Origin of the sequence: Paracoccus sp. R12_2 (genome assembly GCF_017744015.1) — a bacterium.
Taxonomy (GTDB): Bacteria; Pseudomonadota; Alphaproteobacteria; order Rhodobacterales; family Rhodobacteraceae; genus Paracoccus.
On sequence record NZ_JAGHRA010000001.1, the window covers coordinates 113801 to 169929 of the forward strand.

At 65.8% G+C, this 56129-nt stretch carries 58 protein-coding genes (2 of these 58 running past the window's edge); 31 read left to right on the top strand and 27 right to left on the bottom strand.

Features of this window, described 5'->3' with window-relative positions:
- Together ccoO and ccoN are read right to left on the bottom strand one after the other, a co-directional pair.
- A protein-coding gene (gene ccoO / locus J7359_RS00525; RefSeq protein WP_209054578.1) for a cytochrome-c oxidase, cbb3-type subunit II crosses the window boundary here: on the bottom strand, positions 1-119 show its 5' portion. 607 nt of this gene lie to the left of the window's left edge; 119 of the gene's 726 nt are visible here — the first part of the coding sequence; its start codon is at positions 117-119; the stop codon falls past the left edge of the window.
- 12 nt (positions 120-131) lie between these two features.
- On the bottom strand, positions 132-1736 hold the full coding sequence (gene ccoN, locus J7359_RS00530; RefSeq protein WP_209054579.1) for a cytochrome-c oxidase, cbb3-type subunit I: 1605 nt from the start codon (positions 1734-1736) through the stop codon (positions 132-134).
- 202 nt (positions 1737-1938) lie between these two features.
- Between ccoN and J7359_RS00535 the strand changes: the two genes are divergently transcribed.
- Positions 1939-2778 carry a universal stress protein gene (locus tag J7359_RS00535; protein WP_209054580.1) on the top strand — a complete coding sequence of 280 codons (840 nt, stop codon included), beginning with the start codon at positions 1939-1941 and terminating at the stop codon, positions 2776-2778.
- Between the two features lie 203 nt (positions 2779-2981).
- Here J7359_RS00535 and J7359_RS00540 read toward each other — a convergent pair whose 3' ends face one another.
- Together J7359_RS00540 and J7359_RS00545 are read right to left on the bottom strand one after the other, a co-directional pair.
- Positions 2982-3188, bottom strand: a complete 207-nt coding sequence (locus tag J7359_RS00540; protein ID WP_209054581.1) for a cold-shock protein — start codon at positions 3186-3188, stop codon at positions 2982-2984.
- Between the two features lie 237 nt (positions 3189-3425).
- Positions 3426-4205, bottom strand: a complete 780-nt coding sequence (locus J7359_RS00545; RefSeq protein WP_209054582.1) for a transcriptional regulator FnrL — start codon at positions 4203-4205, stop codon at positions 3426-3428.
- A gap of 20 nt (positions 4206-4225) precedes the next feature.
- Here J7359_RS00545 and hemN point away from each other — a divergent pair, with 20 nt between their 5' ends.
- The gene (hemN, locus tag J7359_RS00550) at positions 4226-5581 is read left to right on the top strand and encodes an oxygen-independent coproporphyrinogen III oxidase (RefSeq protein WP_209054583.1); all 1356 of its coding nucleotides are present in this window, start codon (positions 4226-4228) and stop codon (positions 5579-5581) included.
- Here the strand turns inward: hemN and J7359_RS00555 are convergent.
- The 3 genes from J7359_RS00555 to J7359_RS00565 form a co-directional block, all read right to left on the bottom strand.
- Entirely contained in the window at positions 5578-6513 is a 936-nt protein-coding gene (locus J7359_RS00555) for a cation diffusion facilitator family transporter (protein ID WP_209054584.1), read from the bottom strand. The genes hemN and J7359_RS00555 overlap by 4 nt on opposite strands.
- Positions 6513-9317, bottom strand: coding sequence for a DNA polymerase I (gene polA, locus J7359_RS00560; protein ID WP_209054585.1), 2805 nt, complete (start codon positions 9315-9317; stop codon positions 6513-6515). Before polA ends, J7359_RS00555 begins: the two co-directional genes overlap by 1 nt.
- A gap of 180 nt (positions 9318-9497) precedes the next feature.
- Complete coding sequence (locus J7359_RS00565) at positions 9498-9686, bottom strand: zinc-finger domain-containing protein (protein WP_209054965.1); 189 nt, start codon at positions 9684-9686, stop codon at positions 9498-9500.
- A 147-nt stretch (positions 9687-9833) separates the two neighbouring features.
- On the opposite strand from J7359_RS00565, the gene J7359_RS00570 reads away from it, so the two are divergent.
- Positions 9834-10757 (top strand): ABC transporter ATP-binding protein, encoded by a 924-nt coding sequence (locus tag J7359_RS00570; protein WP_209054586.1) that lies wholly within the window; start codon positions 9834-9836, stop codon positions 10755-10757.
- 3 nt (positions 10758-10760) lie between these two features.
- Here J7359_RS00570 and J7359_RS00575 read toward each other — a convergent pair whose 3' ends face one another.
- Positions 10761-11144, bottom strand: coding sequence for an HIT domain-containing protein (locus J7359_RS00575; protein WP_209054587.1), 384 nt, complete (start codon positions 11142-11144; stop codon positions 10761-10763).
- A gap of 14 nt (positions 11145-11158) precedes the next feature.
- A complete protein-coding gene (locus J7359_RS00580) occupies positions 11159-12736 on the bottom strand; it encodes a DUF5928 domain-containing protein (protein WP_209054588.1) in 1578 nt (525 codons plus the stop codon).
- A gap of 157 nt (positions 12737-12893) precedes the next feature.
- Here J7359_RS00580 and J7359_RS00585 point away from each other — a divergent pair, with 157 nt between their 5' ends.
- Positions 12894-13712, top strand: coding sequence for a sulfotransferase family protein (locus tag J7359_RS00585; protein WP_209054589.1), 819 nt, complete (start codon positions 12894-12896; stop codon positions 13710-13712).
- 108 nt (positions 13713-13820) lie between these two features.
- Here the strand turns inward: J7359_RS00585 and dps are convergent, their stop codons facing one another.
- The 6 genes from dps to ndk all read right to left on the bottom strand — a co-directional run bounded on the left by dps (position 13821) and on the right by ndk (position 17744).
- Positions 13821-14294, bottom strand: coding sequence for a DNA starvation/stationary phase protection protein Dps (gene dps / locus J7359_RS00590; protein WP_209054590.1), 474 nt, complete (start codon positions 14292-14294; stop codon positions 13821-13823).
- Between the two features lie 143 nt (positions 14295-14437).
- Complete coding sequence (locus J7359_RS00595) at positions 14438-14671, bottom strand: acyl carrier protein (protein WP_136856302.1); 234 nt, start codon at positions 14669-14671, stop codon at positions 14438-14440.
- 170 nt (positions 14672-14841) lie between these two features.
- Positions 14842-15579, bottom strand: coding sequence for a 3-oxoacyl-ACP reductase FabG (fabG, locus tag J7359_RS00600; protein ID WP_209054591.1), 738 nt, complete (start codon positions 15577-15579; stop codon positions 14842-14844).
- A gap of 44 nt (positions 15580-15623) precedes the next feature.
- Entirely contained in the window at positions 15624-16550 is a 927-nt protein-coding gene (gene fabD / locus J7359_RS00605) for an ACP S-malonyltransferase (protein ID WP_209054592.1), read from the bottom strand.
- A gap of 76 nt (positions 16551-16626) precedes the next feature.
- A complete protein-coding gene (locus tag J7359_RS00610) occupies positions 16627-17193 on the bottom strand; it encodes a tyrosine-protein phosphatase (RefSeq protein WP_209054593.1) in 567 nt (188 codons plus the stop codon).
- Positions 17194-17321: 128 nt separating this feature from the next.
- Positions 17322-17744, bottom strand: a complete 423-nt coding sequence (gene ndk, locus J7359_RS00615; RefSeq protein ID WP_209054594.1) for a nucleoside-diphosphate kinase — start codon at positions 17742-17744, stop codon at positions 17322-17324.
- 173 nt (positions 17745-17917) lie between these two features.
- Between ndk and J7359_RS00620 the strand changes: the two genes are divergently transcribed.
- From J7359_RS00620 to urtE, 15 genes are all read left to right on the top strand, one after another.
- The gene (locus J7359_RS00620; RefSeq protein WP_209054595.1) at positions 17918-19033 is read left to right on the top strand and encodes an AI-2E family transporter; all 1116 of its coding nucleotides are present in this window, start codon (positions 17918-17920) and stop codon (positions 19031-19033) included.
- A 100-nt stretch (positions 19034-19133) separates the two neighbouring features.
- Positions 19134-19889 carry a GNAT family N-acyltransferase gene (locus J7359_RS00625; RefSeq protein WP_209054596.1) on the top strand — a complete coding sequence of 252 codons (756 nt, stop codon included), beginning with the start codon at positions 19134-19136 and terminating at the stop codon, positions 19887-19889.
- Positions 19890-20048: 159 nt separating this feature from the next.
- Entirely contained in the window at positions 20049-20864 is an 816-nt protein-coding gene (locus tag J7359_RS00630; RefSeq protein WP_209054597.1) for an urease accessory protein UreD, read from the top strand.
- A 2-nt stretch (positions 20865-20866) separates the two neighbouring features.
- Positions 20867-21178 carry an urease subunit gamma gene (locus J7359_RS00635; RefSeq protein ID WP_209054598.1) on the top strand — a complete coding sequence of 104 codons (312 nt, stop codon included), beginning with the start codon at positions 20867-20869 and terminating at the stop codon, positions 21176-21178.
- A gap of 1 nt (position 21179) precedes the next feature.
- Complete coding sequence (locus tag J7359_RS00640; protein WP_209054599.1) at positions 21180-21743, top strand: HupE/UreJ family protein; 564 nt, start codon at positions 21180-21182, stop codon at positions 21741-21743.
- A gap of 2 nt (positions 21744-21745) precedes the next feature.
- On the top strand, positions 21746-22051 hold the full coding sequence (locus tag J7359_RS00645) for an urease subunit beta (protein WP_209054600.1): 306 nt from the start codon (positions 21746-21748) through the stop codon (positions 22049-22051).
- A gap of 1 nt (position 22052) precedes the next feature.
- Entirely contained in the window at positions 22053-23741 is a 1689-nt protein-coding gene (gene ureC, locus J7359_RS00650; protein WP_209054601.1) for an urease subunit alpha, read from the top strand.
- Positions 23742-23750: 9 nt separating this feature from the next.
- Positions 23751-24239, top strand: coding sequence for an urease accessory protein UreE (locus tag J7359_RS00655; protein ID WP_209054602.1), 489 nt, complete (start codon positions 23751-23753; stop codon positions 24237-24239).
- Positions 24214-24864 carry an urease accessory UreF family protein gene (locus J7359_RS00660; protein WP_209054603.1) on the top strand — a complete coding sequence of 217 codons (651 nt, stop codon included), beginning with the start codon at positions 24214-24216 and terminating at the stop codon, positions 24862-24864. Before J7359_RS00655 ends, J7359_RS00660 begins: the two co-directional genes overlap by 26 nt.
- Positions 24861-25499, top strand: a complete 639-nt coding sequence (gene ureG / locus J7359_RS00665) for an urease accessory protein UreG (RefSeq protein WP_209054604.1) — start codon at positions 24861-24863, stop codon at positions 25497-25499. Before J7359_RS00660 ends, ureG begins: the two co-directional genes overlap by 4 nt.
- 193 nt (positions 25500-25692) lie before the next feature.
- Complete coding sequence (gene urtA, locus J7359_RS00670) at positions 25693-26976, top strand: urea ABC transporter substrate-binding protein (RefSeq protein WP_209054605.1); 1284 nt, start codon at positions 25693-25695, stop codon at positions 26974-26976.
- Between the two features lie 60 nt (positions 26977-27036).
- The gene (gene urtB / locus J7359_RS00675; RefSeq protein ID WP_209054606.1) at positions 27037-28962 is read left to right on the top strand and encodes an urea ABC transporter permease subunit UrtB; all 1926 of its coding nucleotides are present in this window, start codon (positions 27037-27039) and stop codon (positions 28960-28962) included.
- 1 nt (position 28963) lies between these two features.
- Entirely contained in the window at positions 28964-30199 is a 1236-nt protein-coding gene (gene urtC, locus J7359_RS00680; protein WP_209054607.1) for an urea ABC transporter permease subunit UrtC, read from the top strand.
- A complete protein-coding gene (urtD, locus tag J7359_RS00685; RefSeq protein WP_209054608.1) occupies positions 30196-30936 on the top strand; it encodes an urea ABC transporter ATP-binding protein UrtD in 741 nt (246 codons plus the stop codon). Before urtC ends, urtD begins: the two co-directional genes overlap by 4 nt.
- A gap of 1 nt (position 30937) precedes the next feature.
- On the top strand, positions 30938-31648 hold the full coding sequence (urtE, locus tag J7359_RS00690; RefSeq protein ID WP_209054609.1) for an urea ABC transporter ATP-binding subunit UrtE: 711 nt from the start codon (positions 30938-30940) through the stop codon (positions 31646-31648).
- A 6-nt stretch (positions 31649-31654) separates the two neighbouring features.
- On the opposite strand, the gene J7359_RS00695 is transcribed toward urtE, so the two are convergent.
- Positions 31655-32482: a MurR/RpiR family transcriptional regulator gene (locus tag J7359_RS00695; protein ID WP_209054610.1), complete on the bottom strand. Its 828-nt coding sequence runs from the start codon at positions 32480-32482 to the stop codon at positions 31655-31657.
- Positions 32483-32722: 240 nt separating this feature from the next.
- Here J7359_RS00695 and speB point away from each other — a divergent pair, with 240 nt between their 5' ends.
- From speB to J7359_RS00715, 4 genes are all read left to right on the top strand, one after another.
- Positions 32723-33682, top strand: coding sequence for an agmatinase (gene speB, locus J7359_RS00700; protein ID WP_209054611.1), 960 nt, complete (start codon positions 32723-32725; stop codon positions 33680-33682).
- A gap of 98 nt (positions 33683-33780) precedes the next feature.
- Positions 33781-34836: a peptide chain release factor 1 gene (prfA, locus tag J7359_RS00705; protein WP_209054612.1), complete on the top strand. Its 1056-nt coding sequence runs from the start codon at positions 33781-33783 to the stop codon at positions 34834-34836.
- On the top strand, positions 34833-35657 hold the full coding sequence (gene prmC, locus J7359_RS00710; RefSeq protein ID WP_209054613.1) for a peptide chain release factor N(5)-glutamine methyltransferase: 825 nt from the start codon (positions 34833-34835) through the stop codon (positions 35655-35657). The genes prfA and prmC overlap by 4 nt, the downstream gene beginning before the upstream one ends.
- A 255-nt stretch (positions 35658-35912) precedes the next feature.
- The gene (locus J7359_RS00715) at positions 35913-36821 is read left to right on the top strand and encodes a DUF4167 domain-containing protein (protein WP_209054614.1); all 909 of its coding nucleotides are present in this window, start codon (positions 35913-35915) and stop codon (positions 36819-36821) included.
- Between the two features lie 140 nt (positions 36822-36961).
- On the opposite strand, the gene rsmA is transcribed toward J7359_RS00715, so the two are convergent.
- The 6 genes from rsmA to lptF form a co-directional block, all read right to left on the bottom strand.
- Positions 36962-37816, bottom strand: a complete 855-nt coding sequence (rsmA, locus tag J7359_RS00720; RefSeq protein ID WP_209054615.1) for a 16S rRNA (adenine(1518)-N(6)/adenine(1519)-N(6))-dimethyltransferase RsmA — start codon at positions 37814-37816, stop codon at positions 36962-36964.
- Positions 37817-37937: 121 nt separating this feature from the next.
- Positions 37938-38903, bottom strand: a complete 966-nt coding sequence (gene pdxA / locus J7359_RS00725; RefSeq protein ID WP_209054616.1) for a 4-hydroxythreonine-4-phosphate dehydrogenase PdxA — start codon at positions 38901-38903, stop codon at positions 37938-37940.
- A gap of 10 nt (positions 38904-38913) precedes the next feature.
- Entirely contained in the window at positions 38914-40179 is a 1266-nt protein-coding gene (locus J7359_RS00730; protein ID WP_209054617.1) for a peptidylprolyl isomerase, read from the bottom strand.
- Between the two features lie 34 nt (positions 40180-40213).
- The gene (lptD, locus tag J7359_RS00735; protein WP_247740089.1) at positions 40214-42631 is read right to left on the bottom strand and encodes an LPS assembly protein LptD; all 2418 of its coding nucleotides are present in this window, start codon (positions 42629-42631) and stop codon (positions 40214-40216) included.
- Positions 42628-43737 (bottom strand): LPS export ABC transporter permease LptG, encoded by a 1110-nt coding sequence (gene lptG / locus J7359_RS00740; protein WP_209054618.1) that lies wholly within the window; start codon positions 43735-43737, stop codon positions 42628-42630. The genes lptD and lptG overlap by 4 nt, the downstream gene beginning before the upstream one ends.
- Positions 43734-44870: an LPS export ABC transporter permease LptF gene (gene lptF / locus J7359_RS00745; RefSeq protein WP_209054967.1), complete on the bottom strand. Its 1137-nt coding sequence runs from the start codon at positions 44868-44870 to the stop codon at positions 43734-43736. The genes lptG and lptF overlap by 4 nt, the downstream gene beginning before the upstream one ends.
- Positions 44871-44985: 115 nt before the next feature.
- Between lptF and J7359_RS00750 the strand changes: the two genes are divergently transcribed.
- Together J7359_RS00750 and J7359_RS00755 are read left to right on the top strand one after the other, a co-directional pair.
- Entirely contained in the window at positions 44986-46512 is a 1527-nt protein-coding gene (locus J7359_RS00750) for a leucyl aminopeptidase (RefSeq protein ID WP_209054619.1), read from the top strand.
- Positions 46513-46684: 172 nt separating this feature from the next.
- On the top strand, positions 46685-47137 hold the full coding sequence (locus J7359_RS00755; protein ID WP_209054620.1) for a DNA polymerase III subunit chi: 453 nt from the start codon (positions 46685-46687) through the stop codon (positions 47135-47137).
- Between the two features lie 62 nt (positions 47138-47199).
- Here J7359_RS00755 and J7359_RS00760 read toward each other — a convergent pair whose 3' ends face one another.
- Positions 47200-48174 (bottom strand): SLAC1 anion channel family protein, encoded by a 975-nt coding sequence (locus J7359_RS00760; protein WP_209054621.1) that lies wholly within the window; start codon positions 48172-48174, stop codon positions 47200-47202.
- A gap of 270 nt (positions 48175-48444) precedes the next feature.
- Between J7359_RS00760 and rpsF the strand changes: the two genes are divergently transcribed.
- The 5 genes from rpsF to J7359_RS00785 all read left to right on the top strand — a co-directional run bounded on the left by rpsF (position 48445) and on the right by J7359_RS00785 (position 51340).
- Positions 48445-48807, top strand: coding sequence for a 30S ribosomal protein S6 (gene rpsF / locus J7359_RS00765; RefSeq protein ID WP_209054622.1), 363 nt, complete (start codon positions 48445-48447; stop codon positions 48805-48807).
- Positions 48808-48820: 13 nt separating this feature from the next.
- The gene (rpsR, locus tag J7359_RS00770) at positions 48821-49048 is read left to right on the top strand and encodes a 30S ribosomal protein S18 (RefSeq protein WP_085867363.1); all 228 of its coding nucleotides are present in this window, start codon (positions 48821-48823) and stop codon (positions 49046-49048) included.
- 12 nt (positions 49049-49060) lie between these two features.
- The gene (gene rplI, locus J7359_RS00775) at positions 49061-49657 is read left to right on the top strand and encodes a 50S ribosomal protein L9 (protein ID WP_209054623.1); all 597 of its coding nucleotides are present in this window, start codon (positions 49061-49063) and stop codon (positions 49655-49657) included.
- Positions 49658-49881: 224 nt separating this feature from the next.
- Positions 49882-50883, top strand: a complete 1002-nt coding sequence (bmt, locus tag J7359_RS00780; protein WP_209054624.1) for a betaine--homocysteine S-methyltransferase — start codon at positions 49882-49884, stop codon at positions 50881-50883.
- A gap of 91 nt (positions 50884-50974) precedes the next feature.
- The gene (locus tag J7359_RS00785; protein ID WP_209054625.1) at positions 50975-51340 is read left to right on the top strand and encodes a DUF983 domain-containing protein; all 366 of its coding nucleotides are present in this window, start codon (positions 50975-50977) and stop codon (positions 51338-51340) included.
- Here the strand turns inward: J7359_RS00785 and J7359_RS00790 are convergent.
- Entirely contained in the window at positions 51337-52416 is a 1080-nt protein-coding gene (locus J7359_RS00790; RefSeq protein ID WP_209054968.1) for a PA0069 family radical SAM protein, read from the bottom strand. The genes J7359_RS00785 and J7359_RS00790 overlap by 4 nt on opposite strands.
- A 154-nt stretch (positions 52417-52570) precedes the next feature.
- On the opposite strand from J7359_RS00790, the gene yghU reads away from it, so the two are divergent.
- Positions 52571-53434: a glutathione-dependent disulfide-bond oxidoreductase gene (gene yghU / locus J7359_RS00795; protein WP_209054626.1), complete on the top strand. Its 864-nt coding sequence runs from the start codon at positions 52571-52573 to the stop codon at positions 53432-53434.
- 61 nt (positions 53435-53495) lie between these two features.
- Here yghU and J7359_RS00800 read toward each other — a convergent pair whose 3' ends face one another.
- From J7359_RS00800 to J7359_RS00810, 3 genes are all read right to left on the bottom strand, one after another.
- The gene (locus tag J7359_RS00800) at positions 53496-54740 is read right to left on the bottom strand and encodes an AI-2E family transporter (protein ID WP_209054627.1); all 1245 of its coding nucleotides are present in this window, start codon (positions 54738-54740) and stop codon (positions 53496-53498) included.
- 126 nt (positions 54741-54866) lie between these two features.
- Positions 54867-56093 carry a saccharopine dehydrogenase family protein gene (locus J7359_RS00805; RefSeq protein WP_209054628.1) on the bottom strand — a complete coding sequence of 409 codons (1227 nt, stop codon included), beginning with the start codon at positions 56091-56093 and terminating at the stop codon, positions 54867-54869.
- Between the two features lie 34 nt (positions 56094-56127).
- On the bottom strand, positions 56128-56129 hold a 2-nt sliver of the coding sequence (locus J7359_RS00810; RefSeq protein ID WP_209054629.1) for a carboxynorspermidine decarboxylase. It continues 1099 nt past the right edge of the window; only 2 of the gene's 1101 nt are visible here; the start codon falls outside the window, past its right edge; only part of the stop codon is in view: it crosses the right edge, with 2 bases visible at positions 56128-56129.

Genomic DNA, 56129 nt, shown 5'->3' on the forward strand with positions numbered 1-56129 from the left:
TCAAGATAGAACAGAGGCGTGATCTGCACGATGCCGCCGATCGTGACCACCAGGAACGAGAATACCAGCAGCAGCGAGGCGTTCTTTTCCAGGATCTTGTGCTTTTCCAGAATTGCCATCGTTCGACCCCCTTATTCGGCCGGCACGGCGATTGCCGTGTGATACGCCTTGGGTTGTCTCGCGACGGTCGCCCAAAGATTGTAAGCCATGATCAATCCTCCGGCGAGGTACATCGCCCCACCCAGCGCGCGGACCACATACATCGGGAACTTGGCGGCCACGGTGTCGGCGAAGGCGTTCACAAGGAAGCCCTGGCTGTCGACCTCGCGCCACATCAGCCCTTCCATGATCCCGGTCACCCACATCGAGGCGGCGTAGAGAACGATCCCGATCGTCGCGAGCCAGAAATGCCAGCTGACCAGCGACAGGCTGTAAAGCCGTTCGCGCCCCCACAGCCGCGGCACCAGATAGTAAAGCGCACCAAAGGTGATCATGCCGTTCCAGCCAAGTGCGCCGGAATGAACATGGCCGATGGTCCAGTCGGTATAATGCGACAGGCTGTTGACGGCCTTGATCGACATCATCGGGCCTTCAAACGTGGACATGCCGTAGAAACCGACGGCCACCACCATCATGCGGATGATCGGATCGGTGCGCAGCTTGTCCCAGGCCCCCGACAAGGTCATCAGGCCGTTGATCATGCCGCCCCAGGACGGCATCCACAGCATGATCGAAAACACCATCCCCAGCGTCGAGGCCCATTCCGGCAGCGCCGTGTAATGCAGGTGGTGCGGCCCGGCCCAGATATACAGGAAGATCAGCGCCCAGAAGTGGATGATCGACAGCTTGTAGCTATAGACCGGACGCTCGGCCTGCTTGGGGATGAAGTAATACATCATTCCCAGAAACCCGGCGGTCAGGAAGAAGCCGACGGCGTTGTGGCCATACCACCACTGCACCATCGCGTCCTGAACGCCCGAGAACACCTGCACGGACTTCGAACCGAAGATGCTGACCGGGATCGACAGGTTGTTGACCACGTGCAGCATCGCGATGGTCACGATGAAGGCCAGGTAGAACCAGTTCGCCACATAGATATGCGGCTCTTTCCGCTTGACGATCGTGCCCAGGAAGACGGCCAGATAGACCAGCCAGACGGCGGTCAGCCACCAGTCCACATACCATTCCGGTTCCGCATATTCCTTGGATTGCGTGGCGCCCAGAACATAGCCCGTCGCCGCCAGAACGATCACCAGTTGATAGCCCCAGAACACGAACCAGGCGGCGTTTCCGCCCCACAGCCGCGCCGCCGAAGTGCGCTGCACCACATAGAAAGAGGTCGCGATCAGGGCATTGCCGCCGAATGCGAAGATGACCGCGCTGGTGTGCAGCGGGCGCAGCTTGCCGAAATTGGTATACCCCTGCGTCAGGTCGCTGAGGTTGAGGGCGGGAAACGCAAGCTGGAACGCGATCACCACGCCGACCAGAAATCCGATCACCGCCCAGAAGGTCGTGGCGATCACACCGGCCCGCACCACGTCGTCCATGTATTCATCTGCGTTAGGCGGCACGTTCGGTTCATCGATACGGCGAAGCGTCCAGACGAACATCCCTGCGGCGACCAGCATGACGGTCAGCGCGTTGACCATGTAGGCCGGGTCGCGCGCCAGATTTGCGCCGATCGCAGCCGCAAGCGCGACCAGCCCAAGCAAGATCAGTTTGACATAATTCCACATGGTTTCCCGTGTCCCGTTCGATGAAGGCCGCACCACGATTGCGACGAGTCGCGGCACTGGCGCCTGCGCTTCATCGTCAGGCAATACGAAGACTACGGTCGCGAAACCTTGATCTGCGTCAAACTCGTCACTTGATTCGGATCAAGGCGTCGTTCGCCCCGACGCGCCAGCGTGTCCACAACCGAGGTGCAAGGAGGCTGAGATGGCTTACAAGACGATCCTGACCGTGCTGACCGAGAAACGGCAGACACCGCAACTGGACGCGGCGGCCGCATTGGCCGTGCGCGAGGACGCTCATCTGGATATCCTGTGTCTGGGAATCGATCACAGCCAGGCCGGATATTATTTCCCCGGCGGCACCCCCTACGCGTTTCAGGAGGCGATAGATTCCGCGATGGAGCAGGCCGAATCGCTGGAACAGGCCGTGCGCAGGCATCTGGTGTCCGCCGCCGATCTGCGCTGGTCGGTCGATTCGGCCGTCGCGCAGATCGGTGGTATCGCGAACCTGGTCGGGATGCGGGCGCGATTCTCGGACCTGACCGTGCTGGGGCGTCCCTATGGTGGCGATGCGCCGGGCGATGCCGAGGCGGTGACCGAAGCAGCCCTGTTCGAAGGCGGCTGCCCCGTGCTGATACTACCCGATACCGGACTATCCGACCAACCTCCGCGCCGCATCCTGGTGGCATGGAATCAGTCGGTCGAGGCGCTGGCCGCGGTGCGGCGCGCCCTGCCATTGTTGAAACAGGCCGAAACAGTCGAAATCACCGTCGTCGATCCGCGCCGCGGCGGACCGGAACGGTCCGATCCGGGCGGCGCGCTGACCCAGATGCTGACGCGACACGGCGTGCGGGCCGAAATTGCGGTGCTGGCCCGAACCGCGCCCGCCATCAGTGACGAGCTGATCCGACGGGCCACGGAAATCGACGCCGAGATGATCGTGATGGGCGCCTATGGCCACTCGCGCTTCCGCGAGGCGATTCTGGGCGGCGCGACCCGCAACATGCTGGAAAAGAACAACGTTCCGGTATTCATGGCGCGGTGAACCGCAAACGCCGCAGGATCAGTCCGATGGGTGCAAATCGTGGTCCTCATCAGGACGGTCGCAATTCCGCGGCGCCGCCATCCGGGGCAAAAAGAAACACGATCAACGCATGAAAAAGGGCGGCAAGAATGCCGCCCTTTTCCGAATTCCGGTCATTCAAACGAACGCTGTGTCCCGGAAAATCCGGAACGTCGTTCGATCGATCAGACGAACTGCAGGTTCGACGCCGATTCGCGACCGTCACGGCCGGTTTCGATGTCGAAGGTCACGGCCTGGCCGTCCTGCGGGTGGGGCAGACCCGAGCGCTCGACTGCCGAGATGTGCAGGAACACGTCGCGCTTGCCGTTTTCCGGCTGGATGAAGCCGAAGCCTTTAGTTGCGTTGAACCATTTCACGGTGCCGTTGGCCATCGTGATGTCTCCTTAGAAAATGCCGCCCGCGGAACTGCGGCGGCCCGGCTGGTCAGATCAAACTCGAAGACTGAAGCCGATTAGGGAGACAGATCGAAGCAGAGATAACGTAGCCACGCCTATATAGGGCGTTCCGGGCGCGTTCGCAACTGGCCAACGCAAATAAAGGCCCGATCATGGCTGGCCGGGCCATAAGCGCGAGCGGCAGCACGGCCCCCGGTGTCCGATCCCGATGGTTCAGGCGATCCAGCCGCCGTCCGAATCGTCGCCCGATTCCCCGACCAGGCGCGCGAAATCCGGCAACAGGACGCCACGCTTGCCCTGCAATTCGATCACGCCTTCGCGTTTCAAGGCACTGATCTGCCGGCTGACCGTTTCCAGGGTCAGACCAAGATAATCCGCCATCGCCTCGCGGGTCAGCGGCAATTCGATCTTCATCCGCCCGCCGGGCTTGCTTTCCTGCAGCGACGCTTCGCGGCGCGCGACGATCGCAATGAACGACGCGATCTTTTCCCGCGCGGTCTTCCGGCCAAGCAGCAGCATCCATTCACGCGCCGCGTCCAGTTCGTCCAGCGTCATCTCAAGCAGGCGTTGCGACAGATGCGGCATCGCCGTCATCATGTCGTCAAACGGCTTGCGCCGGAAACAGCACAGCACGACCCGGCTGATCGCCACGGCATCATAGGCGGCGCGATCCCGTCCCGGTCGACCCAGGAAATCGCTTGGCAGCAGCAGGCCGACCATCTGTGTTCGGCCGTCTTCCAGCGTCTGGGTCAGCGTTGCGACGCCGCTGACGACGGATGCGACGAAATCCATCCGGTCGCCCCCCCAGACGATCGGCTGACCGGGTTCGAAACTGCGATAGAACTTGATCTCTTCCAGCCGCGACAATTCGTCGGCTTCGCATCGCGCGCAGACGGCACGGTAACGGATCGGGCACTCGACGCAATTGGTCGAGGCCGTCACATCCGCGGGAACCTTGATTCGGTTGATCTGGGTCAATGCTTGCGCGCTCATTCTGGTGGAATGATACGTTCATGAGCACCCTTTCGCAACTGAGACAACTGGGACTGTTTGACGCGCGCGCGCCGCGTTACACCAGCTATCCCCCCGCCACGCAGTTTTCGACTGCGGTGGACCCGGCGCGTGTCACCGGCTGGATCGACGCGGTTCCGGCGGGTGCCCAGATCTCGTTGTACATTCATGTGCCGTTCTGCCGCAGGCTGTGCTGGTTCTGCGCCTGCCGCACGCAAGGCACGCAGAGCCTTGATCCGGTTCATGCCTATGTCGCGACGCTGCTGGCCGAACTGGCCCAGCTTCGCGACAGGATGCCCGCCGGTGTCAGGCTGTCGCGGCTGCACTGGGGTGGCGGCACGCCCACATTGCTGCCTGCGAAACTGATACGGCAGCTTGCCGCGGCGATCTTCGACAGCTTCCCGATGGCCAAGGGCGGCGAGTTCTCGGTCGAGATCGACCCGGCCGAGATCGACGCGCCCCGAATGGCCGCGCTGGCCAAGGCAGGCATGAACCGCGCCTCGATCGGCATTCAGGATTTCGATCCGCTGATCCAGAAGACCATCGGACGCGATCAAAGCTTTCAGGTGACGGCCAGTGCGGTGCGATTGATCCGCAGCCACGGGATCACCAGCCTGAATGCCGACATCCTTTACGGCCTGCCCCATCAGGATCCCGTGCGCATCTCGGACACCGTGCAGAAGGTCATGGCGCTGGGGCCCGACCGGATCGCGCTTTATGGCTATGCTCATGTGCCGTGGATGTCGAAACGTCAGGTGATGATCCCTGACCATGCCCTGCCCGACAACGAGGCGCGGCTTGCCCTGTTCGATACGGCGCGCCGGTTGCTTCACGCCGACGGCTTCATGAGCATCGGGATAGATCATTTCGCCCGTCCCACGGACGGACTGGCGCGGGCGCGCGACCAACGGCGCCTGCGCCGAAACTTTCAGGGCTATACCGATGATCGCGCCGATGTGCTGATCGGATTGGGCGCATCCTCGATTTCGCGCTATCCGCAGGGTTATGCGCAGAATATCCCGGGCACCGGGGCCTATACGGCGGCAGTGCAGGCCGGTCGGCTGCCCGTGGCGCGCGGGCATGTCTTCTCACCCGAGGATCGTTGGCGCGGACGCATGATCGAGGCGCTGATGTGCGATTTCCGCGTCGATACCGCGGAAATGATGCGCGATCACTCGCTGTCTGCAGCGACGCTGCAAGACATCTTCATGCCCATCGCATCCCGTTTCGGCGGCATGGTCCGACTGGACGACGCGGGCTTTGCGATCCTGCCCGAAGGCCGTCCCCTGACGCGCCTGATCGCGCAGGCGCTGGACGGCTATGCCGCCACCGCCGGCAACCATTCCCCCGCCGTCTAGGACGCCTCGTCCCGCGCCGTCACCGCATCGTCGGCACAAGCATCGGGCTTCTCGATCTCGATCGTGGCGTGACCGATATCGAAATCGCGTCGCAGCACGTCCTTGGCGCGCAGCGTGATCGCCGCGAAATCGCCTGCCCCCACCACCAGATGAACCGAGGCGGCGCTGCGGCGTTCGTCGATCTGCCACAGATGCAGGTGATGGGCGTCATGGACGCCCGGCAGGTCGCGCAGCGCCGCGATCACGCGCGAAGGATCGCTGCCCGGCGGCGCGGCCAGCATCAGCATCCGGAACACCGGCCCGATCTCAAGCGCGATATGCCACAGGATCACCACAGAAATGGCCAGTGTCAGGATCGGGTCTGCCAGATTCCAGCCGAAGGCCCAGATCAGCGCGCCGCCCAGGATCACCGCGACCGAAACGCCCGCATCAGCCAGGTTGTGCAGGAATGCCGCGCGGATATTCACGCTATCCTTCGACAGCCGGAAGACCAGCGCGGCGGTCGCCAGATCGACGATCAGCGCAAATCCGGCCAGCGCCATGACCAGCCCGCCCGCCACCTGCGGCGGATCGGCCAGCCGACCGAACGCCTCGATCGCCAGCCAGACCGACACGGCGATCAGCGCCAGATAGTTGACGAAGGCCGCCACGATCTCGGCCCGGCCCCAGCCGAAGCTGAAATCGGGCGTCGCGGCACGACGCGCCAGACGGCGGGCCCCGAAGGCCAGCACCAGCGCCAGCGCATCCGACAGGTTGTGAACGCCGTCCGCGATCAATGCGGTCGAATCGGCGATCAGCCCACCGAAGATCTGGGCCGCCGTCAGCGCCAGATTGACAGCGACCGCCCAGCCGATCGCGCCGTCACCGCCCAATGCGTGGTGATGGTGGTGCCCGTGTGCGGGGCTGTGTGCGTGGCCGTGCGAATGTCCCATCAATGCGCCTCGGCCCAGTTTGCCCCGCTGCCCGCATCGACATCCAGGGGAACCGACAGTTGCACGGCCGGTGCGGCGGCGTTTTCCATCACTCTGCGTGCGACCGCGATCAGGTCATCCACGGCGGCGTCTTCGACCTCGAAGACCAGTTCGTCATGGACCTGCAGCAGCATTCGTGCCGGCAGGTCGCGGATCGCCTCGGGCATGCGGATCATCGCGCGGCGGATGATATCTGCCGCAGCGCCCTGGATCGGCGCGTTGATTGCCGCACGGCGCGCCCCGCCGGCAGCCGGACCGGACTGGTTGATGCCGGGCGTATTGATTCGGCGCCCGAACAGCGTCGTGACGAAACCGGCCTCTTTCGCGTTTGCCACGGTCTTGTCCATATAGTCCCGGATTTCCGGAAAGCGTTCGAAATAGGTGTTGATGAAGTCCTGCGCCTCGGCACGCGGGATGCGCAGATTGCGCGACAGGCCATAACCCGAAATCCCGTAGATCACCCCGAAATTGATCGCCTTGGCCTGACGGCGGATCATCGGGTCCATCCCCTCGACCGGAACGCCGAACATCTGGCTGGCGGTCATCGCGTGAATGTCGATGCCGTCCTTGAAAGCCTGTTTCAGCGCCGGAATTTCCGCGACATGCGCCAGGATCCGCAATTCGATCTGGCTATAGTCCAGGCTGACCAGCCGATGTCCCTGCGCGGCCACGAACGCCTCGCGGATGCGGCGGCCTTCCTCACTGCGCACCGGGATGTTCTGCAGGTTCGGATCGGTCGAGGCCAGCCGACCGGTCTGCGCCCCGGCGATGGAATAGCTTGTATGGACCCTCCCCGTATCGGGGTGCACATAGGTCGGCAACGCGTCGGTATAGGTGGATTTCAGCTTGGCTGTCTGACGCCAGTCCAGAACGCGTGCCGGTAGGTCATGTTCGACGGCCAGATCCTCCAGCACATCGGCGCTGGTCGAATAGGCACCGGTCTTGCCCTGCTTGCCGCCTTCCAGCCCCATCTTGTCGAACAGGATCTCGCCCAGTTGCTTGGGGCTGCCGACATTGAATTTCTCGCCCGCAAGCTGGTGGATTTCGTCCTCAAGCTGCGCCATTTTCTGGGCAAAGGCGTTCGACATCCGTTTCAGATGTTCGCCATCGACGCGGATGCCGGCCATTTCCATGTCGGCCAGCACGGGCACCATCGGGCGTTCCAGCGTCTCATAGACGGTCGTCACCTTCTCGGACGGCAGCATCGGGGCAAAATGCTGCCACAGGCGCAACGTGACCTCGGCATCCTCGGCGGCATAGGGCGTGGCCTTGTCGATCGCGACCTGCGCGAAACCGATCTGCGACTTGCCGCTGCCGATCAGGTCCTTGATGGGAATGCACCTGTGGCCCAGGTAACGCTCGGCCAGCTCGTCCATGCCGTGATTATGCGTGCCCGCGTTCAGCGCATAGGACATCAGCATGGTGTCGGCGATCGGTGCCATGCGGATGCCGTGCCGGGCCAGGATCTTCCAGTCATACTTGACGTTCTGGCCGATCTTCAGGATGGCCGCGTCCTCCAGCACCGGCCTCAGCGCCTCCAGCACCTCACCCATCGGCAGCTGCCCGTCGACCGGCGCGGCCGCGCCGAACAGGTCGTCACTGCCCGCGACGTGGCCAACCGGGATATAGCAGGCGTGACCCGCATGGACTGACAAAGAAATGCCCACCAGATCGGCCTGCATCTCGTCCAGCCCGGTGGTTTCGGTGTCGATGGCGACATGGCCCGCCTCGCGGATCTGCGCGATCCAGCGGTCCAGCGCGTCGCGGTCGCGCACGCAGTCATAGCCCGTCGAATCGATGGCGGGTCGTTCGGGGGCGGCGGGGGCCTCGGATGGTGGGGACGATATCACGACCGGCGCTTCCGCGCCCAGCTTCTCGGCCACCCGCGCGGTCAGGGTCCGGAATTCCATCTCGGTCAGGAAACCCAGCAGCGCATCCGCGTCCGGATCACGCACCTCAAGGCTTTGCAGGGTGAAATCCAGCGGCGTGTCGCAATCCAGTTGCACCAGCCGCTTCGAGATCCGGATCTGCTCGGCGTGGTCGATCAGGGTCTGCCGACGTTTGGGCTGCTTGATCTCCTCGGCCCGCGCCAGCAGCGTCTCGAGATCGCCGAAATCGTTGATCAGCTGCGAGGCGGTCTTGATGCCGATGCCCGGCGCACCGGGCACATTGTCGACCGAATCGCCGGCCAGTGCCTGCACATCCACCACCCGGTCCGGTCCGACACCGAATTTCTCGCGCACCTCGTCGGGACCGATCAGCTTGGCCTTGATCGGGTCCAGCATGTCGACGCCGTCGCCGACCAGCTGCATCAGATCCTTGTCGCTGCTGATGATCGTCACCGCACCTCCGGCATCGCGCGCCTGACAGGCCAGCGTCGCGATGATATCGTCGGCCTCATAGCCCTCGACCTCGATGCACGAGATGTTGAAGGCGCGCGTCGCCTCTCGCGTCAGCGGGAATTGAGGCCGCAGATCCTCGGGCGGTTCGGGCCGATTGGCCTTGTAGAGGTCATAGATCTCATTTCGAAAGGTCTTGGCCGAATGATCGAAGATCACCGCCGCATGGGTGGGCGCGTCGCTGCCGCGTTCGTCAGTGACGTATTTCCACAGCATGTTGCAGAACCCGGCGACCGCGCCGACCGGCAGACCGTCGGATTTGCGCGTCAGGGGCGGCAAGGCGTGATAGGCGCGGAAGATGAAGGCCGAGCCGTCGATCAGATGCAGATGGCAGCCCTTGCCGAATTCGGGCGCGTCCTGGGTCATGGGGATCGGTCCTTTCGCGGTGTCGCGGACCGTTCTGGCAGAAAGCCGTGGCCGGCGCAAAGGGGCGCGGCGGCCTGATACGGGTTCCGGGCGGCGCCAGCCGCCCAGCCTTGGCGATCCCCCTCGATGGGGGTCGACAAGGCTTCGCCGTCGCGGGACGCAACCGGCGTGACGGTGCCCTCAGTGGTCGTCGCCGGCGTGGTCGCGATCAATGACGAAGCGCTTGTCGCAATATCCACAATCGACAAACCCGGTATCGGGCGAAATCGCCAGCCAGACCCGCGGATGGCCCAGCCCCGCGGCATCGTCCCCGTCGCAGGATACGCGCCACTTCGTCACCACCACCTCTTCCGGCGCGGGCAATTTCAGCTCGGCAAGCTCCTGTCCGGTCGACAGCGGGTTCTCGGGTAGCACATATTCGGTCATGGCTGGCCTTCTTGTGGCGGCTTGCATCATCTGGTCTAACCCCATTACCGCAGCGCACCCTGCCTTCGCAAGCTCCGCCAGGACCGATCCATGACCAACGCCATCGACATTTCCGGACTGCGCAAGACCTATCGCGCACAGGGCAACGCCCCCGCCAAGGAGGCCTTGAAGGGCATTGACCTGTCCATTCCGTCCGGCAGCATCTTCGGCCTGCTGGGGCCGAATGGCGCGGGCAAGTCGACGCTCATCAACATCCTTGCCGGTCTGGTCAACAAGACGGCGGGAAAGGTGACGATCTGGGGCTTCGATCAGGACGTCAACCCACGGCAATCACGTGCCGCCATCGGGGTGATGCCGCAGGAACTGAACATGGACCCGTTCTTCACGCCCCGCGCCAGCCTGGAAGTGCAGGCCGGGCTTTACGGGGTGCCGAAATCCGAACGCTGGACCGACGAACTGCTGGAACTGGTCGGCCTGACCGATCAGGCCAATGCCTATGCAAGGAACCTGTCTGGCGGCATGCGCAGGCGGCTGCTGTTGGCCAAGGCGCTGGTCCACCGTCCGCAGATCCTTGTGCTGGACGAACCGACGGCCGGCGTGGACATCACCCTGCGCGAAATGCTGTGGAACAATGTCCGCAGGCTGAATCAGGCGGGGATGACGATCATCCTGACCACGCATTACCTCGAAGAGGCCGAACAGATGTGCGACGAGATCGCCATCATCAACCACGGTGAACTGATCGTCCGTCAGGGCACGCGCGAATTGCTGGGCCGCGCGGACGGCAAGACGCTGATCATCGATTCGGGCGGGCGGGCCCGTATCCCCGACCTGCCCGCAGGCGCGCGCGCCGAATGGCGCGATGACGGGCGGCTGGCGATCAGCTATCCGCCGTCACGGATCCGGGCCGATCAATTGCTGGACGCGCTGCGCGGCGCAGGCGTTCCGATCATCGACGTCGCCAGCGAACAGCCCGATCTGGAAGATGTCTTCGTCGAGATGACGCGCGACTGAGACCTAGTCCCGCAACGCGATCATCGGCCCCATCGACCTGCCACCCATGATATGCAGGTGGAAATGCGGAACCTCTTGCACGCCATGCGTGCCCGCATTGGTGATCGCGCGAAACCCGGAATTGCCGTCATCCAATGACACGCCTTCCTTGGCGCAGACCTCGGCGCACAGCCGCATGAACCCGGCGATTTCGGCGTCAGGGGCATTGGCGGAAAAATCGTCAAAGCTGACATAGCGGCCCTTGGGAATCACCAGCACATGAACCGGCGTCTTGGGGGCGATATCGCGGAACGCCAGCGCATGATCGTTCTCGGCAACCGTGTCGTTGGGGATCTCACCACGCAAGATCCTGGCGAAGATATTGCTGTCGTCATAGTTGTATGCCATGGCCTCTGTCCTCGTCAGTCAGCGAAAAGATGTGGTGTCGCGGCCAGATCCTGCGCGATTTCGGACGATACATCCAGAAAGCGCTGAAGGGACAGCGCATTGCGGTCCTGGGGCGCCTCGGGAGTGATCGCCTCGAAGCGCGCAAATCCCATATCGCGCAGAAGCTCGGCCTCATGGTCCAGATCGTCGCGCACCACGGGCAGAAGCCGGCGAACGACCTCGTCGGGCGTCGTGGCGCCGATCAAGCCCACACGCCGCATGTGGCCGCGCAGATAGTCATCGTCGAAGAACGTGTCGATGAACAGGATGCGAACCTCGGCACGGTCATTGGCGAAATCGCTGATCAGGCTCAGCGCCGAGGGATCGAGGCACAGCACCAGATGCCGCGATTCGAACTGTTCGAACAACAGCCTGACCAGCGCACGCCGATGGCGCTGGCGCTTGTCGACCGTCGACGCCACGCCCCCCATGTCGGGCAATCCCGCGTCGATTTCGTTGAAGATATAGTCCACCGCCGGGACCGCCGTCGTCTCGCGGATCCGCGCGGTCAGCCGTTTGGCGACGTGCCATTTCTTTGCAACGATCAGATGGACGACGCGGGCTCGTCCCAGACTGCTCTCGGCTTCCCAGAAACGCGGCGCAAAACGCCGTCCGATCCGTCCACGACCGGTCAGGAAGGCGAACAACCGCGGCCCTTCGGCCGAGATGGGAAACTCGACGCCCTTCGCCTGCCAGATCTCTCCCAGACGCGCGCGCAGGTGCAGCGCCTCGGCGCTGATCTTGCGTGCGAACAGGAAATTCTGACGCAGCAGAAGATCATAGTGGTCGTTGTAGAACGTGACGGGCATGCCGTAATCGGTGAACATCAGGAACGTCGGCGAACCTGACCGGATGCGGTCCTTTGGCACGACATGGGCGACCAGGGTCTGAAAGAAGGTCTCGTCCGGAATCCACGTCGTTTTGAAGAAACGGATCAGTTGCGGTCGCGATCTGATCAGGTCCAGCACCGCCTCGACCGTCTGGCGTCTGAGGCACCACCACTGCGACCCGATCATCATCTGCAGGCCTTCGGGCAGGCCGCGCCGCAGGCCAAGCCGCTTCTGCCAGTTCATACTGGCATAGAACAACGCCTTCTGTGACCGTTCGTTGAACCAGTGGCGATAGACCAGCCGTTCTTCCCTGATGCCGGTCTTGATCCAGTCGCTTTCGAAGAAATCGCAGGTCTCGATATAATCGCAATCCTCGGCGTCCAGAAACGCCCGGGCATATTCGGCGGATTTGATCGGCATGCAATCGCCGGACAGCATGTAGAAATGCGATGCCTGCGGAAACGCCTGCTCGGCGGCCCGCAGGGCTTCCAGCGTCGCAGCCACAAGCGACCATTCGCCCCAGCCGCATTTCAGTCGCCTCGCGGCATAGGCAACCCGTGGATTTCCATCCAGCGCGGCGCGTATCGCAGTGTCATCCTCGGCGGGCGCATTCCGGTCATAATGGATGGCAACGAAATCACCGGAAGCTGTCAGCCGCCTGGCCTGATCGATGACACCGCGCGGGTCCTTGTGGGCCAGAAGGATGAAGGCGATACGGGCCATATGGGACGGAACTTCCACCGACTTCGGACGATCGAAGGGAAAACATTGAAAATCCCCTCGGGTTTTGATTTCTGTCTCTAAACATTTTCAGCGCGCGGGCAAGCCGGGCGAGGCAAGTCGCGCCATGCTGCGGTGCCGACGGAACGGAGTAATGGTGATGGGCTTTCCCGGCGTATGGATGACCGAAAGCGAAAGCATGATCTATCGGGTGGTGCCGAAATGCGCCTGTTCGACCATCGGCCAGATCATGTTCTATTCGGATCACGGGCAGTTTTTCGACGGCGACATCCATGATGCCAGCGACGGTCTGCACAAATGGTCCCGAGAGGACAGCCAGCCCCTGATCAGCCATGCCGTGCGCGACCATTCCGCGCCGACCTTCACCTGCGTGCGCAACCCCTACGCGCGCATCCTGTCCTCGTTCTTCGACAAGATCGCCGGGATCCAGCGCAACGGCCGACGCTATCGCGGCAATCTGGTGCCGCAACTTGTCCAGCGATACGGGATCGATGTCGGCAGCCCCGAAAACGGGTTCGACTTCGATCAGGTCGCAAGCTTCCGACGCTTCCTGTTGTTCGCCCGCGACACGATCCGCTTTCGCCGCCCGATGGAGCCGGACATCCACTGGTCGGCCATGTCAGGGCATATTTCGACCTTCATCGTCAACGGCGGTCGCTACGATCGGATCTTCTACACCGAAACCTTCAATGACGGCATGCAGCAGGTTCTTGACGCATGTGAAACCCCGGTCAGCATCGATCTGGCGCAGGTGCCCCGTTTCAACGAATCCGAAGGTCATGGGCCGAAGCGCGCCCACAAGGTCAGCGATTATTTCGACGATCTGTCGCGGCATCTGATCTGGGAAATCTACAAGGACGATTTCCAAATGTTCCGCTATGACTTCGACGATCCGGACAACAAGTTCCCGATCGGAGAGATCGATCTGGACGAAGTCCACGCCAAGTTGGGGCGCTGAACCCGGCTGCAGCGGACCTCGGCGAAGGATAGCGCAAGAGCACCGTCCTCCGCCTATGACGAATGACCAAGCCCTACCGGCGATGCAGCCGCCGTGTGGCTCAGCAGATCACTCCAGATGGCTTTCCATGAACCAAAGATCCTTGTCGGCGGTTCGCGAGGCCGCAGTCAGGATGTCGGCTGTGTCGGCGTCGCCTGCCTCGTCGGTCTTGTCGATCCCCTCGCGCAGCTTGGCACCATAATCGCGCATGCGGTCGCAGATCGCGCGCAGATGATCCTCGGCCTTGGTCAGATCGGTCGGATAAGGCTCGATCGAGGATTTTTTTGCGACCTCATCGGCGGTTCCGACCGCGACGCCGTCCAGAATCTGGACACGCTCTGCCATCACATCGACATGCTCCTGGTTATTGGCATAGACGGAGTCGAACAGCTCGTGCACGGCGATGAAGTTCCTGCCCTTCACGTTCCAATGCGCCTGCTTGATCGCCATACCCAGCGCCAAGGCGTCGGCAAGCCGTGCGTTCAATTCCGAAATCGCCGCTTTGCGGGCGTTATCCTTCAGTCCTTGCAGATTGACAGCCATTTCAAACTCCTTCCGGTTTGATGCGACAACACGGAAGCGCCCGACCGGGTTCCGTCCATCGCCGCAACGCGGACATGCGAAAACGGCGCCTTCCCGCAAGGGAAGACGCCGTTTGAAATGCCGTCGTCCAGAAACGCGTCGTCTTAGACCGCGCCCTTGATGAACGTGACCGCATCGCCGACAGTCTGAATGGTTTCGGCGGCGTCGTCCGGGATCTCGATACCGAACTCTTCCTCGAAAGCCATGACCAGCTCGACGGTGTCGAGGCTGTCTGCGCCCAGATCGTCGATGAAGGAAGCGGTTTCGACAACCTTGTCCTCGTCGACGCCCAGATGCTCAACCACGATCTTCTTCACGCGATCAGCGATATCGCTCATGTCATATCCTCATTCTCGCGGGCATCCGCCCAAGATTTGCGCGGGCATTGGCCCGGTTCGGCACAGGGCGGTTCCCCTGCTGCTAAAGGCGGGCATATAGCACCCATGAACGCTCATGCAACCTGTTTTCAACGGATTCTCGCGCCGCGTTGCAGCGTTGCCAAGCCGCCTCAGACCATTGCCATGCCGCCATTGACGTGCAGCGTCGCGCCGGTGACATAGCCCGCGTCCGGGCTGGCCAGATAGGTGACCGCCGCCGCGATGTCGCCCGGCGTGCCCATGGCGCCTGCGGGAATCTGCGTCAGGATCTTGCCTTTCTGGTCCTCGTTCAACTTGTCGGTCATCGCCGTCTCGATGAAACCCGGGGCCACGCAGTTGACGGTGATGCCCCGGCTTGCGACCTCGTAGGCCAGCGATTTCGACATGCCGACCAGGCCGGCCTTGGCCGCGGCATAGTTGCCCTGCCCCGGATTGCCGGTGGTGCCCACGACCGATGTGATGTTCACGATGCGACCCCAGCGCGCCTTCATCATGCCGCGCAGGACGGCCCGCGACAGCCTGAACACACTGGTCAGATTCACCTCGAGCACCTGCGCCCATTCCTCGTCGGACATGCGCATGAACAGGTTGTCGCGCGTGATCCCGGCATTGTTGACCAGGATGTCGACAGACCCCATCGCCTCGGCCGCCGCTTTCGGCAGCGCGACCACCGCCTCGGCATCCGACAGATTCGCCGGCACCACATGCGCCCGCTCGCCCAGCCTGTCCGCCAGCTCGCGCAGCGGCGCCTCGCGCGTGCCCGACAGCGCGACGGTCGCGCCGGCGCCATGCAGCGCCTCGGCGATCGCGCCGCCAATGCCGCCCGATGCGCCGGTCACCAGCGCATTTTTTCCCGTCAGATCGAACATTTCTGCCCCTTCTTCTTTGCCCAAATACCCGGAAACGGGCGGTCTTAGCCCTTCAGCGCCAGAATATCCGCAGGCGTGCCGATATTCTTCACCGTCGCCTCTTTCGCGATCCGCTTGATCATGCCCGACAGCGCCTTGCCCGCGCCGATCTCCCAGAACTCGGTCACGCCGGCCTCGGCAAGATTGACGATGGATTCGCGCCAGCGCACCGTGCCGGTGACCTGTTCGACCAGCAGCCTGCGGATCGCGCCGGGTTCGATCACCGCCTCGGCGCGCACATTGGCGATCAGCGGCACGGCGGGCGGCTGGATGTCCACCCCGGCCAGCGCATCGGCCATCACCGCCGCCGCCGGTTGCATCAGCACGGAATGGAACGGCGCCGACACAGGCAGCATCAGCGCGCGCTTGGCCCCGGCCTCTTTCGCAGCGGCGGCGGCACGTTCGACCGCCTGCTTGTGTCCCGAAATGACCACCTGCGCGGGATCGTTGTCATTCGCGGCCTGCACGACCTCGTCGCCGGCGATGTCGCGTGCGATCCGATCGACGGTGTCGAAATCCAGCCCCAGGATCGCGGCCATCGCGCCCTGCCCGACCGGCACGGCCTCTTGCATGGCCTGTCCGCGCAGCCGCAACAGCCGGGCCGTATCCTCAAGGCTCAGCGACCCGGCCGCGCACAGGGCCGAATATTCGCCCAGCGAATGCCCCGCGACATAGTTCGCTTCCTGAATGCCCAGACCCTCGGCCTCCAGCGCACGGAACGCGGCCATCGACGCGGCCATCAGGGCAGGCTGCGCGTTCTGGGTCAGGGTCAGGGTCTCGATATCGCCGGTCCAGATCAGATCGGACAGTTTTTCGCCCAAGGCTTCGTCCACCTGATCGAATACGTCGCGCGCGGCCGGATAGGCCTCGGCCAGTTCACGACCCATCCCGATGGTCTGCGCCCCCTGCCCCGGAAAGACGAATGCCCGCATTGCGGCCCCCTGAAAATATGTTCCCGAGAAACGGCATACCTTGCACGGGGCCTTGCCGCAACTGACAGCACCCGGCCTAGCTGTCGGGAAAGCCCAGCCAGGGTTCCATGTCTTCCCAGGTGACGTCCATGGGATAGGCACGGCTCAGCCCCGGAATGCCGATATGTCCGAAGATCGGCGACAACTGCCATTCCGCCGCCTCCTCGCCACCGCCGGCGATCCCGGCGACATACAGCGCCGAGGCAAGCCCGGTCCGGTCAGCCCCGCCCATGCAATGGATCAACAGCGGCTTTGGCGCATCCCGCATGACCTGCAACAGGTCCTGAACCTGTGCGCGATCCAGCGAACGCGCCGCGGACATGCGAAAATCGATATGCCCGATGCCCAGCCGCTCGGCCACGCCGCGCTCGGCCTCGTACCAGTCCGCGCCGGTATTTTCCCCGCGCAGGTTCAGCACCGTGGCGATGCCGTGCTCGCGCTTCCAGCGCGCCAGCCGCTGCCCGTCCATCTGCGCCGCACGATACACCTCGCCCGCGACGACCGCATGAAAATTTCCGCTAAGCTGCAGATAGGCCAGATAAATGATCGCCGCCGCCATCACCACGCCAACGCCAGCAAGGCAGCGCCTGATCCATCGCCACATGCCTATCTCCGATCCAGATCGCCCGTCCGCGATAGCACCGCGCCGCCCGTTCAAGGATAACAACACCGAGAGCGCATGAAAAAAGGCGCCCCGTGGGACGCCTTTCCTGGATGCTGTATCGCGGCAGCTTAGCCGACCAGTTCAAGACCCGAGAAGAAGAAGGCAATCTCTTCCTTGGCGGTTTCCGGCGCGTCCGACCCGTGGACCGAGTTTTCACCGACCGACAGCGCGAATTCCTTGCGGATGGTGCCCTCGTCGGCATTCGCCGGGTTGGTGGCGCCCATCACTTCGCGGTTCTTGGCAATGGCGTTCTCGCCTTCCAGCACCTGCACCACGACCGGCTCGGACGCCATGAACTCGACCAGTTCGCCGTAGAAGGGGCGATCCTTGTGAACCTCGTAGAACTTGCCGGCCTGTTCGGGCGACAGCTTGATGCGCTTCTGCGCGACGATGCGCAGACCCGCGTCTTCGAACTTGGCATTGATCTTGCCGGTCAGGTTGCGCTTGGTCGCATCGGGCTTGATGATCGAAAGGGTCCGTTCGGTGGCCATGTCTCTACCTTGTCTGAATGCGGGGGACCTGCTCCGCCCGCCTGTGAAATCCGCGCCCCGTTAGCAGGCTTGTCCCCCACGGGCAAGGACAGGCCGGACCACCCCGACCCTTTCGCCCCTCCCGAAACATGCTAGGACTTGCCCTGAACCGCGTCCGAAAAGAAGGTGCCGCGATGTCCAGCCGACCGACCGACCGACCCGAACCATCAGACCGCGCCGGCCGTTCCGGCCTGCGCGACGTGCCATTCGCGACGATCATCGCGGTCTTTGCCATCGGCCTTCTGCTGGCGGCGATCTGGACATGGTCCAGCGTGCTTCTGATGGGCTTTGCGGCGATCCTTCTGGCGATTGCGCTGCGTGGCGGGGCGCGGGTGCTGAACCGCCGCCTTGGCCTGCCGTTCAAACCGGGCGTGCTGCTGACCGCTTTGATCGCTGCCGCGATCTTCGCCGGGCTGTTCACCGCAGCAGGCCCCGCCGTATCCCAGCAGTTCAACGAACTTCTGAAAAGCCTGCCCGCCGCGTGGCGGCAGGTCAGCGACTGGCTGGAAGGCAGCAGCATCGGACAGTTCATCGAACGGCGGATCGACCCCTCATCGGGCAACGGAGAATCCTCGGGCGGTTCCGGCGGGATCCCGTCGATCTTCGGATACCTGACCGGAACCATAACCACGGTATTCGGCGGTCTGGCCAACCTGGTGCTGATGCTGACGATGGCCATCTTCCTGGCGCTGGACGCGCCCAGCTATCGCGGTGGTTTCCTGCGGCTGATCCCGCTGTTCTACCGTGACCGCGCGGCCGGAATCCTGGACGAATGCGGTAACGCACTGGCACGGTGGATGGGCGGACAGGCGCTGGACATGCTGGTGGTCGCGTTGCTGACCGGACTGGGGCTGTGGCTGCTGGGTGTGCCGCTTGCGATGGTTCTGGGCCTGATCGCCGGGTTGACCAACATCATCCCCGTGATCGGCCCCTTCATGTCGGGGATCCCCGCGGTGATGTTCGCACTGACCCAGGGCGTCGATCAGGCCGCCTATGTCACGCTTCTGTTCGTGGTCATCCAGCAGATCGAGGGCAATGTCCTGATGCCGATGATCCAGAAATACGCCGCCCATCTGCCGCCGGTGCTGACGGTGCTTGCGATTGTCGCCTTCGGCAGCCTGTTCGGGCTGTTCGGCATCATCCTTGCGACACCGCTTCTGCTGGTCTCGATCATTCTGGTCCAGAGATTGTATGTCGAGGATGTTCTGGGCGATTCCCTTCCCGCCCGAGGCACACGGGACACGGATTAGGCAGGCGGTCCGGAAAAACCGCATCCAGACGTTGCGCTTTCGCGGAAATGACACAACATCTGGCTAGTGCTTGGGCCAAGGCAACAGAGGCGCATCCGACATGCAGCCATTTCGCAGAGGCCGTTACCGGGCGAGGCTGGCAGAGACCCCGGAAGACATCGGCGCCGCGCAGCGACTGCGCTGGCTTTGCTTCGTCGCGCGCAACGGTGCGGTGGACGACGGATTGCAGATCGACGCCGACCGGCTGGACGACGATTGCCTGCACATGATGATCGAGATGGTGGAAACCGGCCAGCTTGTCTGCTGCTATCGCTTTCTTCCGCTGTCCGGCGGGTCCGAGATCGCGCGCAGCTACTCGGCACAGTTCTACAACCTTTCGGCGCTGGAATCCTTTGACGGCCCGATGGTCGAGATGGGGCGGTTCTGCATCCATCCCGAATTCCGCGACCCCGACATCATCCGCACCGCATGGGCCGCCATGACCCGCCATGTCGACGAGGCGGGAATCGAGATGCTGTTCGGCTGTTCCAGCTTCGTGGGCACCGAACCCGAAGACCATGCCGAGGCATTCGCGATGCTGAAGGAACGCCATCTTGCCCCGCGCAGATGGTGGCCGCGGGTCAAGGCGCCCAAGGTCTTCCGTTTCGCGCGCGCCTTGCGCCTGCGCAAGCCCGACCCGAAACGCGCCATGGCTGCCATGCCGCCCTTGCTGCGCAGCTATCTGGCGATGGGCGGCTGGGTCAGCGATCACGCGGTGGTCGATCCGACCCTGCGCACCATGCATGTCTTCACCGGCGTCGAGATCCGCGCGATCCCCCCCGCGCGCCGCCGGTTGCTGCGGGCAGTCTCTGGCTGACGCGGCGACCGCGCCCCGGCGTCCCGCCACGCAAGAACTGCCCGAAATGCGGGCAGGTTGCGCCGATCGTTTGCACTGACGGTATTCCTGCCCGCTATCCGGGCAGCGCCGGTCGCCTCGCGCATTGACCTTGACCTGTGCCGGGCGCCCTCTCGCGCCATGTTCGACACACCCGCCCCCTCTCTGATCATGCAGCGTAGCAGCGGCCGCGCGCATGTCGTCATGGGGCCGCGCGGCATCGTCGATCTTGCGCAATCGGGATCGGCCAAGGCGATGCTGCCGCGGATGACGGCGGGCCTGCCCGAGATCGTGTTCCTGAACACCTCGGGCGGTCTGGCATCCGGCGACCGGCTGGAATTCGGCGTCGATCTGCGTCCCGGCACGCGGGCGCTGGCCACCACCCAGACCGCCGAACGCGCCTATCGCGCCGAGGCGGGTCCGGCCCGCGCCGCCGTGCATCTGCGGGTCGGTCAGGGTGCGTGGCTGGACTGGCTGCCACAGGAAACCATCCTGTTCGATGGCGCGCGGCTGACCCGCGAAACCCGGATCGATCTGGCGCCGGACGCTGGCTGCATGCTGCTGGAAACCGTCGTGCTGGGACGGCTGGCGATGGGCGAGCGTCTGTCGCGCCTGTCGCTGACCGACCGGCGCATCGTGCGGCGCGCGGGACGGGTGGTCCATAACGACGCGCTGGCGCTGGACGATGCGGCGCTGCCCCGCCTGGCCGATGCGGCGATGCTGGATGGTGCCCGCGCGATGTCCACCCTGACGGTGATCGCGCCCAACGCCGCCGACCTTCTTGACCGCGCGCGTGGCCTGCTGGACGAACCCGGCGTCACCGCCGCCGCCAGCGCCCCCCCCGGCCGTCTGATCCTGCGCCTGCTGGCCGCCGACGGCTGGCCGCTGCGGCGACAGGTCACCCGCCTTCTGGCCGCTTTGCGCCCCGATCCCCTTCCCCGTATCTGGCAGGTCTGACGATGAATCTTTCCCCCCGCGAACGCGAAAAGCTGCTGGTCTCGGTCGCCGCCATGGTCGCCCGTGGCCGATTGCAGCGCGGCGTCAGGTTGAACCACCCCGAGGCGATCGCGCTGATCACCGATTTCGTGGTCGAGGGCGCGCGCGACGGCCGTTCGGTCGCCGACCTGATGCAGGCCGGCGCGCATGTGATCACGGCCGGCCAGTGCATGGACGGCGTGCCCGAGATGATCGACTCCGTGCAGGTCGAGGCGACCTTTCCCGACGGCACCAAGCTGGTGACCGTCCACCACCCCATCCGGCAAGAGGCCTGACATGAAGAACATCCCGCGCATCACCGCAGCAGCCCTTCTGCTGCCGCAGGCCGCACTGGCCCATCCCGGCCATGATCAGGGCCAGTTCCTCGGCGGGTTGTCGCATCCGGTCGGCGGCGCGGACCATCTGCTGGCGATGGTCGCGCTTGGCCTTCTGGCCGCGCAGTTCGGCGGCCGTGGGGCCTGGGCGCTGCCGCTGACCTTCGTCGGCAGCATGATCGCGGGCGGGCTGTCGGGCTATGCCGGGCTTCCCTTTCCGGGGGTCGAGCCGATGATCCTGGCCTCGGTCGTCATTCTGGGCGTGCTGGTGGCGATGGCCGCCCGCCCGCCGCTTGGCCTGCTGCTGCCGGGTGTGGCGCTGTTCGGCGTCGCGCATGGCTGGGCGCATGGCGCCGAAGGACCGGCCAGTGGCATGATCCCTTATGCCGCGGGTTTCGCGCTGATGACGATGGCGCTGCATCTGGCGGGCATCGGCGCGGGCCGGCTGCTGCGGCGGGGCGCGCTGCTGCGCGGACTTGGCGGCAGCACCGCGCTGGCCGGTCTGGCGCTGGCCTTCGGGGGTTGACCATGATCCCCGGTGAAATCCTGCCCGCCCAAGGCCAGATCACGCTGAATCAGGGCCGGGACCCGGTCACGGTCATGGTCGCCAATACCGGCGACCGCCCGATCCAGGTCGGCAGCCACTATCATTTCGCCGAAACCAACCCCGCGCTGGATTTCGACCGGGCCGCCGCGCGCGGCATGCGCCTGTCGATCCCGGCGGGCACCGCCGTCAGGTTCGAACCCGGCCAGTCGCGCGAGGTCCAGTTGATCCCCTATGCCGGCGACCGCGTCGTGCAGGGATTCCGCCAAGACATCATGGAGGCGCTGTAGCATGGCCCAGACACTCAGCCGCGCCGACTATGCGGCGCTTTACGGCCCGACCACAGGCGACCGGATCCGGCTGGCCGATACGGAATTGCTGATCCAGATCGAACGCGACCTGACCGTGCCGGGCGAAGAGGTGAAATTCGGCGGCGGCAAGGTCGTGCGCGACGGCATGGGCCAAAGCCAGATCACCCGCGAAGGCGGTGCGATGGACACGGTCATCACCGGCGTCGTCGTCTTCGACCATCAGGGCATCGTCAAGGCCGATGTCGGGCTGAAGGACGGGCGCGTCGCGGGCATCGGCAAGGCGGGCAATCCCGACACCCAGCCCGGTGTCACCCTGATCATCGGACCGGGGACCGAGATCATCGCCGGTGAAGGCCGCATCCTGACGCCCGGCGGATTTGACTGCCATATCCATTTCATCTGCCCGCAGCAGGTCGATCACGCGATCCACTCCGGCGTCACCACGATGCTGGGCGGCGGCACCGGCCCCGCGCATGGCACGCTGGCCACCACCTGCACCCCCGGCCCGTGGCACATCGCCCGCATGCTGGAGGCCTGCGCCGACCTGCCCGTCAATATCGGCATCGCGGGCAAGGGCAATGCCAGCCAGCCCGCGCCGCTGGAGGAACAGGTTCGCGCCGGGGCCTGCGCGCTGAAGCTGCACGAAGACTGGGGCACCACCCCCGCCGCCATCGACACCTGCCTGACCGTCGCCGACCAGATGGACGTGCAGGTAATGATCCATACCGACACGCTGAACGAGTCGGGCTTTGTCGAGGATACGATGGCCGCCATCGCCGGCAGGACAATCCATGCCTATCACACCGAGGGCGCGGGCGGAGGGCACGCCCCCGACATCATCCGCATGGTCGGCATGTCGAACGTGCTGCCATCGTCCACCAACCCGACGCGGCCCTATACCGGCAACACCATCGAAGAACATCTGGACATGCTGATGGTCTGCCACCATCTGGACCGGCGCGTGCCCGAGGATGTGTCCTTCGCCGAAAGCCGCATCCGGCGCGAAACCATCGCCGCCGAAGATATCCTGCACGATCTGGGCGCCTTCAGCGTCATTTCGTCGGACAGTCAGGCCATGGGCCGCGTGGGCGAGGTGATCATCCGCACCTGGCAGACCGCCGACAAGATGCGCCGCCAGCGCGGTCGCCTGCCCGGCGAACAGGGTCAGAACGACAACCTGCGCGCCCGCCGCTATATCGCCAAATACACGATCAACCCGGCCATAGCGCATGGCGTCTCGCGCCATATCGGCAGCATAGAAGGTGGCAAGCGCGCCGATCTGGTCCTGTGGTCGCCCGCCTTCTTCGGCGTGAAGCCCGAAATGGTCCTGGTCGGCGGCCAGATCGCGGTGGCGCAGATGGGCGATCCGAACGGCTCGATCCCGGTGCAGCCGGTCTTCAGCCGCCCCATGTGGGGACACACGGGCCGCGCATCGTCGCTGTTCGTCAGTCGGGCGGGGCTGGACGCGGGCGCGGGCGACGGTCTGTCGAAATCGCTGATCGCGGTCGAAGACACCCGTGGCATCGGCAAGGCCGACATGGCGCTGAACGACGCCATGCCCGAAATCGAGGTCGATCCCGAAACCTACGAGGTCCGCGCAGATGGTCAGTTGCTGACCTGCGAACCCGCGACCGAGCTGCCGATGGCGCAGCGTTATTTCCTGTTCTGAGGCCGAAAGATGACCCTTCACTGCCACCGCATCATCCGCAACGCCCACGGCCCCTTCGCGGGCGAGCTGCGTCTGGACTACGAATCCCGCCTGCTGCGCCGCAAGCGGCTGACCTTCGATGCGGGGGATTTCCTGCTGGATCTGCCCGAGGTCACCAGCGTCGAGGATGGCGACGCGTTCCTGCTGTCCGACGGCCGCCGGATCGCCATGCGCGCCGCGCCGGAACCGGTGCTGGTCGTAACCGGCGATCTGCCCAGGCTGGCCTGGCATATCGGCAACCGCCACACCCCCTGCCGGATCGAGCCCGACCGCCTGATCATCCGACAGGACCATGTGCTTGAAGCCATGCTGCGCCAGCTTGGCGCGACGGTCGAATGCACCGATCTGCCGTTCAGCCCCGAAGGCGGCGCCTATGGCCATGGACGCACCTTCGGGCATGATCACGGCGCCAGTCACGATCACGGCCACAGCCATGACCACCATCACGACCACGCCTGAGGCCGCGCGGCTGCGGCTGGCGCAATATCTGTCGCCCGCCTTTCCGGTGGGCGGTTTCGCATGGTCGCAAGGTCTGGAACACGCGATGGACCGCCACGCCGTGACACGCAGCACCCTGCCGGTCTGGCTGGCCGACTGGCTGGATCATGGCGCGGGATGGACCGACGCCGTGCTGGTCGCGCTGTCCCTGCACGACGATGCCGATCACGCCGCGCTGGACGATCTGGCCCGCGCTTCCTGCCTGACCTCGGAACGGCTGACCGAGACGCTGGAACAGGGCGCGGCCTTCGCCGCCAACGTATCGGCGATCGATCGGCCACTGCCCCCCGCCGCACTGCCGGTGGCGTTCGGGCGGGCCTGCGCGGCGATGCCCCTGCCCCGTTCCGAACTGATCGCGGCCTGGCTTCAGGCGCAGACGGCGGCGCTGATCAGCGCGGCGGTGCGCTTCCTGCCGCTGGGTCCGGTCGAGGGGCAGGCCATGCTGGCCGCCCTGCAACCCGCGATCCTGCGCGTGGCGGCGCGTGCCGCAGCGGCCTCTGACACCGATCTTCACAGCGCCACATGGGGCGCGGACATCGCCGCCATGTGCCACGAAACCATGCAGACAAGGATTTTCCGATCATGAGCCTGCCCCCGCCGTCCAGTCACGGCCCCCTGCGCGTCGGCATCGGCGGCCCCGTCGGCGCCGGCAAGACCACCCTGACCGAACATCTGGCCCGCGCATTGGCACCGCGCCTGTCGATGGCCGTCATCACCAACGACATCTATACCCGCGAGGATGCCGAGGCGCTGATGCGCGCGCAGGTTTTGCCCGCCGAACGCATCCGGGGCGTCGAAACCGGCGGCTGCCCGCATACCGCGATCCGCGAAGACGCCAGCATCAACCTGGCCGCCATCGCCGATCTGAATGCGGCATTTCCCGACCTGCAGCTGATCCTGATCGAATCGGGCGGCGACAACCTGGCGGCGACCTTTTCGCCCGAACTGGCCGATCTGACGATCTATGTCATCGACACCGCCGCGGGTCAGGATATCCCGCGCAAGCGTGGACCCGGCCTTGCCCGGTCCGATCTGCTGATCGTGAACAAGACCGATCTGGCCCCGCATGTCGGCGTGGACCCGGTGCTGCTGGAATCCGATGCGGTCGAATCCCGTGGTGCCCGCCCGGTGATCATGGCCGCGCTGCGCCATGGAATCGGCGTCGATCGGATCGTCGAATTCCTGATCCGGCAGGGTGGGCTGACACCCGAACCGGCCTGAAGCTGCCCGATTGTCGGGCAGCGCGGGCCGGCTCTGCCGCCTGGCCGCACAAACCCTGCCCGGCTCGCGCCAAGGTTGCTCGAATCCTGTCCAACTGCCTCTTTTTCCGCTCTTTCTGCATCTGCGAAGGCGCGATCCTTCCACGACATCACAACAGGGACACCGGCCAGCGGGCCGGGCGGAAAGGGCGAGAATGAACACCTTCACGAAGATGCTGATGCTGAGCAGCGCGATCGCGCTGGCCAACGGCGCATGGGCCCAAGAGGGAGAGCCGATCAAGATCGGCGTGCTGCATTCGCTGTCCGGCACCATGGCGATTTCCGAAACCACGCTGAAGGACACCGTCCTGATGATGGTCGAACAGCAGAACGCCAAGGGCGGGCTTCTGGGCCGCCCGATCGAGGCGGTGGTCGTCGATCCGGCATCGGACTGGCCGCTGTTTGCCGAAAAGGCCCGCGAATTGCTGACCGTCAGCGATGTGGATGCGATCTTCGGCTGCTGGACCAGCGTCAGCCGCAAATCGGTGCTGCCGGTGATCGAGGAACTGAACGGCCTGCTGTTCTATCCCGTGCAGTACGAGGGCGAGGAATCCTCGAAGAACGTCATCTACACCGGCGCCGCGCCGAACCAGCAGGCGATCCCGGCGGTGGATTACATGGCCCAGGAACTGGGCGTCGAGAAATGGGCGCTGCTGGGAACCGACTATGTCTATCCGCGCACCACGAACAACATCCTGGAAAGATACCTGACCGACAACGAACTGGCCGATGGCAAGATCTTCGTGAACTACACGCCGTTCGGCCATTCCGACTGGTCCAAGGTCGTCTCGGACGTCGTCGCACTGGGGGCAGACGGCAAGAAGGTCGGGGTCGTATCGACCATCAACGGCGACGCGAATGTGGGTTTCTACAAGGAACTTGCGGCGGCAGGCGTCAGTGCCGACGACATTCCGGTGATGGCCTTCTCGGTCGGCGAAGAGGAACTGTCCGGGCTGGATACCGCCAATCTGGTCGGTCACATGGCGGCCTGGAACTATTTCGAAACCGCAGACACGCCCGAAAACGAAGCCTTCATCAAGGAATGGCACCAGTTCACCGGCGACGACAGCCGGGTGACCAATGACCCGATGGAAGCCACGATGATCGGCTTCAACGCATGGGTTGCGGCGGTCGAGAAGGCCGGAACGACCGATGTCGATCCGGTGCTGGACGCGATCGTGGGCGTCGAAGTGCCGAACCTGACCGGCGGCACCGCCACGGTCCTGCCGAACCACCACCTGACCAAGCCCGTGCTGATCGGCGAGATCCGCGAAGACGGCCAGTTCGACATCGTCAGCCAGACCGATCCCGTGCCGGGCGACGCCTGGACCGATTTCCTGCCGGAATCGTCGGTTCTGGACGCCGATTGGCCGGGCAAGTCCTGCGGTATGTGGAACACCGAAAGCGAAAGCTGCGTGCAGGTTCAGTCGAATTACTGATCCGTGCGCCGCGAAGGGGCGAAAGCGCCCCTTCGCCCCCAGCCCAGGGAAGATGCCATCGTGACCCATGCCGCCCGCCCGCTGATCGTTCTGTTGCTGACATTGCTTTCGGCCCTGCCGGCCGCTGCCAATCCGGCCCTGCGCGCCGTGATTGCCGACAATCTGGATCAGATCGAACGCCCCTCGCGCACGACGGTCGGCCCGCTGATCGACCAGATCGCCGCGACCGGCCCCGAGGGAACGGCACTGCTGGCGGCATGGGCCGACCGCAGCCTTGGCCTGACCGATGACGGACGCCTGCTGATCGTCGATGGCGACGTGATGACGGACGCGGCGACAGGCACACCGGTCAGTGGCGCCGATCCCGACATGCTGCGTCCCAATTCGGGTGTGCGGGGGCTGATCGAATCGGCCCTTGTCGCCAGCCAGATTTCCGACCCTGACGCAGCGATGCGCGCACAGGCGCTGGACTCGATTGCGCGGGCCGGAACTGCCGATCAACTGAAGGCGCTGCGCAATGCGCCGCCCGATCCCGACCCCGCGTTGCAGGCCCGGCGCGACCGCTTGCAGACGCTGCTGACCATCCAGCACGACCCCGATCCCGCGTCCCGGATCGCCGCGATCCAGGCGCTCAGCGGTGATGTCGGGCTGGATTTCCGCGCGGCCCTGAACCCGCTGCTGGTCACGCGCCGGATCGCCGCGACCGACCAGCCCGGCGATGCCAATATCGCCCGCGAACTGACGCCCGGCGGCGATCTGCTGTCCCGCGATGCCGCCTATGACCTGCTGAAGGCGCAGGATCTTGCACAGCCGCGCCTGACACCGGCGGCGCAGCGCGACAGCCTTGCCGCCAACATCGCCGATGGCAAGGTGGGCGGCGTGCCGGTTGCCACGCTTGGCGATCCCGCAGCCCGCGACCGCGCATATGACGCGCTGGAAGCCGCCGGCACCGTCACCCCCGCCGCCACCGAATCCGAGGCACAGGCGGCCATAGACGCCCACCGCTATTTCGAGGTCTATGCCGAACCCGACAGCGACGTGACCGATGCCGCGCGTGCCGCGCAACGCAACGCGCAGTTGCGGCTTTCGGCGATGAAGGGGGTTGATCTGGGTATTGATGCGCTATCGCTGGCCTCGATCTATTTCCTTGCGGCGATCGGGCTGGCGATCACCTTCGGGGTGATGCGCGTCATCAACATGGCGCATGGCGAATTCATCATGATGGGCGCCTATACCGGCTATGTGACGCAAACGCTGATCGCGGATCGCACCCTGTCGCTGATCGTCGCGCTGCCACTGGCCTTTGCAGTGACATTCGCGGCCGGGGTGGTCCTTTATCGGCTGGTGATCCGGCATCTGGCGCATCGCCCGCTTGAAACGCTGCTGGCGACCTTCGGCGTGTCCATCGCGCTGCAGCAGATCGCCAAGAACGTCTTCGGCACCCAGGCCCGCCCGCTGACCTCGCCCGCCTGGCTGGAAGGGGCGATCACCGTCAACGACGTGATCTCGATCTCGACCATCCGGGTGGCGATCTTCGTGCTGGCGCTGCTGTTTCTGGGCCTGTTCCTGTTCATCATGAAGCGCACCCGGCTGGGGCTCGAGGTGCGCGCGGTGACCCAGAATCCCGGCATGGCCGCCAGCATGGGCATCAATCCCGACCGCATCGCGATGATGACCTTCGGCCTCGGCTCGGGGATCGCCGGCATCGCGGGCGTCGCCATCGGCCTGTTCGCCAAGGTCACGTCCGAGCTTGGCCAGGACTACATCGTGCAAAGCTTCATGACCGTCGTGGTCGGCGGCGTCGGAAACATCTGGGGGACGCTGGCGGGGGCCGGGCTGATCGGAGTGCTGTCGAAGGTGATCGAATCCTTCAACCCCTCGAACACGCTGGCCGCGCAGACCTTCATGATCCTGTTCATCGTCATCTTCATCCAGTTCCGGCCGCGCGGCATCATTCCGCAGCGCGGGCGGGCCGCCGAGGCCTGATATGCAACGCAAACCCTTCATCCTGCAGAACCCTTCGACCCTGATCGTGCTGGCGGGGCTTGCGGTGTTCACCGTCGCCGTGACCGCGCTCAGCCAGGCCTACGGAACCGGCGCGATGCCGACCTCGATGGTCAAGGTGCTGGGCAAGACGCTGTGCCTTGCGCTGGCGGCGGTCGCGATGGATCTGGTCTGGGGCTATCTGGGCATTCTCAGCCTTGGCCAGATGGCGTTCTTCGCGCTTGGCGGCTACATGATCGGGCAATGGCTGATGTATGCACGCACCGAAGCCATCGTCGCCGCCTCGATGGCCAACAACGCCATTCCGCCGACGCCGCTGGAACTGCAGGAAGGCGTGGCGAACCAGATCTTCGGGGTTGTCGGTTCCGCCGATCTGCCGCTGGTCTGGTCCTTCGCCCATTCGCTGCCCCTGCAGATGCTGCTGGTGCTGGCCGTGCCGGGGCTGCTGGCACTGGTCTTCGGCTGGCTGGCGTTCCGCAGCCGGGTGAACGGCGTCTACCTGTCGATCCTGACCCAGGCGATGACGCTGGCGCTGGCGCTGTGGCTGTTTCAGAACGACAGCGGCTTTCGCGGCAATAACGGGCTGTCGGGTCTGCAGAACATTCCCGGCCTCGACACCGTGTCGCAGGCGCGGCTGTCGGTCTGGTTCCTGTGGGCCTCGGCCTTCGCGCTGGGTCTGGGCTATCTGCTGGCCGCATGGGTGGTCAGCGGCAAGTTCGGCAGCGTCATCCGCGCCATCCGCGATGACGAGACCCGCGTGCGTTTCCTTGGCTATCCGGTCGAGGGTTTCAAGCTGGTGGTCTTCACGCTGGCCGCGATGATCACCGCCATCGCGGGGGCGCTGTATTACCCGCAGGCGGGCATCATCAACCCGGCCGAACTGGCGCCCATCGCCTCGATCTATCTGGCGGTCTGGGTGGCCATCGGCGGGCGCGGCAGGCTGTATGGCGCGGTGATCGGCGCGGTGGTCGTGTCGCTGCTGTCCAGCTGGTTCACCGGCGGCCGCGCGCCCGACCTGTCGCTGCCGTTCTATACGATCAAGTGGGTGGACTGGTGGCTGGTGGCGCTGGGGCTGTCCTTCGTTCTGGTGACGCTGTTCGCGCCCAGGGGGATCGCCGGGCTGTTCGACTGGCTGGGGGGCGTCGTGTCGCCACGCCGCCAGGGCCGCGATCTGGGCCCCGATCAGGGCGCCCTGCAGGAACAGGAGGCCAAGGCATGAGCTCGCTTCTGGAGGTGGACGGCGTATCGGTCAGCTTCGACGGCTTCAGGGCGATCAACAGCCTGTCCTTCAATATCGGCGATGCCGAACTGCGCGCCGTGATCGGCCCGAACGGGGCCGGCAAGACCACCTTCATGGACATCGTGACCGGCAAGACCCGCCCGGACGAGGGGCGCGTCCTGTGGGGCGAGCCGCCGCGTTCCCTGCTGAAGATGAACGAGGCACAGATCGCCCGCGCCGGAATCGGCCGCAAGTTCCAGCGCCCCACCGTGTTCGAGGATCAGTCGGTGGCCGACAACCTGACCATGGCGCTGAAGAACAACCGCAGCCCCTTTGCGGTGCTGGGCTGGCGGCCCTCGCGTGGCTCGGCCGCGCGGGTCGCGGAACTGGCGACCGAGGTGGGGCTGGCCGATCAGGTCGAGCGCAAATCGGGCGAACTCAGTCATGGGCAAAAGCAGTGGCTGGAAATCGGCATGTTGCTGGCGCAGGAACCGCGCCTGTTGCTGGTCGATGAACCCGCCGCCGGCATGACGCTGGCCGAACGCGAACAGACCACCACGCTGCTGCGTCGGCTGGCCGAAACGCGGGCGGTGGTGGTGGTGGAACACGACATGGATTTCGTGCGCCGGCTGGATTGCAAGGTGACGGTGCTGCATCAGGGCTCGGTGCTGGCCGAAGGGTCGCTGGACCATGTGACCCGCAATCCCGACGTGATCGAAGTCTATCTGGGGCGATGACATGCTGAACGCGACGAACCTGACCCTGCATTATGGCGGCAGCCAGATCCTGCACGGCATCGACATCGCCGCGCGGCCCGGCGCGGTGACCTGCGTGATGGGCAATAACGGCGTGGGCAAGACCTCGCTGATGAACCTGCTGGCGGGCCGCCATCCGCGATCCGGCGGCACGATCAGCTTTGACGGCACCGAACTGGGCCGGATCAGCGCGCAGCGGATGGCGCGGCTTGGCGTCGGCTATGTGCCGCAGGGCCGGGCGATCTTTCCGATGCTGACCGTGCGCGAGAACATGGAGACGGGCTTTGCCTGCCTGCCGCGCGGCGAACGCGCCATCCCGGACGAAATCTTCGACAGTTTCCCGGTGCTGGCCGAGATGGCGCACAGACGGGGCGGCGACCTGTCCGGCGGCCAGCAACAGCAGCTTGCCATCGCGCGGGCGCTGATCACGCGCCCCCGTGTCCTGCTGCTGGACGAGCCGACCGAGGGCATCCAGCCCAACATCATCGCACAGATCGGGCGGGTGATCGCAGCCCTGCGCGACCGGGGCGACATGGTGATCGTGCTGGTCGAACAGTTCTTCGACTTCGCGTGGGATCTGGGTGACGAATTCCTGGTGCTTGAACGCGGTCGCGCCGTCATGCAGGGGCCCAAGCAGCAATTGCGGCGCGAGGCGTTGCACGCCCGTCTGGCAGGTCACGCCAAGGCGGCCTGAACGCCGCTAGTCGGACCTTCTGACATGAGCGCGCAACCCGCCCGCCGCCGCGGCCAACGCCAGCGCCAGCGTCGCGGTCGCGACCATCGGTCGAAAACCTGCGGCCTCGACCTCGACCAGGTTCAGCGACAGCACGTCCCGTCCCAGCCGCGCGGCAACGCCCGGATCGGCGATGGCGACGACTTCCGCGCCGCAGCCGCGCAGGTCGGTGCAGAATGCCAGCGTTTCGGGCATCGCGGGCGAAAAGGACACGACCAGGACCGCGTCGCCTTCGCGCACCGAGGCAGCACCGCTGATCTGACCGAACGCGCCATGCAAAAGCGCCGGAACCTCGACCCGCTCAAGGATATAGGCGGTATGGGCCGCGGCGGCAAAGCAACGTCCGTGGCCGACCACATGGACAAGGGCGGCGCGTGACAGGATGCCCGCGGCCCGGTCGAAATCCGAACTGTCGACCGATGCGATCATTCGTTCCAGCGACATGCGACCCGCCTCGGCGAAGGTCGCCAGCAGACCGGCGGGCCGGCTGTCGCCATACTGGCTCAGCTGCTCCAGGCGCGCGGCATAGTCGCTGCGGGGCAATTCGAACGGGGTGCGGAACAGATCCCGCATCTGGGCATAGCCCGAGAATCCCATCGCCTGCGAAAACCGCACCACGGCCGACGCGGGCACCCCGGCACCACGCGCGAACTCGGCAATCGTGGCCTGCGCCATGCGCGCCTGCTGACGCGCGGCATATTCCGCGCATTGCCGCAGCCGGCGTGGCAGGCTGGCATGCATCTGCTGGATGCGGGCGATGAATTCATCCGTGCTGTGGGGGGCGCCGTCTTTCATGATTCGGCCTGAACTCACTAAACCAACCGAATTTGATGATGCCGACTGATTCGGAAATATTCCACGGCATTCTCAGCAACTTGGCGGTGAATAAGGGTTCTCGAAACAACCGGCGGACGTGCCGGGTTCCGGTGCCGCGACGCTGGCCTGCGAAGCTGCAAGATGCGCGATCGGACGGCTTGCGATGTCCTGGTCCCGGCGGCACTGTGTCGGCGTTGGAATTTGATGAACGAGAGCGGCATGGCACTGGAAGATGCGAAGACCCAGGTCGATCAGGCCTTCACCCGCGCCGACCCGCGCGGCCTGTCCTTCGAGAATGCCTTCGGCGGGGCGACCAGCTTTCTGCGCCGCCGCTATTCCAAGGATCTGGCGGGGGTCGATGTCGCCGTGACCGGCATTCCGTTCGACCAGGCGGTGACCCACCGTCCCGGCGCGCGGTTCGGCCCGCGCGCGATCCGCGAGGCATCGACCCTGCAACCCTATGACCCGCCCTATGGCTGGGGCTATGATCCGCTGTCGGTGCTGCATGTCGTCGATTACGGCGACATGGCGTTCGATTACGCGAACACGCGCGAGGTGCCGGGCCGGATCGAGGCGCATATCGGCGCGATCATGGATGCCGGCGCGGCGCCAGTCACCCTTGGCGGCGATCATTTCATCACCCTGCCGATCCTGCGCGCGGTCGCGGCGCGTCAGGGTCCGGTGGCGCTGATCCAGCTCGACGCCCATTCCGACACCTGGGTCGATGACGACCCGGACCGGATCGACCATGGCACGTTTCTCTACAAGGCGATCCGCGAGGGCGTGGTCGATCCTGCGGCCAGCGTCAGCATCGGCATCCGTACCGAAAATCCCGACACGCTTGGGGTGACCATCCTTGACGCCCCCTCGGTGCATCAGGACGGGGTCGAGGCGACGCTGTCGCGCATCCGCGCGGTCATCGGCGACCGACCGGCCTATGTGACCTTCGACATCGACGCGCTGGACCCGGCCTTCGCCCCCGGCACCGGCACCCCGGTCTGGGGCGGGCTGGCGTCGTGGCAGGCCGCGGCGCTGCTGCGCGGACTGGCGGGCACAAGCCTGATCGGCGGTGACGTGGTCGAGGTATCGCCGCCCTATGACACGACCGGGGCCACCGCCATCGCCGGGGCCCATGTTGCGATGGACCTGATCGCCCTCCTTGGCTGGTCCCGGCGCTGAGGGTTGCATCCCCGCCCCCCTGGTGGGGGGGCGTTTCGGCAAAGAAGACGCCCGGCTGGCCGCTTGCCCACCCGCCGCGCGCAGAGTAAGCGATCCGGATGCTGCCAGAAGACCGCCTTGCCCAGATCACCCAGCGTTTCGAGTTTCTCGAGGCGCAGCTGAATGCCGGCACCGAACCTGCCAAGATTGCCGCGATCAGCCGCGAATACGCCGAACTGAGGCCCGTGGTCGAACAGATCGCCCGTTGGCGTGCCGCGCGCGACGGGATCGACGAGGCACAGGCGATGCTGACCGACCCCGAGATGCGCGCCCTGGCCGAGGACGAACTGGCGCGGCTGCGCGATGAGATGCCGGGGCTGGAACAGGATCTGCGCATCGCCTTGCTGCCCAGGGATGCCGCCGACGCCCGGCCCGCGATCATCGAGATCCGCCCCGGCACCGGCGGCGACGAGGCCGCGCTGTTCGCGGGCGACCTGCTGGCCATGTATCGGCGCCACGCCGAGGCGCAGGGCTGGTCCTTCCAGCTGCTGGAACTGGCCGAGACCGAACTGGGTGGCGTCAAGGAAGCCGTCGCGCGGATCGAGGGGGACGGCGTCTTCGCGCGGCTGAAATACGAATCGGGCGTGCATCGCGTCCAGCGCGTGCCCGAGACGGAATCGGGCGGGCGCATCCATACCAGCGCGGCGACCGTCGCGGTGCTGCCCGAGGCGGCCGAGGACGCCCAGATCGACATTCCCGCAAGCGACGTGCGGATCGACACGATGCGCGCATCCGGTGCCGGCGGGCAGCACGTAAACACGACCGATTCGGCCGTGCGGATCACCCATCTGCCGACCGGGATCGTGGTGACCAGCTCGGAAAAATCGCAGCACCAGAACCGCGCGAACGCGATGGCCGTGCTGCGCGCGCGGCTTTATGACATGGAGCGGCAGAAGGCCGATGCCGAACGCGCCGCCGACCGCAAAAGTCAGGTCGGCTCGGGCGACCGCAGCGAACGCATCCGCACCTATAATTTCCCGCAGGGCCGAATGACCGATCACCGGATCAACCTGACGCTTTACGCGCTGGACCGGGTCATGGCCGGCGATCTGGCCGAGATCATCGATGCGCTGACCGCCCATGACCAGGCCGCGCGACTGGCGGCCCAGGAATGAGGCTATCGCAGGCGCGCGCGCGTGCCACCGCCGCCCTGCGCGACGCCGGGATCGAGGCCGCGCCGCGTGACGCCGACCGGATCCTTGCGGCGATCCTGGGGGTGGCGCCGGGCCTGCTGCGGACCGCCGACGACCGCGACCTGACCGCCGAACAGCTTCGACGCCTCGATCAGGGAATCGCGGCACGCGCGGCGCGCCAGCCTGTGGCCCAAATCGTCGGTTTCCGCGATTTCCACGCCCACAGATTCCGGGTCACGCGGGACACCCTGGATCCGCGCCCCGAGACCGAGACGCTGGTCGATGCGGCGCTGGACCTGCCATGGCGCAGCGTTCTGGATCTGGGGACCGGCACCGGCGCGATCCTGATTTCCCTGCTGTCGGCGCGACCGGGAACGGCGGGAACCGGCACCGACATCTCGAAAGCGGCCCTTGATGTGGCGCGCGAGAACGCCCAGATCATCGGTGTGACGGCGTCCTTCACGCAGGCCGACTGGTATGACGGCGTGACCGAACGCTTTGACCTGATCGTGTCGAACCCGCCCTATATCGCGCAGCAGGAAATGGCGGGTCTTGCCCCGGACGTTCTGGACTGGGAACCGCATTCGGCGCTGACCGACGGTGGGGACGGGCTGACCGCCTATCGCGCAATCGCGTCCGGCGCGCGCGACCGGCTGACACAGGACGGCCATGTTCTGGTCGAGATCGGCCCGACCCAAGGTGATGCGGTGTCGGCCCTGTTCCGCGCCCAAGGCGCAAAGACGCGCCTGATCCGCGATCTGGATGGGCGGAATCGTGTCGTTCTGGCCGATTTCGGGGGATGAAAACCCGCTTTCGGCAGGGAAATGCCGCCAAGGGACAACTTTTCCCTTGTAAGCCCCGGTCCTGCGTGGTTAGTCACCCACGTGCCGGGGCCGCAGGGCCACCGCACGGGTCAGCCTGACAAAGCCGAAACCGACCGGGTGCGCGACGCGCGCTGAAAGGTGCAAGGCGGGGCTGCACGGCAAGGCGCGGATTTCGCCGCGATGCCGCCCGAAACGCCGTCCAGACCAACCTGGAACCTACAGACAGACAGACTGATGAGATCATCCAAATCCCGTTCGCGTAACAAGTCGAACCGCCAGCGCTCGCTGGGGAATATCGTCAACCGTGTCTTTGACAGCTCGGGCCCGGAAGGCAAGGTCCGCGGCACGCCGCAGCAGATCATCGACAAATACCTGACCCTGGCCCGTGACGCGCAGTTGTCCAACGACCGCGTGGCCGAGCAAAGCTTTCTGCAGCATGCCGAGCATTACACCCGGATGCTGGGCGAGGCGCAGCGCGAAATGGCCGAGCGCCAGCAGCAGCACAACCAGAATCAGCGCCAGGGCGATGACGACAACGCGCAGCCGCGCGAAGGCAACGGCAACGGCCAGAACGGCGGTCAGAATGGTCGCGATCACGGCAATCGGGACCACGGCAACCGCGAGTTCGGCAATCGTGACCACGGCGGCCGGGATCAGGGCGGCCGGGATCAAGCGGGCCGGGATCAGGGTGGTCGTGATCAGGACAGCCGGGACCAGAACGGTCGTGGCCAGGCCCGTCGCGACGCGCCCGCCCAGGACCAGCAGCCGCGCCGTCAGGATGATGGCCCCCGCGACCAGCGCCGCGATGATGCGCCGGCCGCAAACGATGCCGGGTCTGCCGATCAGCCCCCCGCAGCGGAAAAACGTGTTCGGACGCGCCGTCAGCAACCGCCAGCGGCCGAGACGCCGCAGGGCGACGGCCTGCCCGACGCGGTGGCATCCGACGAAGGCGACAGCGCCGCGCCGGTGCCTACCCCCGAAACCGAGGCGAAGGACAGCAAGCCCAAGGCACCGCGTGCCCGGGCGCCGCGCAGCACCACCACGCGCAGCCGTCGCAAGCCCGAACCGGACGCCGGGGATGCCGAATCGGCGGCGCCCGAACAGCGCGCCGACACGGCCGAGGGCGGCGCCGGGCAAGGCTGAACCGCGACTCTGCGGACGACATCACGAACGGGCCGCGCAAGCGGCCCTTTTTCATGATCCACACGCCTTCAGCTTTCACGCCGCCATGCCGAACGCGGCGCGATCGGCATTGGCCGTCCGGTGCTTTTGATCCGCGGTGATCAGCCCTGAAGACGCGCGACGGCCAGGCCGCGGGCCAGGGCACAGAACCTTTCCAGGTCGATCTCCTCCGCGCGGGCGGTGGGCGCGATGCCCGCCTGTTCCAGCAAAGGCTCGATCTGCGGATGCAGGCCGCGCAGGCTGGCGCGCAGCATCTTGCGCCGCTGATTGAAGGCCGCAGCCGTCACCTGCGACAGCACCGCCGGATCGGCGGGAAAGCGCGGCTGTTCCAGGGCGGTCAGGTGGACGACCGCCGAATGCACCTTGGGGGCGGGCACGAAGGCCTCGGGGGGCAGGGTCATCACGATCTGCGCGTTGGCCCGCCACTGCGCCAGCAGGGCAAGGCGGCCATAGGACTTGCCACCCGGACGCGCGACGATGCGTTCGGCCACCTCTTTCTGGAACATCAGCGTCAGCGACTGCCAGAACGGCGGCCAGTCCGGCGGCGTCAGCCAGCGGATCAGCAACTCGGTCCCGATGTTATAGGGCAGGTTCGCGGCCACCCGGATCGGCGGCGTCAGATGCTGCAGCGGATCGATCCTCAGCGCGTCGCCGTTGATGACCGACAGCCGGCCGGGATAGGCCGAGGCGATTTCGGCAAGGGCCGGCAGGGCACGCGGATCCTTTTCGATGGCCAGAACATGCCGCGCGCCTTCGGCAAGCAGGCCACGGGTCAGCCCGCCGGGGCCGGGGCCGATTTCCAGCACGTCGCATTGCGCCAGATCGCCCGCCTGCCGGGCGATCTTGGCGGTCAGGTTCAGGTCCAGCAGGAAATTCTGGCCAAGCTGCTTCTTGGCACGCAGTTCATGCCGCGCGATCACCTCGCGCAGGGGCGGCAGATTGTCGATCCCGGTCATTGCGGATCCGACCCTGGAATTGCGTCCCGCGACGGGCGGGGGGCCAGCCCCCCGCACCCCCCGGCCATGGGGTGTCCCACCCCCTGGCCACCCCGGTCGCAACACTGCCCGCGTGATCGGGTCATCGGCGCTGATCTGCCATCTGCCGGGCCATGCGCAGCGCGGCGATCGTCGAGGCCGGATCGGCGCGGCCCGTGTCCGCGATGTCGAACGCGGTGCCGTGATCGGGCGAGGTGCGGATGAACGGCAGCCCCAGCGTCACATTCACCCCACCCGCGAAATCCAGCGTCTTGATCGGGATCAGCGCCTGGTCGTGATAGGCGCAGATCGCCGCGTCATAACGGCTTCGGGCGGGCGCATGGAACATGGTGTCGGCAGGCAACGGCCCGGCGATGTCCAGCCCCTCGGCACGCAGCCGGTCCAGCAACGGCCTGATGCGGTCAACCTCTTCGCGGCCCATCGTGCCGCCCTCGCCCGCGTGGGGGTTCAGCCCGGCCACCGCGATGCGCGGCACCGGAACGCCGAAATCGCGGATCAGCGCGGCGTGGGTGATGCGGATCGCCTGTTCCAGCGCCTGATCGCTCAGCGCGGCGGGTACCTGCGCCAGCGGGATATGGATCGTCGCAGGCACCACGCGGCAGGGCGGCGTCACCGTGGTCGAGGCCAGCATCATCGCCACCGGCACGCCCCCCGCCAGATCGGCCAGGTATTCCGTATGGCCCGGAAAGGCGAAGCCCGCGCCTTCCTTCAACGCCTGCTTGTTGATCGGCAGCGTCGTCATTCCCGCCGCCTCGCCGCGCATCAGCAGATCGACGGCACGCGCGATCACCTCGATCACGCTGGCGGCGTTGGCCGGATCGGGGCGGCCGGGTGTGGCGGGGGCCGCGAAATCATGGGCCAGCACCGGCAGACGCCCCGCCGGAACCGGGTCCGACGGCGCGCTGACCAGATCGAAGGCGGTGCCATCGGGCAGATGCCGCGGATCGCCGATCCAGACGAAATCGACGCCCGACGCCAGCGCCAGCGGCGCCAGTTCAGGCCCGATCCCGGCAGGCTCGCCGCAGGTCAGAAGGATGCGCCGGGTCATTGGAGCCGCATCACGGCCGCCGGATCACCGCATCGGCGCGCAGTTCCGCCAGATAGGCGTCGGCGGCGGTGCTGGCCTTGCGGTTGAACAGCTCTTCGCGCACCACCTCTCGGTCGGGAAGGGCCTGTGCATCGGGCACGGCGGCCTCGACCCCGTCATCGGGCAGTGCGGTCGTGGCCACGTCGTTCTGTGCCTCGGCCAGAATCGCCGGCTGGCGCGAACACAGCATGACCAGTTCCGCCGCGTTGCCGTAATTGACCACCGCCGCCTCGTTGTCGTCCAGCGAGGCAAGCTGCGTGGCGATCAGCGTGGGGATCGCGTTCTGCGACTGGGTCTGGCGCTGGATGGCGCCTGCGGCGCTGCCGGCCTCGGAATACAGCGTGTCGCAGCTGCGCGCGCGCGCTGCCAGCTGCGCCGCCTCGGTGGACGAGGCAAGCCGCAGCGTCATGTAATCCAGCACCTGTTCCCTTGCGCCGGGACGCAGCGTGCCCTGGGTGTCGCGCAGCTGGAACAGCACCACCGCACCCGGCACGTTCAGCGGCTGAGAGGTCTGTCCGGGACGCAGCGACAGGATCACCGGCCGCAGCGAGGGCGGCAGGTTCTCGATCGCCAGCCAGTTCAGCTGCCCCCCGGAAGACGCCGTGCCCGAGGCCGAATATTGCCGGGCCGCCGCCGCGAACTGGGCCTCGGACGGGTTGCTGCCGGCAATCGACCTGGCGCGGTTCATCGCCGCCTGCTCCTGCCCCTCGGGCGCGGGAATGATCAGTTCCGACAACAGCACGCGGGTCACGATCGGCGTCTCGACCTGACGTTTCAGTTCCTGATCCACCTCGGCGTCGGACACGTCGACCTGCGGCAGCAGCCGCGCCCGGATCACGCCGCGCCAGGCGATGCCCGCCGTCACGAAATCGCGATAGACCTGCGGTTCGACCCCGGCACGTTCCAGCGCGGCGGTGAATTCGGCCGCGGACAGCCCGGCACGGCTGGCGAATTCCTCAAGCCCGGCCTGAAGCCCCTCGTCGGTGACCTCGATCCCCAGCTGGCCGGCGGCAAACATGCGCAGACGGTCGTCGATCAGCGCCTGTTCGGCCGTCGCCGTATCCGCCGGAGAGCCAAGCACCTCCATGAACCGCATGCGCTGCTGCAGTTCGTATCGGGTCACCGCCTTGTCGTTGACATAGACGATCGGTTCGAACGGGTTTTGCGCGGCGGCCGGGGCGGCTGCGCCGATAAGCAGGCTCGCCACCAAGGCTATGCCGGAAAGGATGTGCCGCATCTGCTGCCCCCCAATGATTTTCTTCGGCCGAAGACTAGCGCATGCAACTGCGCCGCGCCACCGTGCCGGGACCGTCTTTCTGGCTGCCGAACCCGCCAAGGCGAACCGACAGATCGAAGCTGGTTTCGGGCCGGACGCTGTCGGAATCGGTGAACCGACGCGACAGGCCCATTTCCAGCGTTATGCATTCGTTCCGATAGGTGACCTCCAGCGCCGCCTTCTGCGCGCGGTCGGCCTGAAAGTCATAGCGTGTCTCGGCATTGCCCCACCAGCCCTCGGCGATCTGCCAGCCGACATTCGCGGTCAATTCGCTGATGTCCCGATCGCGGCTTTCGTTCTCGTCGCTGTTGATCCACAGATGGCCCGCCGACAGTTGCAGGTCGGGACGCAGCCAGCCCACCCGCAACTCGTTCCGCGAGACATTGAACGAATCGTCGAACAGGGCGCGATTGGCGATGGCCAGCCCCGTGCCGCTGTCGTAATTCGCGGCCAGCAGCCAGTCCGAACGCCGCCCGCCAAGCGGCGAGGCGTCGGCGAACGCATCGTCGTCGCGCGCCCGCAGCACCCGCCCGCCGGTCAGTCCCAGGGACCAGCCGGCAGGGTCGATCCGGGTCCAGCCGACGCCGATATTGGCACGCAGGCCGGTTTCGCGCACGTCATAGCCGGGAAAGCGGTTATCCGAGAACAGGTTGCCTTCATCGAACTCGATCAGGCGGCTGTCCTCGTTGGGGATATCGTCGTCCCGTCCGCGCGGCGACCACAGGATCTGCGCGACCGGTTCGACCAGGTGGGTGGCGCCCGCGGAACTGCCCGCCAGCGGCCAGCGCAACTCGACGCCGACCATCGGATCGACGCGGCTTTCGACGTCATCGAAACGGTCGTCCTGGGCGATCCGGTACAGATCCGCGTCCAGCCCCGCCAGCGCCGCGCCGACCAGCCCGCCGGGCAGGATCTCGGTGCGCCGCCAGTCCAGCCCGACGGATCCGCGCGCCACGTCGCGTCCCACGATATCGGCATCAGATGGACGGCGATGGGCGTGGATCGACCATTCCATCAGCCCCTCGCCCCCGATCAGTCGCGGCGTGAAACGGCGCTGCCACAGCGCGTCGGCCACCTGCGCGGGCGACGTGTCGTTGTCCTCGTCGTCGCGCAACGACCGGTAATTGCCGACACGGCCGAAGAACAGCTTGTCGCGGGTCACCCGTTCCAGGGTCACCCCGCTCCACAGCCGGTCGGCATCGGTGATGTCATAGTCCAGCAGATAGCCGCGATCAGAGGCCAGTTGCAGCTGAAGCCCAAGCCGATAGTCGCGCGGCAGATCGACCAGCGCGTTGCCGAACAGATAGCCGCGCGTATCGCCCGGCTCGATGTCGTCGCGGCTGATCGCGCCGTTCCATTCGGTGACCGCATTGCGCCAGGCCTGACGATACCGCGCCTCCAGTGTGCGGGTGCGGTTGACCGACACATAGGGCGTCAGGGTCAGGTCGGCATGATCGCCCAGCGTCTGGAAATAGGGCAGCTTGACGCCGAACCCCAGCCCGGACGTGGTGCGGATCTCGGGGCGCAGAAAGCCGGACTTGCGTTCGACCGTGGGATCGGGTGCGGTGATCGTGAACGGCACCGCCGCGACCGGCACGCCAAAGGCGCGCATCTGCGGATGGTCGAAGGTCAGCAGCCGCGTTTCCGCGTCATGGGTGATGCTGCGGGCGCGGATCTCCCACAGCGGCGTCGGATTCGTGGCGCAGACCTGGCAGCTCGAGGCGACGACATGGGTCAGCCGCGTCATCCGGCCGTTGCCGGTCCGGGTCAGTTCCGTGGCGGCAAGCTGCAATTCGCGGGCGATCACCAGCCGCGCGCCGCGGATGATGCCATCCTGCAATTCGCGGTCCAGCTGCGCCGAATCGGCGATCAGCACGGCCTCGTCGTCGCGATTGCGGGCACCGGGGCGCGACAGATGCACCGGACCCTCGATGGTCAGATCGCCGCTGGCGCCGTCCACGATCAGACGCGAGGCGACCAGCCGCGCGCCCTGGTACCAGACCACGACACCGCCCGCAGCGATCAGCGTCCGGTCGCCCTGCAGGACCATCGTGTCGGCCAGAACCGTGGCGGCGTCGCTGCGATCGCCGGGGGCCGCGCGGTCCGGCAAGGTGATGTCGGCATCCGGTTCGACCGCCTCCAGCCGCGCGGCGGCGGGGGTGCGGTCGCTGATGATCCCGAAACCCAGCGGCCGCGCCTGGGGTGCCAGCGCGGCCTGCCCGGTCCCGGTGGCCAGCGGCGCGCCGGGCATCTGCGGGCCGATCATCGCGTCGCCATCGTTGCCGAACAGCGTCTCCTGCGCCGCTGCGGGCAGCACGCCCGCCCCGGCCATCAGCGCGGTCGCCGCGGCCCACCCGGCCAACCATCCACCGGTCTTGCGCGCCCAGGGCGCGATCGGTCGGGAACGCTTCATCCATCCTCCCGCTGCAGGATCAGCGCCACCGCCAGCAGCGCGCCCACCAGTGGCGGCGTCCATGCGGCCATCGCCGGCACGACCTGCCCGTTATCGCCCAGAACCTGCGCCAGATTGCGCAGGAAGAACAGCCCGATCCCGGCGCCGAAGGCCAGAAGAACCGCGACGCCGGTATTGCGGCCACGGATATGGCGCATGGTGAAGGCCGCCGCGATGAAGATCATCGCCGCCATCAGGAACGGGCGCGCCAGTTCCATCTGGAACCAGACCCGGTGCCGCGCGGCCGAGAACCCGGCGCGTTCCAGCCCCGCGATGAAGGACGGCAACTGCCAGACCGGCACCGCCTCGGGACGGCCGAACCCGTCGCGGATGCGCTGCGCCGTCAGGTCCGAGGCAAGGCTCAGCGTTTCGCCGGCCACCACCTCGGCTTCGGGGTTGGGGCGGTCCAACCGGTAATCGCGCACCCCGGACAGATGCCATTCGCCCGGCTCCAGCCGCGCCTCGCGCGCCTCGATCCGCCGGGCCGGGCCGCTGTCCTGATCGAAGACCAGGAACGTCGCATCATACAGCGTCGTCGCATCGGGGCTGGTACGGCTGGCGCGGATCACCACCTGACCGGATTCCTTGCCATCCTCGATGACCGCCTGCCGCAGCCACAGCGCGCTGTCGCCGACCGACACGGTCTGCTGGCCATCGCGCTGGATCTCGGCCACGGCCTCGTCATAGCGCTGCCCGGTCACGGCGACCATCGGGTTCAGCAGCGCCACGGCCAATGCGCCGACCAGCCCCGCCGTCACCGCCGGTGCCGTCACCACCTTCAGCGCCGACCGCCCCGAGGCGCGGATCGCCACCATCTCGGAACTGCGCGCCAGCCCCAGGAACAGCGCGATCCCGGCCAGCACCGTGATCAGCGGCAGGATCGAATAGAAACTGCCCGCGACATTCAGCGCCGCCAGACGCGCCGCACCCGACACGCCGATATCATCGCCGGAAAATCTGCGGATCATCTCGATCATGTCGATCAGCAACAGGATCAGCAGGAACACCGCCGCCACCGTCAGCAGGCTGCGCAGGAACCGGTTCGAGACATAGCGCGCCAGGATCATGCCGCCGGCCCCGTCACGGACGCCGCGCGCAGCCGCCTTGGTCGCGCCGCCAGCCATAACAGCAGGACACAGATCACCGCGCCCACCACCGCCGGCAGATACAGAAGCGGCCACATCTCGGGGTCGCGGCTGGCCCGGTCGGCTGCGGCGTTGGTCAGGAACTGCACCACGATCAGCCCCAGAACCGCCCACAGCACCTGCCGCCAGACGCCGAATCGCGAATAGCCGCCGATCAGCAGCGTGGCGAAACCGATCATCGCCGCCACCGGCGACAGCAGGGGCTGGGCGATCCGCTCATGCGCCTCGCGGCGCGCATCCGCCGCGCTGGCGCCGGTCGCCGTCAGCAGTGCCTGGTCCGGGCGCAACAGTTGCAACGTGCCATAATCGCGCAGGTCGCGGCCCTTGCGGCCCGAACCGCCGATCATCGCCCCGATATCATAGCTGAGTTCGTCGAATCGCGTCACCGCAAGACGCTGACGGTCGTCGCGACGGCTCAGGTTCTGGGCCATACCATCCAGCAGGATCAGCACCGGGCCGCTGTCCTTGCGCACCACCAGCGCCTCTTCCGAGGTGTAGATGACCTGATCGCCGGGATCGCGCCGGTCCTCGATGAACAGATCCAGCAGCCTGCCATCGACGGCAATGTCGCGGATGAACAGCGTGATGTCATCGCTGGGATACTGGAAACTGCCGGGCCGCAGGAATTGTGCGGTGACGTTCTGCGCGATCTCGGCCTGCCGGTCGGCCAGCCGCGCCCGCGCCATCGGCACCAGACCGTGCACCAGCACCGCGACCATCACGCCCACGAACACCCCGAAGATCAGCACCGGCCGGGCCAGCCGCCACGGCGACATTCCTGCCGACTGCATCGCCACCAGCTCGGATTCGTTGGACAGCCGGTTGGTGCCATAGGCAGTCGCCGTGAAGGCCGCGACCGGCAGCACCACCGAGATCACAAGGGGCAGCGTCAGCGCGGTGAATTCCAGCACCACCAGCGCGGTCTGTCCGTCGTTCAGCAGATCGTCGAACAGGCTGACGGCACGGTTGATCCAATAGACAGACACCAGCACCAGCGCGAAAAAGCCGAACAGCGTCAGCATCTGGGCAAGAATGTATTTGTCGATCCGGGGCATCGGGGGCGTCTGGTCCTCGCGGGCGGGTTTCATCCTGATAGCCGTTGGTGCGGCTCTGGAAAAGGCCCGGCAGCGGGTCTAGGGTCGGCGCCAACCAGATGTGAGGAGCGCGAAGATGACCCAGCCCGTGCAGATCAGCTTTACCGAAACCGCGACCGACGGACTTGCCGGGCACCAGGGGCGCATCGCGCTGATCGTGCCGTCGGGGGGCCGCCTGCCTTCGGGGCTGCCGCGCGCCGCCCGCGATGCCGCGCGCCGCGCGCTTGACTCCGGCGCCGGGCAGAAGCTGAAGGCCGGTGACGCGCTGGAACTGGCCTTCCCCGCGGGCATGGCCGCGGAGGCGCTGCAACTGATCTCGCTGCCCGGCAATGCCAGCGTGGCCGAGGCCCGCAAGGCCGGGGCTGCGATCGGCGCCAAGCTGGGCAAGACCCATACGCTGGTGCTGGCAGGCGGACACAAGCGCGCGAACGACGTCGCGCTGGGAATCGCGCTGCGCGGCTATGATTTCGCGGCCTATCGGACGGATGCGGGCAAGGACGACGACAGCGGCGCGGACGGTGACGCAGGCGGCGACGCCAAGGGATCGGATGCGGCGTCCGATCAGCCGCGCGTGACCTTCATGGCCAAATCGCCCGAGGCGCTGGCCAAGGCGGCACAGGACGCCGCGGCGGTGGCCGAAGGGGTGTTCTTCACCCGCGATCTGGTCAACGAACCGGCCAATATCCTGACCACCACCGATTTCGCCGACCGCCTGAAGGCGATGGAGGAACTGGGCCTGAGCGTCGAGGTGCTGGACGAAGATCAGCTGCGCGACCTGGGCATGCGCGCGCTGCTGGCCGTCGGACAGGGCAGCGCCGCGCCGTCGAAAGTGGTCGTGATGCGCTGGAACGGCGGCGACAAGGACGCCGCGCCGCTGGCGCTGGTCGGCAAGGGCGTGGTGTTCGATTCGGGCGGCATCTCGATCAAGCCCTCGGCGGGGATGGAGGAAATGACCATGGACATGGGCGGCGCGGGCGTCGTGGCGGGCGTGATGCGCACGCTGGCCCTGCGCCGCGCCAAGGCCAATGTGGTGGGTCTTGTCGGCCTGGTGGAAAACATGCCCGACGGGCTTGCACAGCGTCCCGGCGACATCGTGCGTTCGATGAAGGGCGACACGATCGAAGTCGTGAACACCGACGCCGAAGGCCGCCTCGTGCTGGCCGATGTGCTTTGGTATGCGCAAACCCGGTTCCAGCCGCGCGCCATCGTGGATCTGGCCACGCTGACCGGCGCGGTCATCGTCGCGCTGGGTCACGACAATGCCGGTGTCTTCTCGAACGACGACAAGCTGGCCGACGGCATCCTGTCGGCGGCGAAGGCCGAAGGCGAAGGCGCTTGGCGGCTGCCCCTGGGGCCGGGCTATGACAAGCTGATCAAGTCGCGGCTGGCCGACATGAAGAACAGTGGCGGTCGCGCGGCCGGGTCGATCACCGCGGCGCAGTTCCTGCAGCGCTTCATCCGCAAGGATCAGCCCTGGGCGCATCTGGACATCGCCGGAACCACGCTGCCGCCTTCGGCAACCCAGCTTGCGCCCAAGGGTGCGACCGGCTGGGGCGTGATGACGCTGGACCGGCTAGTGCGCGACCGGTTCGAGGACGAATGATCCGCGCAACGCGCGCAAGCGGTGTACGCGCTGTGCACGCCCTGTGCACGCGCCGTGCACGCGCTGTGCGGCCTGATCGCCAGCATTTGCAGGGCTTTGGACCGCGTGCACCCCGCCTGCATGCACACGCAACGCACGCTGCTGTTGCGCAACATCCGGGCGGGCCGGGCTGATGGGCAACGTGCTGTTCTACCATCTCACCCGTCAGCCGGTCGAACGCCTGCTGCCGGTGCTGATCGGCAAGTCGCTGAAGGCCGGCTGGCGGGTCGAACTGCGCGGCACCGATGCCGAACGGATGGACTGGCTGGACCGCGAATTGTGGCTGGCCGAGGGGTTCCAGCCACATGGGCTTGCCGGCGGACCGCATGACGCGCGCCAGCCGGTCCTTCTGACGCTGGCGGGCAGCCAGCAGGCCACGAATGATCCCGCCTGCATTATGGCGCTGGACGGGGCCGAGGTCACTGCCGATGAGGTCACCGCGCTGCAACGCGCCTGCATCCTGTTCGACGGCGGCGATGCCTCGGCGGTCGATCGCGCGCGCCAGCAATGGAAGGCGCTGACCAGCGGCGGAGTGGTGGCGGAATACTGGTCCGAAGAGGACGGAAACTGGCAGCGCAAACGTTAGGTCGGACCGTCGTGATCCGTCCTCGGGCACACGCCCAAGGCCTTGGCCACGCATCATAAAGGCTAGTCCGGCCGACAGACCTCGCCCGCCGCGATGGCGCGCGCGGTGCGCCACAGAAGCGCCGCGATGATCGCGACCAATACCCCCAGCAACGCCATCCCGATATCGCGGTGCATCCCGGACGACACGGTTTCGGCGTGCAGCAGGCTGGCCACCGACAGCGCCGCGACCGGAAAGCTCAGCGCCCAGAACGACAGCGCGAAAGGCAGCCGCAGGATCCGCGGCAACTGCGTGGCGACCAGCGCGGCAAACACATAACCAAGGCTCAGCAGGATCTGCGCGAAGGCATCGCCGCCGCCGGTCAGATGAACCCAGGCGATATAGGCCAGCGCGGGCGGCGCGATCAGGATGACCAGCGTCGGCTGCAACCGGCCCGGCAGCGGATCGTGAAAGATCAGCCGGTTGAACACCAGTGTCAGCAGCATGATCCAGAAGATCATCCCGGCCGAGAAGAACAGCCAGCTGGTCTCGGTCCAGCCGATCTGCGCGCCCGCGACCGGCACGATCACGTTGCCCACCGCCGGGATGAACCACGCCGGCGAGATATGGCCATGCTGAAAGCTGCGCGCCCCGATCCAGCCCGAGATCACGGCCAGCGTCAGCACCCCCTGCCCCAACATGCCCACGACCCACATCGCCTGCGACAGCCACGGCAGCACCGGCAGCGCGGCAGTGGCAAGGATCAGCAGCGAGATCGTCATCGTGGGAAAGAACGCCAACCGGACCGGATGCTGCCATTCGGCCGCGACGCTGGCGGGGCGCAGCACCAGCTTGGCCAGATACAGGATCGACACCCCGGCGAAGACCAGCGCGGTCAGCCCCAGCGCTGTAAGAAACATCGCGGACTGCACGCCAAAGCCCGCCCGCAAACCCAGCGCCAGCCCGCCCAGCCCCATCGTCGTGGCGAAGAAGGTGATCGGGAAATGCGCCAGCCAGTCATCCGGCGTGGCGGCCTGTCCGGGAATTGATGCGGCCATCGGTTTTGTCCTTCGGCAGGGGCAACGGTGCCGGTGCGGGACCAGATATCGCTTTTTCTGCATGTACATTCAATCCGATGCCGCCCGGAATGGCCGGAATCAAAGGTCGCACCCGGCAGGTCGCACCCCCGAATCACCTTGCAACCGCAGCATTTGCCGCTATAAGGCCACATCCTTCCGCCGAGATTTTGCAAATCGCGCAACCTCTCGTGGCGGGTGCGGAAGGTCTGATCCCGCCTATGAAGTGCGCCCGATGATGAAAGGATCGCCATGCCTCTGTACGAGCATGTGCTGATCGCCCGTCAGGACCTGTCTAACACGCAGGCCGAAGGGCTGATCGAACATTTCTCGACCGTTCTCGCCGATAACGGCGGCAAGGTCGTGGACAACGAATACTGGGGTGTCCGCACCCTCGCCTACAAGATCAACAAGAACCGCAAGGGCCACTACGCCTTCCTGCGCACCGACGCCCCGTCGGACGCCGTCCAGGAGATGGAGCGTCTGGCACGGCTGCATGACGACGTGATGCGCGTGATGACCATCAAGGTCGACGAGCATCAGGAAGGCCCTTCCGTGCAGATGCAGAAGCGCGAAGAACGTGGCGACCGCCGCGAACGCCGCGACCGGAACTGAGGAGATCTGAACCATGGCGAACAAACCGTTCTTCCGTCGTCGCAAGGTCTGCCCGTTCTCGGGCGAGAATGCGCCGAAGATCGACTACAAGGACACGCGTCTGCTGCAGCGTTACATTTCCGAACGCGGCAAGATCGTGCCGTCGCGCATCACCGCCGTCTCGGCCAAGAAGCAGCGTGAGCTGGCCCGCGCCATCAAGCGCGCCCGCTTCCTCGCCCTGCTGCCCTATGCCGTGAAGTAAGGAGGACAGAACATGCAAGTCATCCTGCTGGAACGTGTTTCCAAGCTGGGCCAGATGGGCGAAGTGGTGAAGGTGAAAGAGGGCTATGCCCGCAACTTCCTGCTGCCTCAAGGCAAGGCACTGCGCGCCTCGGACGCGAATATCGCGGCATTCGAGGACCGCAAGGTGCAACTGGAAGCCCGCAACGCGGAATCCAAGGCCGAGGCCGAGAAGGTCGCGCAGAAACTTGACGGCGAAAACTTCGTCATCATCCGTTCGGCGTCTGATTCCGGTGCCCTTTACGGTTCTGTGACCACCCGCGACGTGGCCGATACCGCCACCGAGTCCGGCTTCACGATCGAGCGCAAGCAGATCGTGCTGGGCAACCCGATCAAGGAACTGGGTCTGCACACGGTCACCGTGGTCCTGCACCCCGAGGTCGAGGCCGAAATCACGCTGAACATCGCACGGTCCAACGAAGAGGCTGAACTGCAGGCGCAGGGCAAGTCGATCCAGGATCTGGCGGCCGAAGCTGATGCGGAAGCCGAGTTCGAGATCTCGGAACTGTTCGACGATATCGGTGGCGCGTCCTCGGACGACGATGGCGCCCCGGCCGACGATCGCGGCTGATCCCGGCAAACATGCCGAAAGTTCTGGAACCGCGCCGGCCCTTGCCGGCGCGGTTTCCATTTGAGCCACCAGGATCAAGTCTCCTGCCGGCAGAACCGGCCCCGCAGGTCTTTCCCCTGCATGTTGAAGCAGCATCCTCGGCGGCGGCGATGATAGGATTTGACGCGATTGCCGTGCTGTGAGACAGCCCCCGCAACCTGCAAGCGAACCGCCCGAGGATCACGATGCACGACGCCCTGACCCGCCTTCTTGCCGAACGCGACTTGCTGCTGGCCGATGGCGCAACGGGGACCTCGCTGTTCAACATGGGGCTTGCGGCGGGCGAGCCTGCGGAAATGTGGAATATCGACCGCCCCGATGCCGTCCGGACCCTGTATCGCGGCGCGGTGGACGCGGGCGCCGACCTGTTTCTGACCAACAGCTTCGGCGGCAATGCCAGCCGTCTGCGGCTGCACGGCGCGCAGGGCCGCGTGGCGGAACTGAACCGCGCCGCCGCGGAACTGGCACGCGAGGTTGCAGACACGGCACCACGCAAGCCTCTGGTCGCGGGCAGCATGGGCCCCACGGGCGAGATCATGGCCCCCATGGGCGCCCTCAGCCACAATGCCGCGGTCGAGATGTTTCATCAGCAGGCCGAGGCGCTGAAGCAGGGCGGGGCAGACCTGCTGTGGGTCGAGACGATCAGCGCGGTCGAGGAATTCCGCGCCGCCGCCGAGGCCGCGTTTCTGGTGGACATGCCTTGGTGCGGCACGATGAGCTTCGACACCGCCGGGCGCACCATGATGGGTGTCGCCCCGGCGCAGCTTGCCGCGCTGGTCGAAAAACTGCCCAATCCGCCAATCGCCTTCGGGGCCAATTGCGGTCTGGGCGCGTCGGACCTGTTGCGGACCGTCACGGGGCTGCTGGCGTCCGGCAATGAACGCCCGCTGGTGGCCAAGGCCAATGCCGGGATCCCGCATTTCGAGGCCGGTCACGTCCAGTATGACGGGACGCCCGAACTGATGGCCGATTATGCCTGCCTGGCCCGCGATCTGGGTGTCAGGATCATCGGCGGATGTTGCGGCACCATGCCACGGCATCTGCGCGCGATGCGCGAGGCGCTGGAAACCCGTCCACGCGGCGATCGTCCCACACTGGAAATGATCGCCGACCGCCTTGGCGGTTTCAGCTCGGGCAGCGACGGCGCCGATCGAGGCGGGACGACAAGCGGCCGCAGCAGACCCTGATGCCACGCACCCGTGTCAGTCCGCCGCATTCCAACTGCCAACTGGCGCCCCTAGCCATGGGGCATCTTCCTCAGACACACGGGACGGACCGATGACCGAGACACGCGACGGCAAGACGGCGATCATGCGGGGACTGTTGAACCGTTGCCCGAACTGCGGCAAGAACAAGCTGCTGCAAGGGTATCTGACGGTGCCTGCGGAATGCGGAACATGTCACGCGCCCGTCGGCCGCTATCCCGCCGCGGACGGTCCCGCCTTCTTCGCGATGACCATCATGCTGTTGCTGCTGATCCCACTGATCGGGTTCACATGGGTTCTGTTCCGCCCCAGCCCGACGATGCTGCTGCTGATCACCGGGCTTGTCACCACGGTCCTGACCCTGATCCTGCTGCGCCTCGTGAAGGGCGCCTTCATCGGCTACCTCTGGGCCAAGAACGAACAGGATCGCGGCGCCTAGAACAGCGACAACTGATCGCCGGACCGGGGCGGCGGTCCGAAGCGCGAACAATCCAGCGGCGCGAAGCCGTCACGGTATCCCAGCCGCTTTCGCGCCAGCCGGAATCGTTTCTGGGCCAGTTCCGCCTCGATGCCCTCGCCGCGGAAACGGCTGCCGAAGCGTGGATCGTTGTCCCGGCCGCCACGCATCGCCTGGACCCGGTTCATCACATGCGCGGCCATGCCGGGACGGTGGCGTTCCAGCCAGTCCCTGAACAGCGGCGCGACCTCGTGGGGCAGGCGCAGCGGGATCATGCTGGCGGTGGTTGCGCCGGCTTCGTGCGCGGCGGTCAGGATACGCTCGATCTCGGGTTCGGTCAGCACCGGGATCACGGGCGCGACCATCACCCGCACCGGCACGCCAGCGCGCGAAAGCTCGCGGATCATCCGCAGCCGTGTCTGCGGCGTCGGAGCGCGCGGTTCCAGCGCGCGCGCAAGCTCGGCATCCAGCGTGGTGACGCTGATGCCCACCGCCGCCTGATCCCTGGCCGCCAGTTCGGCCCACAGGTCCAGATCGCGCAGCACCGTCTGACCGCGCGTCACCAGAGTCGCGGGATGATTCCAGTCGCGCAGCACCCGCAGGATGCCCGGCATGATCGCCAGCCGCGATTCAACCGGCTGGTAGGGGTCGGTATTCGTGCCCAATGCGATCGGCGCCGGCTTGTAGGACGGCCGCGCCAGTTCGCGTTCCAAAAGCCGCGCGGCATCGGGCTTGGCGGTGATCCTCGTCTCGAAATCAAGGCCGGGCGACAGTCCCAGATAGGCGTGGCTTGGCCGCGCATAGCAATAGATGCAGCCATGTTCGCAGCCGCGATAGGGGTTGATCGAGCGGTCGAAGGAAATATCAGGCGATGTGTTGCGCGTGATGATGCTGCGCGGTGTTTCCGAGACCACCTCGGTGCGCAACAGCGTGCTGTCTTCGGGAATGTCCCAGCCATCGGCTTCGCGCACCCGGCGATGCGTCTCGAACCGACCCTCGGGGCGCGTATCGGCGCCACGGGCTTTCAGGGTCTGGTCGGGATCACGGGGCGGCAACATGACGCCAACATAGAACGTATCAGGAACAAATACCATCGATTCGCGACGCTGGTGCATGGACGCACAGGGGATCTGCGGCTTGCACATGTTGAAACCCGCGCGCGCCCCGCACATGTTTCCCAGGAACACGTCGAACAGGAACACAGGACAGGACATGAACGACACCTATATTCCGCCGAAGGTCTGGACATGGGAGACCAAGAACGGCGGCGAGTTCGCCAGCATCAACCGCCCCGTCGCAGGCCCGACCCATGACCGCGAACTGCCGGTCGGCAAGCATCCGCTGCAGTTGTATTCCCTGGCCACGCCGAACGGCCAGAAGGTCACGATCATGCTTGAAGAACTGCTGGCGATCGGCAAGCCGGCAGAGTATGACGCGTGGCTGATCCGCATCGGCGATGGCGATCAGTTCGGCAGCGGGTTTGTCGAAGCGAACCCGAACTCCAAGATCCCGGCGCTGATGGATCATTCCGCCAACCCGCCCCGGCGGGTTTTCGAATCCGGTTCGATCCTGCTGTATCTGGCCGAAAAATTCGATGCATTCCTGCCGCACGATCCCGTGGCGCGGACCGAGACCCTGAACTGGCTGTTCTGGCAGATGGGCGCCGCGCCCTATCTGGGCGGCGGGTTCGGACATTTCTATCACTATGCGCCGGTCAAGATCGAATACGCCATCGACCGCTTCACGATGGAGGTCAAGCGGCAGCTTGACGTGCTGGACCGACACCTTGCCGACCATCAGTTCATGGCGGGCGACAGCTATTCCATCGCGGATATGGCGATCTGGCCGTGGTATGGCCGCATGGTGAAGGGCGGCGTGTATGGTGATGCCGCGACCTTCATCGACGGCGCAAGCTATCGCAACGTCGCGCGGTGGCAGTCCGAGATCGCGACCCGTCCGGCAGTCCGTCGCGGCATCATGGTGAACAGCACATCAGGCGATCCCGCCAGCCAGCTGCACGAGCGCCACGACGCGTCGGACTTTGACACCCGCACCCAGGACAAGTTGCAAGGGTAACGCGCCCCGTCGCGGCGGCACGGGATCGGAACATCGCGCGCCGCCGAACCGCGCAACAGGCTCAGCCGTCGCGGCTGCCCGGCCCCATCAGGTCCGCGGTCGCCGCGCGGGCCGAGGCCTCGTCCTCGGCCCCTGCGCCCCGTTCGACGATCTCGCGGGCGTCTTCCTCTTCATCGTCCTCGATCGACGGTGGCTCGTCTCCGGCAAGGAAGTTTCCGAACTTCTCCCACCCCGGTACATGTTCGGCCAGCACCCGCAGGACCACCAGAACCGGCACCGCGATCACCATGCCAAGGACCGACCACAGCCACGCCCACAGCGCCACGGCAAGAAACACCACCACCGTGTTCATCTGCAGGCGGCGCGACACGAAATAGGGCGTGATAAGCTGCCCTTCAAGCGAGGTCAGCATCAGATATGTTCCCGCGACCATGGCCGGCCAGAACAGCCCCTCCATCACGACCAGCGCCACGATCGCGGCGATCCCCACCCCCGCGATCGCGCCCAGATACGGGATGAAGTTCAGCACGAACGCACCAAGCCCGAACAGCAGCGCCCCCGGCATTCCCCATGCCCACATCGCCAATCCGATGCTGAGACCCAGGCACGCGTTGATGACGGTGATCGCACCCAGATAGCTGCCAAGCGAATCCTCGATCTCGCGCAGGGCCAGATAGGCGCTGCGCTTTTCCCGCATGCTGTCGAAGCTTTGCACGATCTTCAGATACAGAAGATCCCCCGAAGCAATCATGAAGAACATCAGGATCAGGGTGAAGACGACCTGCGCCAGAAGCTGGGGGGTCAGCTTGACCACCGTCTCGAAGGTGGAATCTCCGTCCTCCTCGACCTTGATCGTCGCGTCTTCGTTGGCCTCCTCGTCTTCGACGGTCTGGGCCTCGTCGATCTTCTGGGCGGCCTGTCGGAAATCCTGCATCGACTCGCGGACCCGCTGAAACTTCTGCTCTAGCTGGATACTGATCGTCGGGATGTGCTGGGACGCGCGGTTGATCGGGCCGCTGGCGGCATAGGCCAGCGCCGCCACCAGCGTCAGGATGGTCAGCGTGACCAGCGCGGCGGTCAGCGCATCGGGGATGCCGCGACGCCGCGCGAACCGGCGCAGCGGCGTGAACACGAAGAAAAGCAGGACCGCCATGGTGACAGGCATCAGGAAATCCCGCCCGGCGGCGATGGCAGCGAAGGCAAGGATCAGAAAGATGCCGATTACGGCCCAATTGGCGATTCGACTGCTGCTTACGCCCTGCCCGCCGCCAAAGCGCGGAAAAATGTGCCCGTCCCGACCGGCCATGATGTCCCCCCATAGGCGCCCGGCGAAGATCGCGAACAGACGCTGCGCAGAAACGCAACGGGCGAACCGATCGTTCCGGTTCGCCCCCAAGACTTGCTGATTGTCAATCGCGCGGAGGCGGCGATCCTACAGAGGATGGTCGCCGGTCGCGTCGATGACGCGGGTGGGCAGGCCCATTTCGCCCAGAAGCTCAAGGAAAGGCCGCGCCGGAAGATCCTCGACATTGACCATCTTCTTGACGTCCCAGGTGCCCCGCGCGATCAGGATGGCTGCTGCAACCGGCGGCACCCCGGCGGTAAAGCTGATCCCCTGGCTGCCGACCTCGGTATAGGCGTCCTTGTGATCGGCGACGTTATAGACGAAGACCTCGCCTTCCTTGCCGCTCAGACTGCCCTTGACCAGATCGCCGATGCAGGTCTTGCCGGTATAGTCGGGCGCAAGGCTGGCCGGATCCGGCAGCACGGCCTTGACGACCTTCAGCGGCACGACTTCCTGCCCTTCGGCGGTCTTGACCGGATGTTCGGACAGCAGGCCCAGATTCTGCAGAACCGTGAAGACGTTGATGTAGTGATCGCCGAATCCCATCCAGAACCGAACATCCGCATCCTTGTAGCGTGCCGACAGGCTGTGCACCTCGTCATGGCCCGACAGATAGGCGGTGCGCTTGCCGACGACGGGCAGATCCCATTCGCGACCGATCTCGAACATCCTGTTCTCGCGCCATTCGCCGCCCTGCCACGAATAGACCGTGCCGGTGAACTCTCGGAAATTGATCTCGGGGTCGAAATTGGTGGCGAACCAGCGGCCGTGGCTGCCGGCATTGATGTCCACGATGTCCACCGAATCGATCTTGTCGAAATACTCGTCTTCGGCAAGGCGGGCATAGGCGTTCACCACGCCCGGATCAAAGCCCGCACCCAGAATCGCGGTGATGCCGGCCTTGGCGACGTCATCGCGACGTTTCCATTCATAGTTTGCATACCAAGGCGGGGTCTCGCAGACCTTGGCGGGATCTTCGTGGATCGCGGTGTCGATATAGGCGGCGCCGGCGCGAATGCATCCTTCCAGCACGCTCATGTTGATGAAGGCGGTGCCCACGTTGATGACGATCTTCGCATCCGTCTTCCCGATCAGCGCCTCGACGGCAGCCGGGTCCATCGCGTCCAGCGCGTGGCTGGTGAAGGGCATCTTGTGTCCCTTTTCGCGAAGGCTGTCGATGATCGCATCGGCCTTTGCCTTGGTGCGGTTGGCGATATGCAAATCGCCGAATTCGTCCGCCCATTGCGCGACCTTGTGCGCGGACACTTGCGCGACGCCACCCGCGCCGATGATCAGGATATTCTTCTTGGCCAATTCTGACTCCTTTCACAGGGGAAAGATGGGCGCCTT

Coding starts and splice junctions, on each gene's coding strand:
- ccoN (WP_209054579.1), bottom strand. CDS start 1,736: ATGTGGAATTATGTCAAACTGATCTTGCTTGGGCTGGTCGCGCTTGCG.
- J7359_RS00535 (WP_209054580.1), top strand. CDS start 1,939: ATGGCTTACAAGACGATCCTGACCGTGCTGACCGAGAAACGGCAGACA.
- J7359_RS00540 (WP_209054581.1), bottom strand. CDS start 3,188: ATGGCCAACGGCACCGTGAAATGGTTCAACGCAACTAAAGGCTTCGGC.
- J7359_RS00545 (WP_209054582.1), bottom strand. CDS start 4,205: ATGAGCGCGCAAGCATTGACCCAGATCAACCGAATCAAGGTTCCCGCG.
- hemN (WP_209054583.1), top strand. CDS start 4,226: ATGAGCACCCTTTCGCAACTGAGACAACTGGGACTGTTTGACGCGCGC.
- J7359_RS00555 (WP_209054584.1), bottom strand. CDS start 6,513: ATGGGACATTCGCACGGCCACGCACACAGCCCCGCACACGGGCACCAC.
- polA (WP_209054585.1), bottom strand. CDS start 9,317: ATGACCCAGGACGCGCCCGAATTCGGCAAGGGCTGCCATCTGCATCTG.
- J7359_RS00570 (WP_209054586.1), top strand. CDS start 9,834: ATGACCAACGCCATCGACATTTCCGGACTGCGCAAGACCTATCGCGCA.
- J7359_RS00575 (WP_209054587.1), bottom strand. CDS start 11,144: ATGGCATACAACTATGACGACAGCAATATCTTCGCCAGGATCTTGCGT.
- J7359_RS00580 (WP_209054588.1), bottom strand. CDS start 12,736: ATGGCCCGTATCGCCTTCATCCTTCTGGCCCACAAGGACCCGCGCGGT.
- J7359_RS00585 (WP_209054589.1), top strand. CDS start 12,894: ATGGGCTTTCCCGGCGTATGGATGACCGAAAGCGAAAGCATGATCTAT.
- dps (WP_209054590.1), bottom strand. CDS start 14,294: ATGGCTGTCAATCTGCAAGGACTGAAGGATAACGCCCGCAAAGCGGCG.
- J7359_RS00595 (WP_136856302.1), bottom strand. CDS start 14,671: ATGAGCGATATCGCTGATCGCGTGAAGAAGATCGTGGTTGAGCATCTG.
- fabG (WP_209054591.1), bottom strand. CDS start 15,579: ATGTTCGATCTGACGGGAAAAAATGCGCTGGTGACCGGCGCATCGGGC.
- fabD (WP_209054592.1), bottom strand. CDS start 16,550: ATGCGGGCATTCGTCTTTCCGGGGCAGGGGGCGCAGACCATCGGGATG.
- J7359_RS00610 (WP_209054593.1), bottom strand. CDS start 17,193: ATGTGGCGATGGATCAGGCGCTGCCTTGCTGGCGTTGGCGTGGTGATG.
- ndk (WP_209054594.1), bottom strand. CDS start 17,744: ATGGCCACCGAACGGACCCTTTCGATCATCAAGCCCGATGCGACCAAG.
- J7359_RS00620 (WP_209054595.1), top strand. CDS start 17,918: ATGTCCAGCCGACCGACCGACCGACCCGAACCATCAGACCGCGCCGGC.
- J7359_RS00625 (WP_209054596.1), top strand. CDS start 19,134: ATGCAGCCATTTCGCAGAGGCCGTTACCGGGCGAGGCTGGCAGAGACC.
- J7359_RS00630 (WP_209054597.1), top strand. CDS start 20,049: ATGTTCGACACACCCGCCCCCTCTCTGATCATGCAGCGTAGCAGCGGC.
- J7359_RS00635 (WP_209054598.1), top strand. CDS start 20,867: ATGAATCTTTCCCCCCGCGAACGCGAAAAGCTGCTGGTCTCGGTCGCC.
- J7359_RS00640 (WP_209054599.1), top strand. CDS start 21,180: ATGAAGAACATCCCGCGCATCACCGCAGCAGCCCTTCTGCTGCCGCAG.
- J7359_RS00645 (WP_209054600.1), top strand. CDS start 21,746: ATGATCCCCGGTGAAATCCTGCCCGCCCAAGGCCAGATCACGCTGAAT.
- ureC (WP_209054601.1), top strand. CDS start 22,053: ATGGCCCAGACACTCAGCCGCGCCGACTATGCGGCGCTTTACGGCCCG.
- J7359_RS00655 (WP_209054602.1), top strand. CDS start 23,751: ATGACCCTTCACTGCCACCGCATCATCCGCAACGCCCACGGCCCCTTC.
- J7359_RS00660 (WP_209054603.1), top strand. CDS start 24,214: ATGACCACCATCACGACCACGCCTGAGGCCGCGCGGCTGCGGCTGGCG.
- ureG (WP_209054604.1), top strand. CDS start 24,861: ATGAGCCTGCCCCCGCCGTCCAGTCACGGCCCCCTGCGCGTCGGCATC.
- urtA (WP_209054605.1), top strand. CDS start 25,693: ATGAACACCTTCACGAAGATGCTGATGCTGAGCAGCGCGATCGCGCTG.
- urtC (WP_209054607.1), top strand. CDS start 28,964: ATGCAACGCAAACCCTTCATCCTGCAGAACCCTTCGACCCTGATCGTG.
- urtD (WP_209054608.1), top strand. CDS start 30,196: ATGAGCTCGCTTCTGGAGGTGGACGGCGTATCGGTCAGCTTCGACGGC.
- urtE (WP_209054609.1), top strand. CDS start 30,938: ATGCTGAACGCGACGAACCTGACCCTGCATTATGGCGGCAGCCAGATC.
- J7359_RS00695 (WP_209054610.1), bottom strand. CDS start 32,482: ATGAAAGACGGCGCCCCCCACAGCACGGATGAATTCATCGCCCGCATC.
- speB (WP_209054611.1), top strand. CDS start 32,723: ATGGCACTGGAAGATGCGAAGACCCAGGTCGATCAGGCCTTCACCCGC.
- prfA (WP_209054612.1), top strand. CDS start 33,781: ATGCTGCCAGAAGACCGCCTTGCCCAGATCACCCAGCGTTTCGAGTTT.
- prmC (WP_209054613.1), top strand. CDS start 34,833: ATGAGGCTATCGCAGGCGCGCGCGCGTGCCACCGCCGCCCTGCGCGAC.
- J7359_RS00715 (WP_209054614.1), top strand. CDS start 35,913: ATGAGATCATCCAAATCCCGTTCGCGTAACAAGTCGAACCGCCAGCGC.
- rsmA (WP_209054615.1), bottom strand. CDS start 37,816: ATGACCGGGATCGACAATCTGCCGCCCCTGCGCGAGGTGATCGCGCGG.
- pdxA (WP_209054616.1), bottom strand. CDS start 38,903: ATGACCCGGCGCATCCTTCTGACCTGCGGCGAGCCTGCCGGGATCGGG.
- J7359_RS00730 (WP_209054617.1), bottom strand. CDS start 40,179: ATGCGGCACATCCTTTCCGGCATAGCCTTGGTGGCGAGCCTGCTTATC.
- lptD (WP_247740089.1), bottom strand. CDS start 42,631: ATGAAGCGTTCCCGACCGATCGCGCCCTGGGCGCGCAAGACCGGTGGA.
- lptG (WP_209054618.1), bottom strand. CDS start 43,737: ATGATCCTGGCGCGCTATGTCTCGAACCGGTTCCTGCGCAGCCTGCTG.
- lptF (WP_209054967.1), bottom strand. CDS start 44,870: ATGCCCCGGATCGACAAATACATTCTTGCCCAGATGCTGACGCTGTTC.
- J7359_RS00750 (WP_209054619.1), top strand. CDS start 44,986: ATGACCCAGCCCGTGCAGATCAGCTTTACCGAAACCGCGACCGACGGA.
- J7359_RS00755 (WP_209054620.1), top strand. CDS start 46,685: ATGGGCAACGTGCTGTTCTACCATCTCACCCGTCAGCCGGTCGAACGC.
- J7359_RS00760 (WP_209054621.1), bottom strand. CDS start 48,174: ATGGCCGCATCAATTCCCGGACAGGCCGCCACGCCGGATGACTGGCTG.
- rpsF (WP_209054622.1), top strand. CDS start 48,445: ATGCCTCTGTACGAGCATGTGCTGATCGCCCGTCAGGACCTGTCTAAC.
- rpsR (WP_085867363.1), top strand. CDS start 48,821: ATGGCGAACAAACCGTTCTTCCGTCGTCGCAAGGTCTGCCCGTTCTCG.
- rplI (WP_209054623.1), top strand. CDS start 49,061: ATGCAAGTCATCCTGCTGGAACGTGTTTCCAAGCTGGGCCAGATGGGC.
- bmt (WP_209054624.1), top strand. CDS start 49,882: ATGCACGACGCCCTGACCCGCCTTCTTGCCGAACGCGACTTGCTGCTG.
- J7359_RS00785 (WP_209054625.1), top strand. CDS start 50,975: ATGACCGAGACACGCGACGGCAAGACGGCGATCATGCGGGGACTGTTG.
- J7359_RS00790 (WP_209054968.1), bottom strand. CDS start 52,416: ATGTTGCCGCCCCGTGATCCCGACCAGACCCTGAAAGCCCGTGGCGCC.
- yghU (WP_209054626.1), top strand. CDS start 52,571: ATGAACGACACCTATATTCCGCCGAAGGTCTGGACATGGGAGACCAAG.
- J7359_RS00800 (WP_209054627.1), bottom strand. CDS start 54,740: ATGGCCGGTCGGGACGGGCACATTTTTCCGCGCTTTGGCGGCGGGCAG.